The 57,671-nt window shown below is 56.7% G+C and carries 53 protein-coding genes, 1 tRNA gene and 1 pseudogene (1 of these 55 running past the window's edge); 24 read left to right on the top strand and 31 right to left on the bottom strand.

Annotated elements, in window-relative coordinates:
- Positions 1-746, top strand: the 3' portion of a protein-coding gene (pheS, locus tag RAL88_RS13980; protein WP_306264322.1) for a phenylalanine--tRNA ligase subunit alpha. The gene continues 340 nt to the left of window position 1, outside the view; the window shows 746 of its 1,086 coding nt (coding positions 341-1,086); the start codon falls outside the window, past its left edge; it ends in the stop codon at positions 744-746.
- Positions 747-758: 12 nt separating this feature from the next.
- A complete protein-coding gene (gene pheT, locus RAL88_RS13975) occupies positions 759-3,185 on the top strand; it encodes a phenylalanine--tRNA ligase subunit beta (protein ID WP_306264320.1) in 2,427 nt (808 codons plus the stop codon).
- Between the two features lie 135 nt (positions 3,186-3,320).
- Here the strand turns inward: pheT and RAL88_RS13970 are convergent, their stop codons facing one another.
- The 6 genes from RAL88_RS13970 to fabA all read right to left on the bottom strand — a co-directional run bounded on the left by RAL88_RS13970 (position 3,321) and on the right by fabA (position 9,955).
- The gene (locus tag RAL88_RS13970) at positions 3,321-4,460 is read right to left on the bottom strand and encodes an IS4 family transposase (RefSeq protein ID WP_306264318.1); all 1,140 of its coding nucleotides are present in this window, start codon (positions 4,458-4,460) and stop codon (positions 3,321-3,323) included.
- A 274-nt stretch (positions 4,461-4,734) separates the two neighbouring features.
- Complete coding sequence (locus tag RAL88_RS13965; protein ID WP_306264316.1) at positions 4,735-5,430, bottom strand: M48 family metallopeptidase; 696 nt, start codon at positions 5,428-5,430, stop codon at positions 4,735-4,737.
- Between the two features lie 50 nt (positions 5,431-5,480).
- Positions 5,481-7,187 (bottom strand): polyhydroxyalkanoate depolymerase, encoded by a 1,707-nt coding sequence (phaZ, locus tag RAL88_RS13960; protein WP_306264314.1) that lies wholly within the window; start codon positions 7,185-7,187, stop codon positions 5,481-5,483.
- Positions 7,188-7,325: 138 nt separating this feature from the next.
- Positions 7,326-8,117 carry an enoyl-ACP reductase FabI gene (gene fabI / locus RAL88_RS13955; RefSeq protein ID WP_306269698.1) on the bottom strand — a complete coding sequence of 264 codons (792 nt, stop codon included), beginning with the start codon at positions 8,115-8,117 and terminating at the stop codon, positions 7,326-7,328.
- Positions 8,118-8,173: 56 nt separating this feature from the next.
- Entirely contained in the window at positions 8,174-9,388 is a 1,215-nt protein-coding gene (gene fabB, locus RAL88_RS13950; RefSeq protein ID WP_306264312.1) for a beta-ketoacyl-ACP synthase I, read from the bottom strand.
- A 33-nt stretch (positions 9,389-9,421) separates the two neighbouring features.
- Complete coding sequence (gene fabA, locus RAL88_RS13945; RefSeq protein ID WP_306269696.1) at positions 9,422-9,955, bottom strand: 3-hydroxyacyl-[acyl-carrier-protein] dehydratase FabA; 534 nt, start codon at positions 9,953-9,955, stop codon at positions 9,422-9,424.
- A 268-nt stretch (positions 9,956-10,223) separates the two neighbouring features.
- On the opposite strand from fabA, the gene irrA reads away from it, so the two are divergent.
- The gene (gene irrA, locus RAL88_RS13940; protein WP_306269694.1) at positions 10,224-10,661 is read left to right on the top strand and encodes an iron response transcriptional regulator IrrA; all 438 of its coding nucleotides are present in this window, start codon (positions 10,224-10,226) and stop codon (positions 10,659-10,661) included.
- A gap of 53 nt (positions 10,662-10,714) precedes the next feature.
- Here the strand turns inward: irrA and RAL88_RS13935 are convergent, their stop codons facing one another.
- Genes RAL88_RS13935 through soxC form a run of 3 tightly spaced genes read right to left on the bottom strand, consistent with a single transcriptional unit; the run spans position 10,715 to position 13,754 of the window.
- Entirely contained in the window at positions 10,715-11,857 is a 1,143-nt protein-coding gene (locus tag RAL88_RS13935; RefSeq protein WP_306264310.1) for an amidohydrolase, read from the bottom strand.
- A gap of 36 nt (positions 11,858-11,893) precedes the next feature.
- The gene (locus tag RAL88_RS13930; protein WP_306264308.1) at positions 11,894-12,559 is read right to left on the bottom strand and encodes a c-type cytochrome; all 666 of its coding nucleotides are present in this window, start codon (positions 12,557-12,559) and stop codon (positions 11,894-11,896) included.
- A complete protein-coding gene (gene soxC / locus RAL88_RS13925; protein ID WP_371932183.1) occupies positions 12,543-13,754 on the bottom strand; it encodes a sulfite dehydrogenase in 1,212 nt (403 codons plus the stop codon). Before soxC ends, RAL88_RS13930 begins: the two co-directional genes overlap by 17 nt.
- A gap of 415 nt (positions 13,755-14,169) precedes the next feature.
- On the opposite strand from soxC, the gene RAL88_RS13920 reads away from it, so the two are divergent.
- The 4 genes from RAL88_RS13920 (at position 14,170) to RAL88_RS13905 (ending at position 17,056) form a co-directional block, all read left to right on the top strand.
- Positions 14,170-14,562, top strand: a complete 393-nt coding sequence (locus tag RAL88_RS13920; RefSeq protein WP_306264304.1) for a DUF805 domain-containing protein — start codon at positions 14,170-14,172, stop codon at positions 14,560-14,562.
- A 16-nt stretch (positions 14,563-14,578) separates the two neighbouring features.
- Positions 14,579-14,989, top strand: a complete 411-nt coding sequence (locus RAL88_RS13915; RefSeq protein ID WP_306264303.1) for a DUF805 domain-containing protein — start codon at positions 14,579-14,581, stop codon at positions 14,987-14,989.
- A gap of 120 nt (positions 14,990-15,109) precedes the next feature.
- Positions 15,110-16,294 (top strand): succinyl-diaminopimelate desuccinylase, encoded by a 1,185-nt coding sequence (gene dapE, locus RAL88_RS13910; protein ID WP_306264301.1) that lies wholly within the window; start codon positions 15,110-15,112, stop codon positions 16,292-16,294.
- 30 nt (positions 16,295-16,324) lie between these two features.
- The gene (locus RAL88_RS13905; protein WP_306264299.1) at positions 16,325-17,056 is read left to right on the top strand and encodes a spermidine synthase; all 732 of its coding nucleotides are present in this window, start codon (positions 16,325-16,327) and stop codon (positions 17,054-17,056) included.
- A gap of 11 nt (positions 17,057-17,067) precedes the next feature.
- Here the strand turns inward: RAL88_RS13905 and RAL88_RS13900 are convergent, their stop codons facing one another.
- Together RAL88_RS13900 and folE are read right to left on the bottom strand one after the other, a co-directional pair.
- Positions 17,068-17,574 (bottom strand): 6-carboxytetrahydropterin synthase, encoded by a 507-nt coding sequence (locus tag RAL88_RS13900; RefSeq protein WP_306264298.1) that lies wholly within the window; start codon positions 17,572-17,574, stop codon positions 17,068-17,070.
- A gap of 78 nt (positions 17,575-17,652) precedes the next feature.
- Positions 17,653-18,294: a GTP cyclohydrolase I gene (gene folE, locus RAL88_RS13895; protein WP_306264296.1), complete on the bottom strand. Its 642-nt coding sequence runs from the start codon at positions 18,292-18,294 to the stop codon at positions 17,653-17,655.
- Positions 18,295-18,582: 288 nt separating this feature from the next.
- Between folE and RAL88_RS13890 the strand changes: the two genes are divergently transcribed.
- Together RAL88_RS13890 and RAL88_RS13885 are read left to right on the top strand one after the other, a co-directional pair.
- Positions 18,583-19,035, top strand: coding sequence for a molybdopterin-dependent oxidoreductase (locus tag RAL88_RS13890; RefSeq protein WP_306264295.1), 453 nt, complete (start codon positions 18,583-18,585; stop codon positions 19,033-19,035).
- Positions 19,036-19,090: 55 nt separating this feature from the next.
- Positions 19,091-21,418, top strand: a complete 2,328-nt coding sequence (locus tag RAL88_RS13885; RefSeq protein ID WP_306264294.1) for a bifunctional diguanylate cyclase/phosphodiesterase — start codon at positions 19,091-19,093, stop codon at positions 21,416-21,418.
- A 168-nt stretch (positions 21,419-21,586) separates the two neighbouring features.
- On the opposite strand, the gene truA is transcribed toward RAL88_RS13885, so the two are convergent.
- The 3 genes from truA to def are packed head-to-tail and all read right to left on the bottom strand — an operon-like array spanning position 21,587 to position 23,824.
- The gene (truA, locus tag RAL88_RS13880; protein ID WP_306264292.1) at positions 21,587-22,345 is read right to left on the bottom strand and encodes a tRNA pseudouridine(38-40) synthase TruA; all 759 of its coding nucleotides are present in this window, start codon (positions 22,343-22,345) and stop codon (positions 21,587-21,589) included.
- A 3-nt stretch (positions 22,346-22,348) separates the two neighbouring features.
- Positions 22,349-23,281: a methionyl-tRNA formyltransferase gene (gene fmt / locus RAL88_RS13875; RefSeq protein WP_306264290.1), complete on the bottom strand. Its 933-nt coding sequence runs from the start codon at positions 23,279-23,281 to the stop codon at positions 22,349-22,351.
- A gap of 27 nt (positions 23,282-23,308) precedes the next feature.
- Entirely contained in the window at positions 23,309-23,824 is a 516-nt protein-coding gene (gene def / locus RAL88_RS13870; RefSeq protein WP_306264288.1) for a peptide deformylase, read from the bottom strand.
- A 97-nt stretch (positions 23,825-23,921) separates the two neighbouring features.
- Between def and RAL88_RS13865 the strand changes: the two genes are divergently transcribed.
- Entirely contained in the window at positions 23,922-25,148 is a 1,227-nt protein-coding gene (locus RAL88_RS13865) for a DNA recombination protein RmuC (protein ID WP_306264287.1), read from the top strand.
- On the opposite strand, the gene mutM is transcribed toward RAL88_RS13865, so the two are convergent.
- Positions 25,139-26,020 carry a bifunctional DNA-formamidopyrimidine glycosylase/DNA-(apurinic or apyrimidinic site) lyase gene (mutM, locus tag RAL88_RS13860; RefSeq protein ID WP_306264284.1) on the bottom strand — a complete coding sequence of 294 codons (882 nt, stop codon included), beginning with the start codon at positions 26,018-26,020 and terminating at the stop codon, positions 25,139-25,141. The two genes, RAL88_RS13865 and mutM, sit on opposite strands and share 10 nt — an antisense overlap.
- 257 nt (positions 26,021-26,277) lie before the next feature.
- Between mutM and ubiE the strand changes: the two genes are divergently transcribed.
- Genes ubiE through dut form a run of 4 tightly spaced genes read left to right on the top strand, consistent with a single transcriptional unit; the run spans position 26,278 to position 30,385 of the window.
- Positions 26,278-27,069 (top strand): bifunctional demethylmenaquinone methyltransferase/2-methoxy-6-polyprenyl-1,4-benzoquinol methylase UbiE, encoded by a 792-nt coding sequence (gene ubiE / locus RAL88_RS13855; protein WP_306264283.1) that lies wholly within the window; start codon positions 26,278-26,280, stop codon positions 27,067-27,069.
- Between the two features lie 12 nt (positions 27,070-27,081).
- The gene (gene ubiB / locus RAL88_RS13850; protein ID WP_306264281.1) at positions 27,082-28,665 is read left to right on the top strand and encodes a 2-polyprenylphenol 6-hydroxylase; all 1,584 of its coding nucleotides are present in this window, start codon (positions 27,082-27,084) and stop codon (positions 28,663-28,665) included.
- 33 nt (positions 28,666-28,698) lie between these two features.
- Positions 28,699-29,901, top strand: coding sequence for a bifunctional phosphopantothenoylcysteine decarboxylase/phosphopantothenate--cysteine ligase CoaBC (coaBC, locus tag RAL88_RS13845; protein ID WP_306264279.1), 1,203 nt, complete (start codon positions 28,699-28,701; stop codon positions 29,899-29,901).
- A gap of 28 nt (positions 29,902-29,929) precedes the next feature.
- Positions 29,930-30,385: a dUTP diphosphatase gene (gene dut / locus RAL88_RS13840; RefSeq protein WP_306264277.1), complete on the top strand. Its 456-nt coding sequence runs from the start codon at positions 29,930-29,932 to the stop codon at positions 30,383-30,385.
- Between the two features lie 29 nt (positions 30,386-30,414).
- On the opposite strand, the gene RAL88_RS13835 is transcribed toward dut, so the two are convergent.
- Positions 30,415-31,419, bottom strand: a complete 1,005-nt coding sequence (locus RAL88_RS13835; protein ID WP_306264275.1) for an adenosine kinase — start codon at positions 31,417-31,419, stop codon at positions 30,415-30,417.
- A 125-nt stretch (positions 31,420-31,544) separates the two neighbouring features.
- Here RAL88_RS13835 and RAL88_RS13830 point away from each other — a divergent pair, with 125 nt between their 5' ends.
- Complete coding sequence (locus tag RAL88_RS13830; protein WP_306264273.1) at positions 31,545-32,231, top strand: sulfate transporter family protein; 687 nt, start codon at positions 31,545-31,547, stop codon at positions 32,229-32,231.
- Here the strand turns inward: RAL88_RS13830 and nth are convergent.
- Positions 32,207-32,887 carry an endonuclease III gene (gene nth, locus RAL88_RS13825; protein ID WP_306264271.1) on the bottom strand — a complete coding sequence of 227 codons (681 nt, stop codon included), beginning with the start codon at positions 32,885-32,887 and terminating at the stop codon, positions 32,207-32,209. The genes RAL88_RS13830 and nth overlap by 25 nt on opposite strands.
- A gap of 184 nt (positions 32,888-33,071) precedes the next feature.
- Here nth and RAL88_RS13820 point away from each other — a divergent pair, with 184 nt between their 5' ends.
- From RAL88_RS13820 to RAL88_RS13795, 6 genes are all read left to right on the top strand, one after another.
- Positions 33,072-33,560, top strand: a complete 489-nt coding sequence (locus RAL88_RS13820) for a DUF2244 domain-containing protein (RefSeq protein ID WP_306264269.1) — start codon at positions 33,072-33,074, stop codon at positions 33,558-33,560.
- A 318-nt stretch (positions 33,561-33,878) separates the two neighbouring features.
- Complete coding sequence (locus RAL88_RS13815; protein WP_306264267.1) at positions 33,879-34,703, top strand: cytochrome c oxidase subunit II; 825 nt, start codon at positions 33,879-33,881, stop codon at positions 34,701-34,703.
- A gap of 62 nt (positions 34,704-34,765) precedes the next feature.
- Complete coding sequence (locus RAL88_RS13810; protein WP_306264265.1) at positions 34,766-36,532, top strand: cbb3-type cytochrome c oxidase subunit I; 1,767 nt, start codon at positions 34,766-34,768, stop codon at positions 36,530-36,532.
- A complete protein-coding gene (locus RAL88_RS13805) occupies positions 36,529-37,221 on the top strand; it encodes a cytochrome c oxidase subunit 3 (RefSeq protein ID WP_306264264.1) in 693 nt (230 codons plus the stop codon). The genes RAL88_RS13810 and RAL88_RS13805 overlap by 4 nt, the downstream gene beginning before the upstream one ends.
- 9 nt (positions 37,222-37,230) lie before the next feature.
- Positions 37,231-37,941, top strand: coding sequence for a heme-copper oxidase subunit III family protein (locus RAL88_RS13800; RefSeq protein WP_306264262.1), 711 nt, complete (start codon positions 37,231-37,233; stop codon positions 37,939-37,941).
- 14 nt (positions 37,942-37,955) lie between these two features.
- The gene (locus tag RAL88_RS13795; protein ID WP_306264261.1) at positions 37,956-38,306 is read left to right on the top strand and encodes a cytochrome C oxidase subunit IV family protein; all 351 of its coding nucleotides are present in this window, start codon (positions 37,956-37,958) and stop codon (positions 38,304-38,306) included.
- 6 nt (positions 38,307-38,312) lie between these two features.
- Here RAL88_RS13795 and RAL88_RS13790 read toward each other — a convergent pair whose 3' ends face one another.
- Complete coding sequence (locus tag RAL88_RS13790) at positions 38,313-39,128, bottom strand: DUF2189 domain-containing protein (protein ID WP_306264259.1); 816 nt, start codon at positions 39,126-39,128, stop codon at positions 38,313-38,315.
- A 516-nt stretch (positions 39,129-39,644) separates the two neighbouring features.
- On the opposite strand from RAL88_RS13790, the gene RAL88_RS13785 reads away from it, so the two are divergent.
- Complete coding sequence (locus RAL88_RS13785) at positions 39,645-40,505, top strand: bifunctional helix-turn-helix domain-containing protein/methylated-DNA--[protein]-cysteine S-methyltransferase (protein ID WP_306269692.1); 861 nt, start codon at positions 39,645-39,647, stop codon at positions 40,503-40,505.
- Between the two features lie 6 nt (positions 40,506-40,511).
- Here the strand turns inward: RAL88_RS13785 and RAL88_RS13780 are convergent, their stop codons facing one another.
- The 13 genes and pseudogenes from RAL88_RS13780 to aroA form a co-directional block, all read right to left on the bottom strand.
- A complete protein-coding gene (locus tag RAL88_RS13780; RefSeq protein ID WP_306264257.1) occupies positions 40,512-41,132 on the bottom strand; it encodes a 2,3-bisphosphoglycerate-dependent phosphoglycerate mutase in 621 nt (206 codons plus the stop codon).
- Between the two features lie 22 nt (positions 41,133-41,154).
- Positions 41,155-41,970: a 4-hydroxy-tetrahydrodipicolinate reductase gene (gene dapB / locus RAL88_RS13775; protein WP_306264255.1), complete on the bottom strand. Its 816-nt coding sequence runs from the start codon at positions 41,968-41,970 to the stop codon at positions 41,155-41,157.
- Positions 41,971-42,109: 139 nt separating this feature from the next.
- The gene (gene pnp / locus RAL88_RS13770) at positions 42,110-44,221 is read right to left on the bottom strand and encodes a polyribonucleotide nucleotidyltransferase (RefSeq protein ID WP_306264253.1); all 2,112 of its coding nucleotides are present in this window, start codon (positions 44,219-44,221) and stop codon (positions 42,110-42,112) included.
- Between the two features lie 225 nt (positions 44,222-44,446).
- Positions 44,447-44,731: pseudogene (gene rpsO / locus RAL88_RS13765) on the bottom strand (30S ribosomal protein S15); the annotation flags it as partial.
- Between the two features lie 17 nt (positions 44,732-44,748).
- Complete coding sequence (gene truB / locus RAL88_RS13760) at positions 44,749-45,675, bottom strand: tRNA pseudouridine(55) synthase TruB (protein WP_306264251.1); 927 nt, start codon at positions 45,673-45,675, stop codon at positions 44,749-44,751.
- Between the two features lie 5 nt (positions 45,676-45,680).
- Entirely contained in the window at positions 45,681-46,139 is a 459-nt protein-coding gene (rbfA, locus tag RAL88_RS13755) for a 30S ribosome-binding factor RbfA (protein WP_306264249.1), read from the bottom strand.
- Between the two features lie 60 nt (positions 46,140-46,199).
- Positions 46,200-48,833, bottom strand: a complete 2,634-nt coding sequence (gene infB / locus RAL88_RS13750) for a translation initiation factor IF-2 (protein ID WP_306264248.1) — start codon at positions 48,831-48,833, stop codon at positions 46,200-46,202.
- A gap of 136 nt (positions 48,834-48,969) precedes the next feature.
- Positions 48,970-49,749, bottom strand: coding sequence for an RNA-binding protein (locus RAL88_RS13745; protein WP_306264246.1), 780 nt, complete (start codon positions 49,747-49,749; stop codon positions 48,970-48,972).
- Positions 49,750-49,777: 28 nt separating this feature from the next.
- Positions 49,778-51,421, bottom strand: a complete 1,644-nt coding sequence (gene nusA, locus RAL88_RS13740) for a transcription termination factor NusA (protein WP_306264244.1) — start codon at positions 51,419-51,421, stop codon at positions 49,778-49,780.
- A gap of 52 nt (positions 51,422-51,473) precedes the next feature.
- Entirely contained in the window at positions 51,474-52,145 is a 672-nt protein-coding gene (rimP, locus tag RAL88_RS13735; protein WP_306264242.1) for a ribosome maturation factor RimP, read from the bottom strand.
- A gap of 412 nt (positions 52,146-52,557) precedes the next feature.
- Positions 52,558-54,258, bottom strand: coding sequence for a 30S ribosomal protein S1 (gene rpsA, locus RAL88_RS13730; protein ID WP_306264241.1), 1,701 nt, complete (start codon positions 54,256-54,258; stop codon positions 52,558-52,560).
- A 192-nt stretch (positions 54,259-54,450) separates the two neighbouring features.
- A complete protein-coding gene (gene cmk / locus RAL88_RS13725; RefSeq protein ID WP_306264239.1) occupies positions 54,451-55,071 on the bottom strand; it encodes a (d)CMP kinase in 621 nt (206 codons plus the stop codon).
- Between the two features lie 31 nt (positions 55,072-55,102).
- Positions 55,103-56,461 carry a 3-phosphoshikimate 1-carboxyvinyltransferase gene (aroA, locus tag RAL88_RS13720; RefSeq protein ID WP_306264237.1) on the bottom strand — a complete coding sequence of 453 codons (1,359 nt, stop codon included), beginning with the start codon at positions 56,459-56,461 and terminating at the stop codon, positions 55,103-55,105.
- 297 nt (positions 56,462-56,758) lie between these two features.
- On the opposite strand from aroA, the gene RAL88_RS13715 reads away from it, so the two are divergent.
- Both RAL88_RS13715 and RAL88_RS13710 read left to right on the top strand, forming a co-directional pair.
- A complete protein-coding gene (locus RAL88_RS13715) occupies positions 56,759-57,220 on the top strand; it encodes a TIGR02300 family protein (RefSeq protein WP_306264235.1) in 462 nt (153 codons plus the stop codon).
- A 180-nt stretch (positions 57,221-57,400) separates the two neighbouring features.
- Positions 57,401-57,476 (top strand) — tRNA-Ala (locus tag RAL88_RS13710).
- The last annotated feature ends 195 nt before the right edge of the window (positions 57,477-57,671 follow it).

The following is a 57,671-nucleotide window of genomic DNA, read 5'->3' as shown; positions in this document are numbered from 1 at the left end:
TGGTGGACGAAATCACCGCGATTTTTGCCGATATGGGATTTTCCATCGCTGAAGGCCCGGATATTGAAACCGACTATTACAATTTCACGGCGCTGAATTTCCCCGAAGGCCATCCGGCGCGGGAAATGCACGATACATTCTTCTTCAATCCGAAAGAGGATGGCGAGCGTCTGTTGCTGCGCACCCATACCTCGCCGGTGCAGATCCACACCATGAAGGCCGAGGAGCCGCCGATCCGGGTGGTCATACCGGGCCGCACCTATCGCTGTGACAGCGATCAGACCCACACACCGATGTTCCATCAGATCGAAGGTCTGGTGGTCGATAAAACCTCGACGGTGGGTACCATGAAATGGGTGCTGGCGGAGTTCTGCAAAGCCTTTTTCGAAGTTCCGGAAGTTGATATGCGCTTTCGCCCCAGCTTTTTCCCCTTCACCGAACCGTCGCTGGAAGTCGACATTCGCTGCGACCGCTCCGGCGACAATGTGAAAATCGGCCAGGGCGATGACTGGCTGGAAATTCTGGGCTGCGGCATGGTGCATCCCAATGTGCTGAAAGCCGGTGGTCTTGATCCCGATGAATATCAGGGCTTTGCCTGGGGCATGGGGATCGACCGGATTGCCATGCTGAAATACGGCATGCCGGATTTACGCGCCTTTTTCGACGCCGATGCCCGCTGGATCGAGCATTACGGTTTCCGCCCGCTCGATCTGCCGACATTGTTCGGCGGGTTGAGCCGCGTATAGGGAGACAGAGACATGAAATTCACCCTCTCCTGGTTGAAAGACCATCTCGACACCAGCGCATCGCTGGATGAAATCGTCGATGCGCTGACGATGATCGGACTGGAAGTGGAAGCGGTCGATGACCGCGCCCGGTTCAAGCCTTTCACCATTGCCAAAGTGCTGACTGCCGAACAGCATCCCGATGCCGATAAACTGCGCGTGCTGTCAGTGGATACCGGCTCCGGTACACCGGTTCAGGTTGTGTGCGGCGCGCCCAATGCCCGCGCCGGGCTGATCGGGGCCTTTGCCGGTCCCGGCACCTATGTGCCCGGAATTGACCTGACGCTTGGCACATCCAGCATTCGCGGCGTGGAAAGCTCCGGAATGATGTGCTCAGAACGCGAGCTGGAACTGTCGGACAATCATGAGGGCATCATTGATCTGCCCGAAGACAGTCTGACGGATGCGCCGGTCGGATCTTCCTTTGCCGCCTATGCCGGGCTGGATGATCCGGTGATTGAAATTGCCGTGACGCCAAACCGGCCGGATTGCCTGGGTGTTTACGGCATTGCCCGCGATCTGGCCGCTGCCGGTCTTGGCACACTCAAGGACGGCAGCATTGCCGCCGTTGAAGGCAAGGGCGCGTGCCCGGTGTCGGTTTCGCTGGAATTTAGCGACACCGAGCCCTTGTGCCCAGCCTTCGGCCTGCGCCTGATCAGCGGCATTCAGAACTGCACATCGCCGCAGTGGCTGCGACAGCGCCTCACAGCCATCGGTCTGCGGCCAATCAACGCGCTGGTGGACATAACCAACTTCATTACTTTTGATCGTGGCCGCCCGCTGCATGTTTTCGATGCGGATAAGGTAAATGGTGATCTGGTGGTCCGGCGCGGCAAAGACGGCGAGGAAATCGTCGCACTCGATGGCAAGAGCTACCAGGTCAATCCGGATATCTGCGTCATTGCCGATGACAAGGAGCTGGAGTCCATTGCCGGGGTGATGGGCGGCGAAGCCAGCGGCTGTTCGCAAGATACCACAAATGTGCTGATTGAATCGGCGCTTTGGGAACCCTTAAACATCGCCCGTACCGGACGGGATCTCGGCATCCATTCCGATGCCCGCTTCCGGTTCGAGCGCGGCGTTGACCCGGCGATGATGCTGCCCGGTCTTGAACTGGCAACCCGGATGGTGCTGGAATTCTGTGGCGGCGAGCCAAGCAATGTGTTGCTCGCCGGTGCGGTTCCGGCACCGGCCAAGACCGTGGATTTCCCCTATTCCGACATCCAGCGACTGACCGGCCTTGACGTGCCGCGCCAGCGCACCAACGCCATATTGGAAAGCCTCGGCTTCCCGGTGAGCGGCAGCGGCGATAGTGTCCAGGTGTCGGTGCCCAGTTGGCGGCCGGATGTCGATGGCAAGGCCGATATTGTCGAAGAGGTGATGCGCATTGTCGGGGTCAATGAGATTGCGCACCGCCCGATTGAGCGCGGCGACCATGTCCAGGGCCCGATCCTGACACTTCGCCAGACCCGGGAACGCAGGGCCCGGCGGGCATTGGCCTCCCGCGGCATGATGGAAGCTGTGACATGGTCGTTTCTGGCAAAAGATCAGGCTGAAGCCTTTGGCGGCGGTCAGCGGGAACTGGCACTGGCCAATCCGATTTCCAGCGATCTGTCGGATATGCGGCCCAGCCTGTTACCCAATCTTATCAGCGCGCTGCAGCGCAACGGTGATCGCGGCATCAACAATCTCGCGCTGTTTGAAGTTGGGCAGATTTTCACCGGTGACCAGCCGGACGCGCAGAAAACCGGTGCAACCGGGGTTCGACGCGGGGCCATGCAACTGACCCATGAAGGCCGTGACTGGCGCGGTGCGGCACGCAATGTCGATGCATTCGACGCCAAGGCGGATGCCTTTGGCGTGCTCGCCGAACTGGGCGCACCGGTGGCCAATCTGCAAGTGGTGGCAGAGGCTCCGGCCTGGTATCATCCCGGCCGTTCGGGGCGTATTCAACTGGGGCCAAAGCAGATTTTCGGAACCTTCGGAGAGCTGCACCCGGCCATCTTGAAACAATTCGATGTGGACGGGCCGGTGGTCGGGTTTGAGATCATTCTGGAGAATCTGCCGGCACCGCGGGCCAAGACTACGCGCACCAAAGCCGCGCTTGATCTGCCCGAACTGCTACCGGTTTCGCGCGATTTTGCCTTTGTCGTCAGCTCCGATGTGAGCGCCGACAAAGTCTTGAAAGCGGCAAGATCCGCCGACAAGAAGCTGATCCGGAATGTCGCGATCTTTGATGTTTATGAGGGCGGGCGCATGGAGCCGGGGCAGAAATCCCTGGCGATTGAGGTGACCTTGCAGCCGCGCGACAAAACCCTGACCGATGAGGATATTTCAGCGGTCAGCGCCGCCATTGTCGCCTCCGTTGAAAAGGCCACCGGCGGCAGGTTGCGCGGTTAGTCGCGAGCAATTCAACCAAGTTGCAATTCGATATCAGCCCGGGGAAGTGCTCATTTTCTCAGAATAGTTGAAAGCAATGTCATGAAACCTGGATCCCCGGAACAAGTCCACTACTGTCCGGTTTAACTTTCAGCATCATAACAGCACCATCTGGTGGCTGTTTTTTATGGGTATTGGATCAGGCATCAGCAGGCGATCAATTTGTTTTCGGTGCATGAGATTTGCTCGAATGATGCGGGCGAAAGCCAAGGGCGTTTTGATGGTCGTCTGGGTTTTCTGTGCAAACCGCAACAGCAGGAAGGCAATGAGGGCCACGGCGATTTGAATGCGCAGTGCGTTTTCACTGCGCCCCACACAATGGCGGATTTTCAGAGTTTGCTTGACCCATTTGAAGAACAGTTCAATGGCCCATCGCTGCTTGTAGAGATCGGCGATTTCCTGCGCCGAGGCATCAAGGTCGTTGCTTAAAATGCGGAGAACCTTGCCGGTTGGGGTTTTGAGTTGTACCTCGCGTACCGGGTCGGTGAACCGGGTCTTGCCGTTTTTGGTTCTTTGCGGCAGAAGGCCGATACGGTCCAACAGGATGTCGCCGCCTTCGGGCACATCCAGAACCACCGTTTCCTTCAGCGTTGTATTCTTCTTGAGCCGGGTGACAATCCGGCACCCTGCCTGATCCAGCGTGGCCCACCAGTTAAAGTCATAATATCCCAAGTCAAAAACATAAGTGGCACCCGGTTCAACAGGCATGGCTTTGGCGGGTGTAATGTCATTGACATTGGCAGCGCTCACCTGAGCATAGACGGGATACTCGGCATTGGCATCATAGATGATATGTGCTTTGGCACCGCAAGCCTTGTGGGAAAAGTGGGCCCATTGCGAGCCCATGCCGGACAAGCTTATACCGGTTGCATCAATCAGATAGGTGGCATCTGCGATCTTGCGCCGCATCCCGCGGCCTGCTCGTGCTGCAAGAGTGGCAAACAGGTCAGTAAAAACCTCGCTTGGCCGGGTGGCATTGGCATCAGCCAATGTGGAGCGCTGAACTGGACGGCTTCCCAGATGATAAAGACGGTTTTGGTGGCTGGCCAGCCCGCCAACAAGCTCGCGCAGACTGACAGCGCCTGAAAACTGCGCGTAGAGCATGGCAATAAACTGATCTTTCGTACTCAACCGGCGAATACGATGATCGGATTGGTGCTTGTCCACAAGCCGATTAAACACGCCCCAGGGAACATGCTTCAATATCTCGTGAAATACGCTATTCTCATGCCGCATGGTGTTGACCTCTACTTCGTGTCCATAACGTTCGCTAAACCGTTGGAAACAAGTAGAATCAATACCATGCAACATGTCCACCGATTTTAAACCGGACACCAGTGGAACAAGTCCGGGGATGACGGGATGGGGTAGTGCGGCGAATTGTTCAGGGACGGATTTGCCGGATGGCAGACTGTCCACCCCCATGAAAACCCTCCCTCCAGCGTCATCCCCGGACTTGTTCCGGGGATCCAGTCTTCATGGCATCTGCGTCCGAAAAACACTCTGTTTTTCACCCAGAACCATACCGCCAGAGCCGGGTGCCTTCGCTGCGCAACCAATGGCGATGTCGCTCATAATGCGGGCAGAGCGTTGCCACATGGTTCCAGAAATCCGGGCCGTGGTTCATTTCCTTCAGATGCGCTACTTCATGGGCGACCAGATAATCAAGCACGTCCGGCGGTGCCAGGATCAGCCGCCAGGAAAAGCTCAGCGTGCCTGCCGATGAGCATGATCCCCAGCGGCTTTTGCCGTCGCGCAGCCGGATTGCGCCGGGTTTCACGCCTAACGCCGCGCCGTGCACGGCCACAAGGCGGCGGTAATCTTTCAACGCTTCGGTCTTCAGGAAATCCTGCACACGGCGGGCGAAATGGTCCGGGGCGCCGGCGACATGAAGCTCGGCACCGGCTTCGCCCTCGACCGGTTTTACCAGCCCTCGCCTGGCCCCTGTTGCGACCAGCCGATGCTGCACGCCGCGCAGTGGAATCCATGCATCCGGCGCAAACGGGCAAGGCTCTTCCAGCCGCCCGAGCCGCTCGATGATCCAGTCGGCCTGATCGCGGGCAAACCGTTCCGCCTGCTTGCGGCTGCCGCCTTTGGGGATGGTAACGATGGCTTTTCGGTGTTTGGAATCGAGCTTTAAAATGTAGCGTCTGGCGCGTGAATTGGGACGCAGCTCAACCATGATGGCCTGGCCATCATGGTACATTGTCAGCTCAGTCCTGGCAGGTTTCTGCTGTCTTGAAGCAAACAGCATTGTCAGCCGAGGGAGGCGTCTTTCGCAGGCATATCCGTCAGTTTTTTTGCCTGCTCGACCCATTTGTCGCGGGCAATACGGCCCTTGAATGTCAGCTTTTCATCCAGTTCGGTAATTGCCTTGCGGCTCAAGCGGGCGATCTGGGCAAAGTGAAAAATACCGATCTGGTTAAGCGTGTTTTCCAGCTTCGGTCCGAGCCCCGAAATTTTCTTCAGATCATCCGCAGCACCCTGCGGTTTGGACAACAGCAAGCTGGCCAGATCATTTCTGGCTTTGGCCAGCGCCGGCTTTTTGCGTCTGCTCTTGCGGGTTTTGGCAGCAATGGTCTGTTCTGCGCCTGCAGATGGTTGTTTCTTGACCGGTGCGGTTGCAACCGCCTTCGCAGGCTGCTTTGCCACCGGCGCGGGCGCAGCATTCACTGCAGACAGCCGCTCACTGTGAGTCGCGGTAAAATCGCGGATGCGCGGAGCAATTTCCGAGCGGAACCGCGATCCGTTGAAAACGCCGTAATGGCCGACCTTGGGCTGCATGTAATGAGCGCGCATATCCTCCGGCAGATTGGTGCAGACCCGGTGGGCGGCTTGCGTCTGTCCAACGCCGGAGATATCATCATTCTCGCCTTCAACCGTCATCAGCGCAATGCGGTGAATGGCAGAGGGGTCGACCAGATGGCCGCGATAGGTAAATTCGCCCTTTGGCAGGGCGTGTCTGATGAATACTGCATCCACAGTCTGAAGGTAAAACTCGGCTGTCAAATCCATGACCGCCATATATTCATCATAGAAGTCAGTGTGCTTGTCGGCGGAATCACCGTCGCCTTCAACAAGATGGTTGAAAAACTCCTTATGGGCGTCCAGATGGCGGTCGAGATTCATCGACATGAAGCCGGTGAGTTGCAGAAAGCCGGGATAGACCGGGCGCATGAAACCGGGATGCGGGAACGGCACCTTCATCACGGCATTGGTCTCAAACCACTCCAGATCCTTTTCCTCGGCCATCTTGTTGACAGCAGTAGGATTGATTCTGGTGTCAATCGGGCCCCCCATCAGCACCATTGACGCGGGCAGCGCCGGATGATCCGCTTCATCCATCAGAGCTGCGGCGGCAAGCACGGGCACAGATGGCTGGCAGACCGCCATGACATGAGCGCCCTTGCCGAGATGGCCGAATATCTGGATCAGATAGTCGATATAATCATCCAGATCGAAACCGCCTTCGCTCATCGGAACCGCGCGGGCATCAATCCAGTCTGTGACATAGACATCGTAATAGGGCAGCATGGTTTCCACAGTGCCGCGCAGCAGGGTGGCATAGTGGCCGGACATTGGCGCAACGATGAGCAGTTTGGGCTCCGGCGCAGATGTCTTGCGCCGTGTCGGGTTGGGCCGCTGGAAGTGGACAAGATTGCAAAACGGCCGCGACCAGACGGTTTTCTCGCGCACCGGAACCTCGATGCCATCAATTTCGGTGGTCTCCAGACCGAATACCGGTTTGCCGTAGCGCCGCGTGGTGCGCTCGAACAATTCGCAAGCGGCAGAGACATTCTTGCCGAAGGCGCTGTGAGACAGCGGGTTGAGCGGGTTATCGTAATACAATTTGGTAGCATCTGCGACCGCGCGCAAAGGGGCGAACGCGGCATGACTCATTTCATACCAGTGATAAAAGGGCACTTGGGAAAACCTTGGGTTTCGGGCGAGATCAATCGTCATACTGCAGCGCAATATGGGCCTCATTCCATGATCCGGCAAGGCGTTTGCAGGGCAAACACGACTAAAGTCGCGAGAAAAGCGCTTTTTGGGCAATTATAAGCCGGCTTATCAGCGAATAATGACGAAGTCGGCTTTAAATCAGGTTCTGATAGCTTTCAATTGCTCCAGCCGGGGCATGGAAAGAATATTATATCCGCTGTCGGCGAAGTGGATTTCACCAGTCACGCCGCGTGACAGCTCAGACAGCAGATAAAGCGCACTGCCACCGACATCCTCAATGGTGACATTGCGCTGCAGCGGACAATTCTTTTCCTGAAAATCAAACATCAGACGGGCATCAGCCACACCCGCTCCGGCCAGAGTGCGCACCGGGCCTGCGGAAATGGCGTTGACGCGAATGCCCTGGGCGCCAAAATCACCTGCCAGATAGCGCACCGATGCTTCCAGCGCCGCTTTCGCAACGCCCATGACGTTGTAATTCGGCATAACACGCGAGGAACCGCCATATGTCAGCGTAAGCAGCGCACCGCCATCGGGCATGATCTCGGCAGCACGGGCGGCAATTTCGGTGAATGAGAAACAGGAAATCAGCATGGTGCGCGAGAAATTCGTGCGGCTGGTCGCGGCATATTTGCCTTTCAGTTCGTTCTTGTCGGAAAAGGCAATGGCATGCACCAGAAAATCAATGCTGCCCCAACGCTTCTTGAGGGCCTCAAACACGTTGTCAACGCTGGCCAGATCCTCCACATCGCAGGGAATCAGCAGGTCGGAACCGACACTTTCCACCAGCGGCTTGACGCGCCGCCCGAACGCTTCTCCCTGATAGGTGAAGGCAAGCTCCGCACCTTCCGCATGCAAGGCTTTTGCAATTCCCCAGGCGATCGAATGATCATTCGCAACACCCATGATAAGTCCACGCTTACCGCGCATCAATCCGGCTGCAGAACAGGGAATATCTTTTGTTGTCTCAGTCACTTCAGCGCCCCTTACACGTCGCGGCGGAAAACAAGAGTTGCGTTGGTGCCGCCAAAGCCAAATGAATTGGTCAGAGCTATTCTGACCTCTGTATCCTTGCGCTCACGCAGAATGGGTACACCTTCAAAATCCGGGTCGAGCTCTGTGATATGAGCGCTCTCCGCCATGAAGCTGTGCTCCATCATCATCAGGCAGTAAACCGATTCCTGAACGCCGGTAGCACCGAGTGAGTGGCCGGTAAGGGATTTGGTCGCCGAGATGAAGGGGATCTTCTCGCCAAAGACTTCCTTGATGGCGCCGATTTCCTTCTTGTCGCCGACCGGCGTCGAAGTGCCATGGGTGTTGATGTAGTCCACAGTACCCTCAACGGTCGAGAGTGCCTGCTGCATGCACCGCACCGCGCCCTCGCCCGATGGTGCCACCATGTCATGGCCGTCGGACGTTGCGCCGTAGCCGACAATTTCACCATAGATTTTTGCGCCACGCGCTTTGGCATGTTCCAGTTCTTCCAGAACCAGAACGCCGGCGCCCCCGGCGATAACAAACCCATCGCGGGTCGCGTCATAGGCCCGCGAGGCCGTCGCCGGCGTGTCATTGTGCTTGCTGGTCATGGCGCCCATAGCGTCGAACAGATTCGACATTGACCAGTCGAGATCCTCGCTGCCTCCGGCAAACACAATGTCCTGCTTGCCCATCTGAATCGTCTCATAGGCATTGCCGATGCAATGATTTGAGGTGGCACAGGCCGAGGAGATGGAATAGTTGACGCCGAGAATTTTATAGGGCGTCGCCAGTGTCGCAGACGCTGTGGAGGACATCGCCTTGGGAACGGCAAAGGGGCCGATGCGTTTGGGCGATTTGTTCTCGATGGTGGTCGCGGCGGCCTCAATGACTGTCTTGGTCGAGGGGCCGCCGGAGCCCATTATGATGCCGGTTCGCGGGTTGGAAATGTCACTCTCTTCCAGGCCGGAATCCTCTATGGCTTCCTGCATGGCAACCCAGTTCCAGGCTGATCCCATACCCATGAACCGGGCTGCACGCCGGTCAACCAGAGTGAATGGATCGAGTGTCGGCTTTCCGTAAACCTGGCAGCGAAAGCCAAGTTCGGCATATTCTTCCGAACGGGTGATGCCCGAGCGGGCGGTCTTGAGACTGTCCAGAACTTCGGCTTTGTTATTGCCAATTGAGGACACAATGCCCATGCCTGTAACGACAACGCGTTTCATGGTTCGGCTCCTTATATCGATCAAAAATGTTGCCTATGCTTCGGTTTGGGCTTCGGTTTGGGCTTCGGTCTGGAACAGACCGACTCGCAAATCCTTGGTCTGATAGATAGTTTCGCCATCGGCCTTTAGCCAGCCATCAGCGATACCCAATTTCAGACGTGAACGCATGACGCGTTTGATTTCGATGCCATATTCGATGCGTTTGATATCCGGCGTTACCATTCCGGAAAACTTGACTTCACCCACAGACAGGGCGCGGCCGCGGCCCGGTTCGCCAAGCCAGCCAAGATAAAAGCCGAGCAATTGCCACATCGCGTCAAGCCCGAGACAACCCGGCATGACCGGGTCCCCTTCAAAATGACAGGCAAAGAACCAGAGATCCGGATTAATGTCATATTCGGCCCGGATCAGGCCCTTATTATATTCGCCTCCCTCTTCGGAAATCGCGGTGATGCGATCGAACATCAGCATCGGCGGCAAAGGCAACTGGGCATTGCCCGGTCCGAAAAGCCGGCCATGACCGCATTCCAGCAGAGCTGCCTTGTCAAATGAAGATGGGCGCGTGATCTGGGGTTCGCCTGAAATCTGTTTATCGCTCACTTAAATTCTTTCTCCGAGATGAGGGCCGATGGCATGCTGACACCACCGAAACATTGCTGTCCGTAACACAAGCATGTTCCCACGAAAAGAGCAGTTCGGGTTCAAATACAGACGCGCGCAGCATTTCGCGGATGCAGCAAAACCTTGCGGTTTTAACGCGCACTGCCTATTGTTGAAAGAGGCAAACAGCAAGGATTGAGGCTCCATGGGCGGAACCCAAACACCGCATGCAACAATGAAGCACGAAGCGATGAACGAAACAGGCGTGGTGGATTTGCTGCGCGATCATCATTTGCGCCCGACTCGCCAGCGCGTCGCGCTTGCCGAGATGCTGTTTTCCAGGGGACACCGGCACATAAGTGCCGAGGCTCTGCACGAAGAGGCGGATGGCCTGAACATCAAGGTTTCGCTGGCGACGATCTATAATACGCTGCACCAATTCACCAATGCCGGGCTGCTGCGCGCTGTCCCTGTTGATGGCTCAAAAACCTATTTCGATACCAATGTCGCCAATCACCATCATTTCTTTGTCGAAGATGACCAGATGGTGATCGATATTCCGGCGCAGAGATTTTCCGTCGGCATGCTTCCAGAGCCACCAGAAGGCATGGAAATTACCCGGGTTGAAGTGGTTGTCCGGGTGCGCCGCAAATCCGGATTCAAAACACCCTGAGCGCAAGACATCCCTCAGCCCATCGGCGCGCTGGCGGATAGCGGTGGAACAGGCTACAGCACATTTTTGATGATGCGGATGAAAATCCGCGCAGCCGGCCCGATCAGAGCATCGGGAAAATCAAAATCCGGATTGTGCAATTGCGGCTGCTTCGTGCCCGACCCCAGGAAGAACATCGCAGCCTTGCAGTGGCGGCCGAACGCACCGAAATCCTCCGACCAGCGCATCGGCGCATCAAGCAAGTGACAGGGGATGTTTTCTGCCTGCGCGGCCCCAACCACCATTTGCGTGGCGTCCACATCATTGTGACAAGTCGGAAATATATCCTGATAGCGGATGAAATAACTCAAACCCGCATCTGCCGCAGTGGTGCGGGCCAATTGTTCCGACGCAACGACCAGTGCCCGCATCCGCTCTTCGGTCGCGGTGCGCAATGTGGTCCAGACTTCCGCCGCGCCGGGGGCAATGCCAAAGGCGGCCTCGCCAAGGAATGCGTGAACGATTGTGGTCAGAACAAACTCGTCATCAGCTTTACCGCCCCGGCTCATCGCGGTGATCCCGTTCATGAATACAGTCATGGCGGTCATCGGGGATACGCCGTCTTCGGGGTTGGAGGCGTGCGAGGTTCTGCCCTCAAATCTGACACGCATCCCGCGTGAAGCGCAATTGAGAGCGCCGCTTTTCAAATACACTTCACCCAGATTGAATCCGGGTACATTATGCATGGCAAACGCAAAATCGGGTTGAATGCGGGCAAAATCCGGGTCAGCGATGACGGCCTCAGCCCCAGCGCCAGTTTCCTCGGCGGGCTGAAACAACAACACTACCCGGCCGGTTTGCGGCCGGTTTCCATGCAGGATCATCGCAACCGCGCAGACAATCGCCATATGACCGTCATGACCGCATAAATGAGCGGTGCCGCTTTGCTGTGAGCGGTACGGCCTGTCAGAAATTTCCACGATGGGAAGCGCGTCCAGCTCGCAGCGAATCAGGATGGTCGGACCTGAGCGCCGGCTGTAATAAATCGCGGCTACGCCGTGTCCACCGAGGCCGGTGATGATCTCATCGGGAGAAAATTCCTCCAGCCAGGTGGCTATGAAACGCGCTGTTTTGACTTCTTCTCCGGACAATTCCGGAGCCTGATGCAACGTCTGACGCAACCGCGTCAACGCCGCCAGGTCAGCCGCCTGCAACATGTCTGTCCTGCCCCCAAGTCAAACCTGAGCTTTTAATCAGTCAATCGAGCCAGATGCGTTGTCATCGTCTTCGACGTCCGGCGTGACATCCAGTATCCGGGCACGGCCTGTGATTGTCACCTCGGATTTGCAATTCGTCATACAGGCTTCCGTGGTGTCGAAGACAGGGGTATCAGGCCTCGGGTCAAAAAAGAAATTGTCTTCATTGGGCAGGCGGATAGAGGTGAAGTTGGCTTTGGAAAGTTCAAAATCCTCCTGCGTCACCACATCGTTCATATACAGCAGATAGGCCGTAATGGCATAGATTTCATCCGCTGTCAGAGTCCCGGATTCACCAAATGGCATGGCGCGATTGATGTAATCATAAAGTGTCGACAGATAAGGCCAGTACGAGCCGATGGTCTTGATGGGACGGTCATCGGTCAAGGTGCCCTGGCCTCCCGCCAGCACCGGCCAGCGGCCAACACCCTCACCAAACTCACCGTGGCAGGCGGCACAGCGCTCGGAAAAAACAACTTCTCCCTCGGCCACTGTGCCGGAGCCTTCGGGAAGGCCTTGACCATCCGGGCGGACATCGATGTCCCAAGCCGCAATCTCGTCGGTTTCGGCGACACGGCCGAGGTCAAAACTGCCGGCCAGCACCGGCCCGGCCAGCACCATGACAAGGCCAATGGCGACAGGGACCTTAAGAGACTTCAACATTTTCCACCTCCCCCGGACCTTTGACATGCCAGGTCTGGATACCATTATTGTGATAGATCGAGTTCACACCGCGAACCGCCCGCAGATCCGACTTGGTGGGCTGCACATAGCCGGTGGAATCAATTGCCCGCGATTGCAGCAGCAACGGCCGGCCATCCCAGTCGAAATCGAAATAGAAACGGTGAACGGATTTGTCGAGGCTGGGGCCGTCAATCCGGGCAGTCTGCCAGTTGCGGCCTCCATCAAGGCTGATATCGACACGGGCAATTGTGCCGCGACCGGACCAGGCAAGCCCGGTCAGGACGGTTTGCCCCTTGTCATGCATCAGCGGCGCCTGTGGCGAGGGATTGGTAATCACAGATTTGGCGTCCATCGCAAAGGTAAAGCGGCGGGCCTGGCCGTCCTCCATCAGATCGGTGTATTTCGAGGTTTCTTCACGCAGTTGCCAGGGTGCATCGCCGATTTCAATGCGACGCAGCCATTTTATCCACATATTGCCTTCCCAGCCGGGCACCACCAGACGAATCGGATATCCCTGTTCGGGCCGCAGTGCCTCGCCATTCATGGCAAAGGCAACGAGGCAGTCATCCATGGCTTTGTCCAGCGGAACCGAACGCGCCATCAATGCGCTGTCAGCGCCTTCGGGCAATATCCATCTGGCTTTGGATTTGACACCGGCCGCGTTCAGCAGATGGCTCAACCGCACTCCGGTATACATCACATTGTGCACCATCCCGTGGGTGAACTGGCAGCCATTCAACTGGGCACCGCGCCATTCCATGCCCGAATTGGCGGCACATTCCAGAAAATAAATATGGTTTTCACGGGGGAACCGCTTCAGATCCTCCATAGTGAAGACCAGTGGTTTGTCGACCATGCCGTGGATCATCAGGCGGTGCTCGGACGGGTCGACTTCTGCAATGCCAGCATGATGGCGTTCAAAACACAGCCCGTTCGGAGTGATGATGCCATCCAGCTCGTGCAGCGGCGTGAAATTCACCGATGACACGGGATCGGCTGTCAGCCAGGCGACATTGCGGCGCACCACCTGCGATTCAAATGGAGAGGGCGTGCCGTAGGGACGAGCATCCACCCCTTCACCGAGATACTGGCTCCAGTCCCGGGGCTCCAATATGGCGGCTTCGCCGGCGGCAGCCGTTCTTGGACCAGATAAAAGCCCAGCCCCGATTGCCAGCGATGATGCAGCTCCCGCCCGCAGAAAGCTGCGGCGCGACGGTGTCGCATCGGTATTTGACTGTTGGTTGGTAACAGGATTGCTCGTCCGGTTTTTCAGCTCTGTCATACCAGGCCCTCCCCTGCCTTAGAAACATAATTTCGTGTGAATTTCCTCGAACACATCATTACATTCTTTTTTTTGAATGTAAACATTTCAAGGCGCCACTCCGGTGCGCTGAAACGTGCAGAAAGATATATCTTGCCACCAGGGTCGGAATTTTGAATCTCGGGCGATTTAAAATGGTTCACGGGTTGCTTCAGCAGACCGGCCTTGACTGAACTGATCGATTGGCTCGACATTCCAGTCTGTATCGAATGGCCCGACATGCATAAATTATCGTCCAGGGCCGGAACCCAATTGACAAAATCCCGGCATGAACACAAAACCACTCAAGCGCAATCTGTTCTGGATGTTTTTCAGCTTCTATGGCCGCATTTCCCGGCGCGAATACTGGTGGGCTCAACTCAGCCTTCTGGCGTTTTTCGTGGCAGCAGTGTTTATCATAGACCGCAGCGGTGGTCTGGATGAGCCGGAAGCCTCCACCGCTGCTGTGCTCGGCATTGCGGTCCTGCTGCAGATTATCTGGTTCTTCGGTATATGTGTTGCGGTCAAACGTGTGCACGATATCGGCTGGCCCGGTGGTCTTGCGGTGTTATTGTTTATTCCGCTGCTGGGCTTCTTATTCTGGCTCAAAATAGGGTTCAGTAAGGGACAGATGACAGAAAACAGATATGGCCTGCCTCTCAGCCAGGCAGGTCCTGAATAAGGGTGTGAGATCGCAAATGGCGGATTTACAGCAATCAGACAAGAACGCGGGAACAAACGGTGTGCTGTGGGCGCTGTTTCGGTTTTCCGGACGCATCAACCGCGAAGAATACTGGTGGGCCAATGCGGTTCTGCTGGGCATTTCGCTGGTGACGTTCAGAGTGGTATTCGGCGATTCGGTGGAGATGACTCAGGACGGACAGATGCATTTTCCTGAGACATTGATGCCATCTTTCATGCTGGTCCTGCTGGCGTCGCTCTATGTGACGTTTGCCATCTCGGTGAAGCGCCTGCACGATCTGGGCTGGCCTGGCATTGTGGCGGCGGTATTTCTGTTTCCTGCGATTGGCCTCTTCGCATTTGTCGTGCTGGGCCTGTTGAAAGGTCAAAACCAATCCAACAAATATGGCCCGGCACCACCACGATGAGGTTGCAGTTAATCTGCAACGGCGCTGCTGTCGGCGGCAAAAACACGCCCTTCGGACTTTCTTCACCCGGCACCTGATGCTAGAGCAGTTTGATCGCTTACCAGCAGGCCAGCAACCGCCATGTCAAACCAGACTGCCGTCAAGATACTGCAGGACCTGATCAAATGTCCGTCCATCACTCCGGATGAAGGCGGTGCCCTGTCGGTGCTTCAGGCGTTGCTGGAACCTGCCGGTTTTGACATCTCCCGCATGCGCTTTGACGATGCCAACAGTCCTGCGGTTGAAAACCTGTATGCAGGCTTCGGGTCCGGTGGTCCGCATTTTGTTTTTGCCGGTCACACGGATGTCGTGCCGCCCGGAAGCCTGGCGGACTGGTCCCATGAGCCCTTTGTGGGGGACATTGAAGACGGTGTTGTGTACGGGCGAGGTGCCGTTGACATGAAGGGCGGGATCGCCTGTTTTGCAGCGGCAGCGCTGGAATATCTTGCAGATCACCCGGACTTCAAAGGCAGAATTTCGTTTTTGATTACCGGCGATGAAGAGGGGCCGGCGGTCAATGGCACTGTCAAGCTGCTGCAATGGTGTGCCGACAATGGCGTGGTATTCGATCATTGCATCGTCGGCGAGCCAACCAATCCTTCAGTCTTGGGCGATACCATCAAAGTCGGCCGGCGGGGCTCGATTTCGGCGCGGCTGACGGTGAACGGCGTCCAGGGCCATGTTGCCTATCCGCATTTGTCAGATAATCCGGTGCGCAGCATCACCGGCCTGCTTTCCGCCCTGATGGAACCGGCACTGGATAGCGGCAATCAGCGCTTTCAGCCGACCAATCTGGAAATCACCAGTATCGATTCGGGAAACGAAACCTCGAATGTGACGCCAGCCAGTATTTCTGCGCTGTTCAATGTACGCTTCAATGATGAATGGACGCCTCAGACCATTGCGGCAGAACTGACCAGCAGACTGGATCAGGCGGTCCTCGACAATCGCTTCCGCGGTGCTGACAAGGCTCCGATCTCATACGATCTTGAATTTATCGGCAATCTGTCTGACAGCTTTCTGACCCGTTCCGACACGCTGATCAATGCGTTGAGCGATGCAGTGCACTTCGTTACCGGGCGCAAGCCGGAGCTGTCGACAGGGGGCGGCACTTCGGACGCACGATTCATCAAAGATTATTGCCCGGTTGTGGAATTCGGGCTTGTCGGCCAAACCATGCATCAAGTCGATGAGCGCGTAGCAATTGATGATCTGACGGCTCTGAGCCGGATTTATCGCAGATTTCTGGAGGTATATTTTGCCTGATCCCGCGTCCGACCGGAAAGGCTGCCTGTGATGAGTTCAGCATTTGAAGAACTTGCCTACAGGGCGACCCCGATCGGCGATCTCAGTCTGCGACGGCGCCGCGATCCGGCACTGAATGTCGATGTCCTGGAGATCAAACTGGGCGATGAATTCCTGATGTCGGACCTGTTTACCGTCTCGGAAATCGCGCTGGCTGATCTGGGTCTGGCGCAATTGAGCGGTGGCGATCTGGAGATTGTGGTCGGAGGTCTTGGCCTTGGTTACACTGCACAAGCTGTGCTGCGCCACGAAAAGGTCGGATGCCTCGTCGTGGTGGAGGCGCTGGATGCCATCATTGACTGGCACCGCTCCGGCCTGCTGCCTCTCGGGTCCGGGCTGACAGGCGACCCGCGCTGCCACTTTGAGCTTGGCGATTTCTTTGCAATGGCGGCTTCGGAAATCGGCTTCGATCCAACTGCGCCCGGCCGCAGATTTGATGGGGTTCTGGTTGATATCGACCATTCGCCGGACTTTCTGCTGGATCCGCAAAATGCCGGTTTCTATCAGCCTGAAGGCCTGCAAAAGCTGGCGCGGCACCTGAAGCCAGGCGGTGTTTTCGGCCTCTGGTCAAATGATCCGCCTGATGCGGAATTCACCGCCAGACTGGCTGAAATTTTTGACAGCGCTTCGGCCGAAAAGGTCAGCTTTCACAATCCGCTGCAGCACCGGGATTTTGTCCAGACTGTCTATCTGGCCCGCACGAAGGCCCGAACGAAGGCTTGAACGCCGCCGGTTCAGAGGATCGAATAGATTGCGGAGTTGCCGCCATGTTCGCGGACTTCGACGCTTTCCAGCCAGACCCGTTTCTGGGTCTGTTCTGTCAGGAACTGGCTAACGTAATCAAACACATATTGTGCAGTTGCCTCGCAACCTACTGCCGGCATTATCCGTAAATCGGCCAGGCCGGCGTTCGCGAGACCCTCAAAGACAGGTAGTTGAGGATCATCCTCCGCCAACAGCAAAGTGTGATCAAACATTTGCTTCAGCCACGCCTTGACCGGTTTCAATCCACCGAAATCGAAGCACCAATTGTGCTGGTCCAGTTCGTGAGTGGCAAATACAAATCTGAAGGCCAGAGCATAGCCATGAATTAACTGGCAATGTGAATGAGATGCGCGCCACTGCCGAAAACAACAGGAGAGCCCTTCCTGATGGTCATAGGTTTTCGTCGATCTGTAGATTCTGCGCGGCGCGGCACCGGTTGCAACGGCTGGACTCACGACTGGCGAATTGTGGTTCATAGAGATTATACCCTTGTCAACGAGACAGCACTTCTGCGCAGCCCTGGGCCCCGCTGCAGCCTGCATGCGGACCAAACGCTATCTGCTCAGTTGCTCCAGCGCCCGGCATTCGTCGAGAAATTCTTTCCGCAGAGTCAGGTCGCTTTGCATATCACCGTGATAAAATGCGTTCACCATCCGGCCGTCCTGCGAGGCGCGCACACCGCGATGGGTCCTGCACATATGCACGGCACTGACACGAACGGCCAGGCCTTTCGGATTGGTCTGGGCGACGAGGTAATCACCGATCTGCTGGACCAGTTCTTCCTGTATCTGCAGTCTTGAGCTGAAATATTCGACGATACGATCATATTTGGAAAGGCCGATAATCTCGCCATCAGAGCTTGGCACGACACCGATAAAGGCATGGCCATAAATTGGCATCATATGATGGGCGCATGTGGATCGCACTGTGATCGGCCCGGTAACTATCAGCTGTTCATATCGGTTGGCGTTATCGAAACATGTAATGGCGGGCGGTGCTGTATAGCGGCCATGCAGCAGGTCATCGACCAGCATCTTGGCCACTCTTTCCGGAGTGTCCCGGGTATTGTGATCGTTTTTGTGGTCGATATGAAGGATATCGAACAATTCCCGCATTTTTTCTGCAGCACGCAGCCGCATCTTCGTGCGCTCGGCTTCACCGATTTCACCGAGAGCTTCGTTGCAAAGGTGTGCCAAATTCAAATCTTTCGGTTGAACGTTCACAAGGCCATCCTCATAACTCCGTGCCTGAAACAGATATAAATACGCAGCGAACAACGTATCAACGAATTACAACAGAACTAGTTAACTTAAAATTAACCGACTACTTATCCTGCGTGCCATAATTTACGTGTTGTTATTTCCTGCATCTTACAAATTTCGATTAATATTGTTATTTACGGGAGTTGTAATATGTGGGGACAATTAATCTCGAGTTTAACTCGTGTCGCAGTTTTTGGCGTGGTTGCGGGTTGGGCCGCGCATATGGCAAACGCCGAATCGCTTCCGTCTCCACAGGGAAAAACTATCCTGACTATTTCCGGCAACATTCAGAATACAAACAGCCAGGACCGTGCCGAGTTTGACCGGGACATGCTTGAGGCGCTGAAACAAGTCGTCGTGGCAACCAAAACCCCGTGGGATGATGGCGTCGTCACCTTCGAAGGGGTGGCTATGGACGAGTTGATGCAACTTGTCGGGGCTGATGGAATGAACGTCCAGGCCATAGCGTTGAATGATTATACAACCCAAATTCCGATGTCGGACTTCTCCAAGCACAAGGTCATTCTGGCGATCAAGAAGAATGGCGAATACATGCCGGTTCGCGACAAGGGACCGTTGTTCATCATTTACCCCTATGACAGCAAAGCCGAGCTCCAGAGCCAGGTTTATTATGGCCGGTCGGCCTGGCAACTCTCGACCATCGTGGTCGAATAGAGGCTTTGGGTGCGGCAGTCACGAGGTTTAGGGTCAGATGATATCTTTGCGTAGTATGAAGTTTTGGCTGGTGGCGATCGTCAGTTGCTTCGTGCTGGCGACCACTTACATTTCCGTTTTGACATTTGAACGTCAGGCGGCACTGCAAGAGGTTTCTCGCTACAATACCGCCTGGTATGTCAGTCAGTCGGTGTCTGAATTTTTGCGACTTGAACAGCGTCTGGCCGCTCTGAACGTGGAAGGAAGCGGCGTCGATCTTGAGGAAGTACGGCTTCGGTTCGATATCCTGATCGGCCGTCTCAAGACATTGCAAAGCGGCGCAGCGGGAGATTTCCTGAAGCGAGATTCGGCACGGCTGGCGGTTATCAGAGATCTGACCGAAAGCATGAACGTCGTCGAAACCATGTTGAGCAATGCTCCGGCAAGCAAGACGGTCGTTGATGCGCTTGAATTGCTTTCTTCCTTCGAAAGACCCCTGTTATCATTAGCGTCTGCGGCAAATCATTTTGGCGCAAAAATGGTGGCAGAAGACCAGCGCGAGTTGATTCAACTTCAAATCCTGTTTTCTTCGCTTGCGGGCGGTCTGATCCTTTGCGGAATTGTCCTCATCGTCCTGCTGTTGAGGCATAACACGATGCTTGGCAACGCGCAGGGCAACTTGAGACGACTGGCCGAAGACCTGCACGGAACCTCGGCCGAACTTCAACTCAGCAACAGTCATTTTGATGCAGCTTTGAACAATATGTCTCAAGGTCTTTGCATGATCGACTCAAACGGCCGTCTTATTGTCTGCAATGACCGTTTCCTGGAGTTGTTTGGCATCCCGAGAGAGTATTTTTCACCCGGGGAAGTGATTCACGATATCGAAACCAGTACAGGCAAGCGGGGAAATTTCCAGGCGTTTCTGCATATCTATGATCACCAGCGCCAGATTGCCCAACAGCGGCGCAGCATGACATTTGTGCTGGATCATGACGAAGGAAGAGCATTTCTGATCTCGCACCAACCGCTCGACTCCGGTGGATGGGTCGCGACCTATGAAGATATCACCGAGCGCCGACAGACGGAACGCAAGCTGGCCTATATGGCACATTTCGATACGTTGACGGGACTGGTTAACCGCAACCTGCTGCAGGAAAAACTGGCCGATCTGCTGAGCCACAATGCGACGCCTGCCATTCCAGTCGCATTCTTTTCGCTGGATCTGGATCTGTTCAAGGAAGTCAACGACACGCTGGGGCACGACATCGGAGATAAGTTACTGGGTCGCGTGGCCGACCGACTGATCGACTGCGCTGAAAACAGCGATATCGTTGCCCGTATGGGCGGCGACGAATTTGCCATATTGCGCGACATTTCATCCGGTATAGACGACCATGAATTATTTGCAGCTGCGATTCTGGAGGCGATCAGCCAGCCCTATATTATTGAAGGCCAGGATATCGTGATTGGCGGCAGTATCGGGATCGCCTTATCGGATGGATCTGCAGATCCCGACCAATTGCTCAAACATGCTGATCTGGCGTTGTATCGGTCCAAGGCAAATGGCAGGGGTTCATACTGCCTGTTCCAGACCGAAATGGACCTTGAACTTCAGGCACGCAAGACCATGGAAAAGGATTTGCGGCGGGCGCTCGCGGACGGCGAGTTTGAAGTTTTCTTTCAACCCATCGTCAATGTCCATGACGAGGAAATCTGCGGTTTTGAGGCATTGGTGAGATGGAACCATCCCCATCGCGGATATGTTCCTCCAATCGATTTTATTCCGGTGGCTGAAGATATTGGTCTCATCACCCCGATTTCAGAGCTTGTCCTTGCGCGCTCCTGCGCGCTGGCAGCGAAATGGCCGAACAGCCTCAGTCTGGCAGTCAATCTGTCGGCGATCCAGTTCCGGTCCAGCACATTGGTGGATACCATTTCCGAGGCTCTTGCGACCTCCGGCCTCGCCGCATCCCGGCTGGAGCTGGAAATAACCGAATCGATCCTGCTGATCGAAAGCGAACAGACACTGGCGATTTTGCATCAGCTGCGGGATCTTGGAGTGCGCATAGCCATGGATGATTTCGGAACAGGCTATTCGTCACTCAGCTATCTCGCCCGTTTCCCGTTCGACAAGATCAAGATAGACAAGAGTTTCGTTCGCGATTTGAACACGCGGGCAGACAGCCGGTCGATCATCAAGCTGATTGCCGGGCTAGGCCGCAGTCTTGATATATGCACTACGGCTGAAGGCGTTGAAACGGAAGAGCAATTCATGGAATTACGGGCGGCCGGCTGTACGGAAGTGCAAGGCTACTATTTCGCAGTGCCGAAGCCATCTTCGGAACTGGAATTTACGCTGTCGGAAAGCCGCAATGATATTCTGTGTCATCGCGTCGCATAAGAATTTGCCCTCCCTTGGGTCAGCAGAGAAAAGACCAGGCCGTTCAGTTGTTCATCTCACGTCTGCAGGTCAGGAATTACCGGCCTGGTATAGTCTGGTAACGCCACTTTATCGCAGCGGATATCCTCTGTCAGCCAAGCCCGAAATCGGAGCCGCCGGACAGAACTATCAGGTCTTTTCGTCCGACTGTTTGTAGTCAACCCGTTGCAGATACAGGCCCCAGGGCGGAGCGACAGGACCACAGGCGCGCCGGTTTCTGGCTTCCAGCGCGGCCTGCAGGTCATCGGCCGTCCAGCGCCCTTCACCCACCAGTTTCAAAGATCCGGCAAAGGACCGTATCTGGTTGTGCAGAAACGACAGAGCCGAAACGCGGATATGGACTTCACCACCGACTGTTTCGACCTTGATCAGATCGAGCGTCTTGACCGGGCTCTTTGCCTGGCAGTCAGTGGCGCGAAAGGTTGTGAAGTCGTGATGGCCGGTCAGTCTTTGCGCCGCGTCATGCATGGCCCCGGCATCAAGCGACCTTGGCGCCCACCAGACACGGCCCTGGCTCAAAATGCTGCGCGCCCTGCGGCTTTGAATGCGATACAGATAATGACGCCGCACCGCGGAAAACCGTGCGTCAAAATCATCATCCACCCGGGCTGCTGCGAGAATGGCGATCTGTTCGCGTTTCAGATGAAAGTTCAGAGCATCTCGGACCTTGTCAGGCGGGTGCGACACCGACAGATCAAGATGTGCAACCTGGCCCAGAGCATGAACCCCGGCATCGGTGCGCCCGGCACCGCGAATGACGGGTTCTTCACCGCAGAATTTTTTAACTGCCGCTTCCAGACTGGCCTGAATTGAAGACCTGCCAGGCTGGCGCTGCCAGCCCGAATAGGACGCACCATCATATTCGATTGTAAGCTTGTAGCGGGGCATATTCTATAAAAGAACCGCGCCTTTGCCGATCGGCGCGCCATTGAGAAATTCTTCTGCACTCATGGGTTTCTTGCCGGCCCGCTGGACCTGTTCCAGACGGACGGCGCCGCTGCCGCAGGCAATGGTCAGCTGATTGTCAAGAATTTCGCCCGGCTCGCCCTCGCCTTCCATCTTTCTGCTGCGCAGAATTTTCAACCGTTCCTTTACACTACCGGCTTCAAATTCACACCAGGCACCGGGGTAAGGAGAAATGCCGCGAATATGGTTGTGGACGTCTTTGGCGTTACGGCTCCATTTGATGCGGGTTTCATATTTTGAAATCTTGTTGGCATAGGTGACGCCGGTTTTCTTCTGTTCGGTCAACGTCAGAGCCTTCGTTTCCAATTGTTCCAGAGCTTCCAGAATCAGGTCGCTGCCCAAGATAGACAATTGATCATGCAAATCCCCGGCTGTGGTGTTCAGATCAATTGGCACGATTTCCTCCATGGCGATCGGCCCGGTGTCGAGCCCCTCATCCATTTTCATGACAGCAACAGCGGTTTCAGTGTCACCCGTCATCAATGCCCGCTGAATCGGAGCAGCCCCCCGCCAGCGTGGCAGTTTGGAGGCGTGCAGATTGAGACAGCCATGTTTGGGTGCCAGCAGAATATGCTTTGGCAGCAACTGGCCATAGGCCACGACAACGGCCACATCGGCCTTGTGGCCCTTGAAAATCGACTGAGCAATGCTGTCCTTCAGGGTTGTAGGTGTCTGCACCGGTATCTGGAACGACTCGGCCATCTTGTGCACCGGTGATTTCCGCGATTCCATGCCGCGATCCGCCTTGCGCGGTGGCTGGCTGTAACAGGCCACGACCTGATGACCCGCTCCCACGATCTGCATGAGAGTAGCAACCGCAAAGTCCGGCGTGCCCATAAAAACAACGCGCAATGGCATTTTTGAAAATCCCTGGTTTCCAGCCGGTCAGGCGGATTTCTGTTTCAGCGCCTTGGTAAATTTCTTCACCACCCGATCACGCTTCAATTTGGAGATATAATCGATAAACAACACACCGTTGAGATGGTCAACTTCGTGCTGCACACAGGTGGCGAGTAATCCGTCCGTCTCCAGCTCCTGGCGCTGACCGGTGCGGTCGTAAAATTGGACCCGGCAGGCGCTGGGCCGCGTCACTTCCTCAAAATATTCCGGAATCGACAGGCAGCCTTCCTCGTAGACCGATGACTCCCGTGAGGTCCAGACGATCTGCGGGTTGATCAGGAAAATCGGGTTTTTCGGCTCTTCATCGCGCGAGCAGTCAATCGTGACGACGCGTTTCGGCACGCCGATCTGGATCGCAGCGAGGCCGATGCCGGGAGCCTCATACATGGTCTCCAGCATATTTTCCACCAGGGTCTGCAGGTCATCACCGAAATCATCAACCGGCTCAGAGATACTGCGCAGCTGATCATCCGGCAAGATGACCAGATTCTGAACTGCCATAGTCTTGTCCTTTTACTCTCGCAGACGAGATAAGGAATTGCGGCAGTCGGGTCAATGCAGTTTGCCCCAAGGCGCTGCGAATCAGATATGAAAAGTCATGCTTGATCCTGTTTTTCAATTTGGCGACATCATTTTTCTCGGCCGCGATCTGCTGATTGCCGGGCTTGCGGCCCTGCTGCTGTTCGGTTGGCTGCTGCTGCGCGCCATGCGCACATCCAGAATGCAGCAGATGAAAGTGCTCGAAGAAGCCCAGCGCCGCGCTCAGGAGCTGGAATCGCGTCTGCAGGATATGTCGCGCACCCAAAGTGAAATTACCGGTCAGGTCCGCACCATGTCGGATGTGCTGTCAAACCGGCAGAGCGAATTGATGCGCGCGGTCAATGAACGGCTCGACGGTATGGGCCAGCGTCTCAACAGCTCGGTCAGTGAAAGCAGCAAGGGCACGCAGGAGAGCCTGTCGAAACTGCAGGAACGGCTGGCGGTGATTGACCGGGCGCAGACCAACATCACCGAATTGTCCGGCCAGGTGGTGCAGTTGCAGCAGATTCTGGCCAACAAGCAGACGCGCGGCGCCTTCGGCCAGATGCGGATGGAAACAATCATCGCCGACGGGCTTCCGACCGGGGCCTATTCGTTTCAGTCGTCGCTGTCCAACAACACCAAGCCCGACTGCCTCGTTTTCATGCCGAATGATGCACCCAGCCTGGTGATCGATGCCAAATTTCCGCTGGAAGCCTATAATATGCTGCAGGAGACGGCGGATCTGCCGGCGCAGAAAGAAGCCACAGCGCGCTTCAAGCGCGATGTGGATGTGCATATCCGGGCGATTGCCGACAAATATTTCATCAAAGGCGAAACCCAGGACACGGCCTTCATGTTCGTGCCGTCAGAATCGGTGTTCGCCGCTATCCATGAACAATTTGAAGACCTTGTGAAACGTGCGCACCGCTCCCGGATCGTGATCGTCTCGCCATCGCTGCTGATGCTGTCTATTCAGGTCGTGCAGGCGATCCTGAAAGACGCGCGGATGCGTGAACTGGCCCATGTCATTCAGGCCGAAGTGGCGGCTTTGCGGGATGATACTCTGCGGCTGGACGACCGCGTCAACAAGTTGCAGACCCATTTCCGTCAGGCCAACAAGGATATTGACGACATTCTGATTTCCACCAGCAAGGTGGTGCGCAGAGGCCAGAGGATCGAGGACCTGGAAATGGGCGAGATAACAGTGCAGCCCGCGACGCCAGCGCCGACATCAGCGCCGGCATCAGCGCCGGTCATTCCGCTGACGAAAGCCGTCACGGGCGGTGAGTCGGGTCAGCGCTGACAGGCCGGGCACCAGTAAGTCGAGCGCCCGTTCTGGGTGAATTTTTCAATCGTGCCGGCGCAACCGGGCCGCGAACAGGCAACATGCTCGCGGTCATAAACGGAAAAGCGGTGCTGAAAATAGCCCAGACTGCCATCGGTCCGGGCGTGGTCGCGCAGGGACGAGCCACCTGCTTCGATGGCTTCGTGAAGCACTGCGCGAATGGTCCCAATCAGCGGTTCAAGATGCTTCCTTGGCCGCCCAGTCCGGGTGACCAGGCTGCCGGCGCTGCGTTTGGGCGACAACCCGGCGCGCCACAGCGCCTCGGCGACATAGATATTGCCAAGTCCGACAACATTGCGCTGATCCAGCAACGCCGCCTTCAGGCTGGTGGTTTTGCCGCTGAATTTTCCGGCAAGATATTGAGGTGTCAGAGCGTTGCCGAGCGGCTCAATTCCCATTTTTGCGAACAAGGCGTGGTCGGCGAGTTCTGCACGCTCAATCAGCAGCATGAAGCCGAAACGGCGCGGATCATTATAGGTGATGGTTGAGCCATCCTCGACGTGAAACACGACATGATCATGGCGGCTCAGCTTCGCGCGCTGATGATGAAAGCTGCCAGGACTCTCCGTGCCTTGCGGGGCGTCAATGCGGAACGAGCCAGACATGCCCAGATGCATCACCAGAACTTCATCGCCGGTCAGATCAGCCAGCAGATACTTTGCCCGCCGGGCCAGCGAGGTTACGGTACGGCCTTCGACCCGTTCGGCAAAATTCGGTGAAAACGGAAAGCGAAGATTGGCGCGGCGCTGCTCCAGTCGGACAATGCGCCGGCCTTCCAGAATCGGCTGCAATCCGCGCCGTACGGTTTCGACTTCTGGCAATTCCGGCAATTCGGCCTCTCAATATTGTTGTCAGTTTTGCATGGTGGCGCGCGGTTTTTGCTATATATGAGCTAAAGGTCCGGACTTAAACGGGATATTTTAGAGAAAGCCTGCCTGCCGTTTCGCACATCCTGCACAGGCATCCGGCCTTCCCTGTCTTATGTTCTCAGGATTTGGGTTTTCTATACAGCATGAATACGCTATCCCGATTGGACCCGGACCCCTAAGATAAATTTCCACCCTTGCACGGATGTGACAATATCATCATGCCGACAAACGCAAATGCACCTGAACCGACCATCGATCCAGCAGGAATGGAGACATCATTCGGCTACAAGTCCGTGGCACGCGGGCATAAGCAGGCGCGCGTTGATGACGTGTTTCACAAGGTCGCCAGACGCTATGATCTGATGAATGATGTGATGTCCGCAGGCCTGCACAGGCTTTGGAAGGATGCGATGATCTCCATGCTGGCACCGCCCAGGAGCCGGCCCTACCGGGTTCTGGATGCAGCCGGCGGCACGGGCGATATCGCTTTCCGGATCGCCAACCGCGCCGGCAGTTCCGCGCACATCACCGTGTGTGATATCAACAGCTCGATGCTGGCCGTCGGCGCCGACCGGGCGGCAAAGCAGCAGCTTGCAGATCAGGTTGAGTTTGTCGAAGGCAATGCAGAGCAATTGCCGTTTGCCGACAATTGCTTCGATGCTTACACAATCGCCTTCGGCATTCGCAATGTGCCCCGGCTGGCGCAGGCTGTTCAGGAAGCTCACCGGGTTTTGAAACGCGGCGGGCGCTTCCTCTGTCTGGAATTCTCGAAAGTCGACATTCCGGTGATGGACAGGATTTATGAAGCCTATTCCTTCAACGCCATCCCGCTGATGGGCGAGTTGGTGACCAATGACCGGGACAGTTACCAGTATCTGGTGGAATCGATCCGCAAATTCCCGAATCAGGCCCGCTTTGAGCAGATCATTGCCGATCAGGGTTTTTCCCGCGTCACCCATCGCAACCTCACCGGCGGAGTTGCCGCCATCCATTCCGGTTGGAAATTGTAGGATCTGAGTTTCGTGTCAGCACCGCTTGCCTATCTGCGCCTTGTCAAAGCCGGTTTCGTGCTGGCGCGGGAAGGCGTCTTCAGCCTGTTGCCGCGCGAGGACGCGCCGCTTGGGGCTCGGATCGTGCTGTGGTGTGCCGATCTGATCGCACCGCGGGACGTCGACCATAAAAGCAAGGGCGACCGGCTTAACGCAGCTCTCAACCGGCTTGGCCCGTCCTATATCAAACTTGGCCAGTTTCTGGCTACGCGGCCCGATATCGTCGGGCCCGACATTGCCGATGGCCTGGGGAAATTGCGCGATGAGGTGCCGCCTTTTGCAGACGCGACGGCCCGGCAGATCATTGAGAGCAATCTCAACAGAACGGTGGACCAGCTTTATCGCAGCTTCAGCGCGCCGGTGGCGGCAGCCTCGATTGCCCAGGTCCACAAGGCCGCGACCAGAGACGGGGATACTGAAAGCGACAAACAGGTTGCCGTAAAGGTGCTGCGCCCCGATGTGCGGCAGCGATTCCACAAGGATCTTGAAAGTTTCTATGCGGCAGCGCGGCTGCTGCAGCGCCTCGACCCGTCAAGCCGGCGGCTGCGGCCGGTCGCGGTGGTCGATACGCTGGCACGCAGCGTGACCATGGAAATGGATCTGCGCATCGAAGCCGCCGCCCTGTCGGAAATGGCCGACATTGCCGTCGATGATCCGCATTTCGCGGTTCCGGCAGTTGACTGGGACCGGACCGGACGGGATGTGCTGACGATCGACTGGATCGACGGGCTGAAACTGACCGAACTGGATGCCCTCAAAGCTGCCGGGCACAACACGTCGGCTCTGGCGACCAATCTGATCCAGATCTTTCTGCGTCATGCTCTCAATCACGGATTTTTCCACGCGGATATGCATCAGGGCAACCTGTTCGTCGATGCGCAGAGCCGTATCGTGGCGATAGATTTCGGCATCATGGGGCGGATCGGCCCGAAGGAGCGCAAATTCCTTGCTGAAATTCTCTACGGGTTCATCAAACGCGATTATCTGCGCGTTGCAGAAGTGCATTTTGAAGCGGGCTACGTGCCTGCGACCCAGTCGGTCGCTGACTTTGCCCAAGCGTTGCGGGCCGTGGGCGAGCCGATTCACGGCCAGTCCGCCCAGGATATTTCCATGGCCAAGCTGCTCGGCCTGCTGTTTGAAATCACCGAATTGTTTGACATGCAGACCCGCACGGAATTGCTGATGCTGCAAAAGACGATGGTCGTTGTGGAAGGCGTGTCACGCTCGCTCGACAGCAGCTTCGATATGTGGACGGCTTCCGAACCGGTGTTGCGCGACTGGCTGACGCGAAATCTAGGGCCGGGTGCAAAAATCGATCAGGCGGCCAGTGGGCTGTCATCGCTTGGCCGCCTTATCAACGAATTGCCGGCCCTCGCCGACCGCGCCGCCCATGCCTCACAGGCGCTGGATGAGATGGCGGCAAACGGGCTGAGACTGGATGACAGAAGCCTGCAGCTTCTGGCAAAATATCAGGCCCGTGAAACCCGCGCCAGCCGTGTTGCCCTTGCGGTGGTGGCCCTCTCAGTGGCCGCAGTTGCGCTGGCTTATGTGTTCTGATTGACTGGATTTGAGCGGAAGGCCTGCAAACCCATGAACCCCAAGAAAATCCTGCTTATCATTGGTGGCGGAATTGCTGCCTACAAAACCCTGGAGCTGATTCGCCGGGCGCAGGATCGCGGTTTTGAAATCAGCGTTGTCATGACCGGGGCAGCCCAGCATTTCGTTACCCCGCTCAGTGTCTCCACCCTGGCGAAAGGCCGGCTTTACAGCGACCTGTTCGACCGCCAGGAAGACATGGATGTGGGTCATATCCGGCTTTCACGACAGGCCGATATTGTGGTCGTGGCACCGGCGACGGCGGATCTGATGGCCAAGATGAGCCATGGTCTGGCAGATGATCTGGCAAGCGCCACGCTGCTGGCAAATGACAAGCCGGTGCTGCTGGCACCCGGCATGAATCCAAATATGTGGGAGCATCCGGCGACGCGGCGCAACCGGGCGCAGCTGGCGGAAGATGGCGTGCAATTTGTCGGACCTATGGCTGGCGAAATGGCGGAAGCAAATGAGGCCGGCACAGGCCGGATGGCGGAGCCGGACGAAATTCTTGAGGCTGTGCAGGCAATTCTCGGCGTGCCGAAAGCCGGGCCTCTATCCGGCAAACATGTGCTGATTACCGCAGGACCAACCCATGAACCGATAGACCCGGTGCGCTACATTGCCAACCGCTCGTCGGGAAAGCAGGGCTATGCGATTGCCCGCGCGGCGCAGGCCGCCGGGGCCAAAGTCACCCTGGTTTCCGGACCGGTTGATATTGCCGCCCCTGACGGTGTTAAACTGGTCAGCGTTCAGACCGCGCGGCAGATGAAGCAGGCCGTCATCGAGGCTCTGCCGGCTGATATTGCGATCATGTGCGCCGCCGTGGCCGACTGGCGTGCAACCCATGAAGCGGACCGCAAGCAGAAAAAGGACGGCAGCGGCAAACCGGCCGCGCTGGAGCTGACCGAAAACCCGGATATTCTGGCCTATGTCGCGCAACAGTCTGATCCGCGTCCGGCGCTGGTGATCGGCTTTGCCGCTGAAACCGACAATCTGATCGACAATGCGACATCAAAGCGGCTGCGCAAGGGCTGTGACTGGCTGGTGGCCAATGACGTCTCGCAGGAGGGCGTGATGGGCGGCGATCACAACGCAGTGCATCTGATCAGGGATAGCGGCATAGAGGCCTGGCCGCAGGCCGGCAAGCAGGCCGTGGCCGAGCGTTTGATGTCAGAGATTATCCAGCATTTTCAATGAAGCCATTTGCATCGGGGCGTTTTCAAATATGAGTATCAACATCGACATCATGCGTCTGCCACATGGGGCGGATCTGCCGCTGCCGGCCTATCAGAGCGCCTATGCGGCAGGCTTCGATCTGGTGTCCGCCAGCCCGGCTGATGCGCTGGTGGTGCTGGAACCGGGAGCGGCCGCAAGCATTCCCACCGGTATTGCGATGGCGCTGCCAGCGGGATTTGAAGCGCAGGTGCGGCCCCGCTCCGGCCTTGCGGCCAAACATCTGGTCACGGTGCTGAATGCGCCCGGCACGATTGATGCGGACTATCGCGGCGAGATAAAGGTGCTGCTGATCAACCACGGCAAGATGGCGTTTGAGATCAGCCGCGGTATGCGCATTGCGCAAATGGTGATTGCCCCGGTGATGCAGGCCGGACTGGTGGAGGTGGCGCGCCTGGATGAAACCGAGCGCGGCAGCGGCGGTTTCGGCAGTACCGGGCTCAGCTGACATCTGTCAGCCTCTACAAAGCGCCATCTTTATAAAAGCCCGGCCTGCTGCGCCAGTTGATGGAGATTGCGTTGCGGCCGCGGCCCGATATGGCCGAGCACTTCGCCCGCAGCAAGATTGCCGATGGCAGCAGCGGCTTCATTGGGCAGACCAAGGGCGTGGCCATAAAGAAACCCGGCGGCGAACATATCGCCGGCACCTGTGGTATCGATGAGGCGCTCGACCGGTGTTGTCGGCACCGGGACAATTCCGTCGGAACTGATGACATGACAGCCCTTTTCGCTGTGGGTCACCGCTGTCAGCGGACAATCCACCTGAATGGCCCTCAGCGCCGTATCCAGATCCGCTGTCTGGTACAGCGCTTTGATCTCGGCATCATTGGCGAGCAGAATATCAACTGATCCATCCTTGATGAGGCTGAGAAATTCATCGCGCCAGCGGTCTACGCAAAACGAGTCCGACAGGGTGATGGATACCTTGCGCCCATGGGCGTGAGAAATATCGGCCGCCTTGCGGAACGCATCCTTCGCCATGGGCGGGTCCCACAGATAGCCCTCAAAATAGGCAATTGCGCTGCCAGCAACAATTTTCTCGTCGATATCATCCGGTCCCAATTCGACACAGGCGCCCAGATAGGTGTTCATGGTGCGCTCGCCATCGGGCGTTATCAGGATCATCGAACGGGCTGTCGGCGTAGCGTCCGGCGGCAGCGGCGCGGTATCGAAGGTCATGCCCATTGCGCGCATGTCATGGCGGTAGAACCGGCCCAGCGTATCGTCACACACCTTGCCGAAAAACGCGCCCTGGCCGCCCAGACTGCCAATTGCCGCGACCGTATTACCAGCCGAGCCGCCAGAGGCTTCGGTGGCCGCGCCCATGGCAGCGTAAAGCGCTTCGGCGCGTTCAGTATCAATCAGGTTCATGCTGCCTTTGGCGAGCCCCTCGCTGACCAGAAAGGCGTCATCAGTCAGGCTCAGTACATCGACAATGGCATTGCCAATGCCGAGCACATGGTGGTCAAAACGGTCGGTCATAAGAGAGTCCGGTATTATTTGGCAATTATGAATTGTGAACGGGGCAGGATGTGCCTATGTCCCGTTCTTAGTAACAGGAAATCCTCCAAAAACCAGCCATTGCCAACCTCTGGAACCGTAAACCAATGCTTTTTTCCGCCGCCGGCCGTGCCTTTTCGCAAATCCTGTCGCCCCGCTTTCGCAATGTGTTCTGGAAATCCCTGGGGCTGACAGTGCTGATGCTGATCGCATTTGTGGTTCTGTTGCAGAATCTGGCCGACAGTTTCATCGCCGTCAGTTCACCCTGGGTGGATACGGCTATTGCCTTTCTGACCGGATTTGGCCTGTTGCTTGGCGCCGGTTTTTTGATTGCACCGGTGATGAGCGTATTTGCCGGCCTGTTTCTGGATGATATTTCTGAGGCCGTCGAAGCGCGCGATTATCCACAGGATACGCCGGGTGCTGCAATGCCGGTCGGCCGGTCAATCATTCTCTCGGCTCGGTTTTTGCTGCTGGTGGTGGCGGTCAATGTGGTGGCGCTGTTTCTGCTGCTGGTTCCGGGCATCAATCTGATCATCTTTTTTGTTGCCAATGGCTACCTGCTTGGCCGCGAGTATTTTCAGTTTGTCGCGATGCGATTCTATTCTGAAAGCGAAGCCAATGCCCTGCGCAGCCGCCATGCCACCACGGTGATGCTGTCCGGGCTGATCATCGCCCTGCTTCTGGCGGTGCCGCTGCTGAACCTTCTGACGCCGCTGTTTGCCACCGCTTTCATGGTGCATGTCTTCAAACGGCTGGACGGCAAACATCAGTCCAGGGTCTTGGCCGGATAGCGGCACAGATCGCGGATCAGGCATTTGCCGCAATCCGGGCGGCGCGCCTTGCAGACATAGCGGCCATGCAGAATGAGCCAGTGATGGGCATGCAGCAGATGTTCGCGCGGGATGGATTTTTCCAGAAGCAGTTCAACATCAAGCGGTGTCTTGCCGGGGGCCAGCCCGGTGCGGTTTGAAACGCGGAACAAGTGGGTATCAACCGCAATGGTCGGCTCGCCAAATGCAATGTTCATCACCACATTTGCCGTCTTGCGCCCGACGCCGGGCAACGTTTCCAGCAGATCCCGGTCAGCGGGAACTTCGCCACCAAAATCGGCAATCAGCTTTTTGCAAAGTGCAATGACGTTTTTGGCCTTGTTGCGGTAAAGCCCGATGGTTCTGATCGCTTCGCGCACTCTGTCCTCACCCAGCACCAGCATCTTTTGCGGCGTATCGGCAATGATAAACAGGTCCTTCGTCGCCCGGTTGACACCAACATCAGTGGCCTGCGCTGACAGCACAACCGCCACCAGCAACGTAAACACATTGACATAGTCCAGCTCGCCTTTCGGCTCCGGGTCAGCGCGGCAGAAACGGTCAAACATCTCCTGCCGTTCGGCAGGTTTCAACCGCGAACGTTTTTGCGGCTTTTTTCTGGCCGTTACTTTCACCATATTCCGATCACTCCGGTTGCGGCAGCACCATGACGCCGGATCTGACAAATCTCAAGGCGGATAAGGCAAGATTGCGCAACACAGCGTGATTCAACATCTGCGGCATCAGGTCTCTTTGTTGGTGTGCCGGTTTCGCGCTATTCTTGTAACAATCCCAGCGATCCTGCCGGATGACGGAATTGCCATGAGATACACTGAAAGCAGCATTCTTTTTGCCGCACGGCTGACGCCCTATCGCTCGCTTGGCCGAACAGGGTTCATTGTGCTGATGGCCTTTGTCTCAATCATCTGTTTTGTCGCCGGACTGTTGTTTGTGTGGATTGGAGCATGGCCGGTTTTCTGCTTTTTCAGTCTCAACGTGCTGACAATCTACCTCGCCTTCAAACTGAATTACCGGTCGGCAAGGGCGTATGAAGATGTGGAACTGTCACAAGAGCAGTTGCAGGTGACAAAGGTCAGTGCCAAAGGGGTTGCCGAGGAACATTGTTTCAACCCGTTCTGGGTGCGTCTGACCATTGAGCGGGAGGAGGATGAAGGGGTCACAGCTCTGACACTCACCAGCCATGGCCGCTCGCTCAGAATCGGCAGCTTTCTCAATCCAGGCGACCGGGAAACACTTGGCACGGCACTGCGCGAGGCCCTGCGAAAAGCACGGGGTCCGGTTTTTTCCTAGAGTTCATTTCCGATTGTTTTCTGCCACACGGAAAACGAGGCCGGGCAGGTAGAGCCCGGCAACACCGTCCTGTCTGATCGGCGCTTTCGGCGGCATTGGTTTGAAGGCCTGTCATCGCTCCGGACCGGCTGGATTGCGATCAGAGCTGGCATTGGAGTTGAGGATATCGCCGATCGGAGGCGCGCTCCAACGCAGCGGGTAAGCGGCGACCATCTGGATTTTTCAAAAAAAATCTGTCATAGAGGAAAGACGGCAGTTGTGTCCGTTGCGCGCAAAACGCTTGTTGAGCGCAGTGGCAACATCCGGGGGGGTGCCAAAATGGCCATAGTCATAGTCTTGGTTCTGGTTGTTGTCGGATCGGTCCTGTTTCATGTGTTCAGTCCATGGTGGTGGACGCCGATCGCTTCTAACTGGGGTTATATAGATACGACGCTTGTCATCACGTTCTGGATCACCGGAGCAGTGTTCAGCGCGGTCATTCTGTTCATGGCCTACTGCGTCTGGCGCTACCGCGCCAAACCGGGCAGAACAGCGGAATTCAACCCTGAAAACAAACGGCTTGAAGTAGGGCTGACAATCATCACCGGGCTGGGTGTCGTGGCAATGCTGGCCCCGGGACTGTTTGTTTGGAATCAGTTTGTCACTGTTCCCGATGATGCGACCGAGGTTGAGGTCTTTGCACAGCAATGGTCCTGGAGTTACAGGCTGCCGGGCGAGGATGGCCGTCTGGGCCGTTCCAGTGCGCGGCTGATTGATGGCGACAATCCTCTGGGCATAGATCCGCAAGACCCATCCGGCCTGGACGACGTCATCATCGATACTGACACGCTTCACCTGCCTGTCGACAAACCAGTCAAAATGCTGTTGCGATCGGTTGATGTGCTGCACGATTTCTACGTCCCTGAGTTCCGCGCCAAAATGGACATGGTCCCGGGGATGATCACCTATTTCTGGTTTACGCCGATCCGCACGGGCGAGTTCGAAGTTCTCTGTGCCGAGCTGTGCGGCGTGGGCCACGGCTATATGCGTGGCGCCGTCCAGATAGATGAGGAAGCTGACTACCAGTCCTGGCTGGCGGAAATGCCAACCTTTGCAGAAGCATCCACAAATCCGAAAGTAAAGACCGCAACCGCAGATCCCTAGGCTCTTGATGGGATAGCCAATTGTTCCGTATCGCCATGCGCTCCGGGACCCAAGGAGGAGACATGGTTGATATCACGCATCAAACCGACCCGGACGTGCCTGCGGCCGAAGTGCCGGACGTGCACCCGCCCCACGCGCATAGCTGGGTGTCAAAATGGGTGTTTTCGCAGGATGCCAAATATATCGCCATTCAGTATTCCGGCACCGCCGTCGCCATTGGAATGGTCGCTCTGGTGCTGTCGTGGATGATCCGTCTGCAACTCGGTTTTCCCGAGGTTTTTTCTTTCTCTGCCGAAGCCTATTACCAGTTCATTACAATGCACGGCATGATCATGGTGGTCTATCTGCTGACCGCGATTTTCCTGGGCGGATTCGGCAATTACCTGATTCCACTGATGGTCGGCGCGCGGGACATGGTTTTTCCGTTCGTCAACATGCTGAGCTACTGGGTCTATCTGGCGGCGGTACTGGTTCTGGCGGCCAGTTTTTTTACTCCGGGCGGTCCCACAGGTGCGGGCTGGACGCTTTATCCGCCGCAGGCGATCCTGGCGGGCACACCTGGCGGGCGTGACGCCGGCATCATCCTGATGCTGGTGTCGCTGATCCTGTTCATCATCGGCTTTACCATGGGTGGTCTGAACTATGTGGTGACGGTGTTGCAGGCGCGCACGCGCGGCATGACATTGATGCGGATGCCGCTGACGGTGTGGGGCATCTTTACCGCAACAGTGATGGCGCTGCTGGCATTTCCGGCGCTGTTTGTCGCCTGCGTAATGATGCTGTTCGACCGGCTTCTGGGCACAAGTTTTTTCATGCCTGCGCTCGTCGAGATGGGCCAACAGATGAGCTATGGCGGCGGCAGCCCGATCGTGTTTCAGCACCTGTTCTGGTTCTTTGGTCATCCGGAGGTCTATATCGTCGCGCTGCCCGCCTTCGGCATCGTGTCGGACCTGATCGCCGTGCACGCGCGCAAGAACATCTTCGGGTATCGCATGATGGTCTGGGCTATCGTCGGAATCGGCGCGCTCAGCTTTATTGTGTGGGCGCATCATATGTATGTTTCCGGCATGCATCCCTATTTCGGCTTCTTCTTTGCGACGACCACGCTGATCATCGCGATACCGACGGCCATCAAGGTTTATAACTGGGTCCTGACGCTGTGGCGCGGCAACATTCACCTGACGCTGCCGATGCTGTTTGCGCTGGGATTCATTGTCAGTTTCGTCAATGGCGGTCTGACAGGCTTGTTTTTGGGCAATGTGGTGGTGGATGTGCCGCTGTCCGACACGATGTTCGTGGTGGCGCATTTTCATATGGTTATGGGTGTGGCCCCGCTGATGGTGATCTTCGGCGCAATTTATCATTGGTATCCCAAGATGACCGGTCGGATGCTGAACGAAACGATGGGACAGATCCATTTCTGGGTGACCTTTATCGGGACCTATCTAATCTTCTTTCCGATGCACTATGTCGGCCTCGTCGGTGTTCCCCGCCGCTACCCCGAGATCGGCGATACGGCCTTCGTGCCCGACAGTGTGGCAACGCTGAACGCCTTTATCACCGTGGCCGCGCTGGTGGTTGGTGCCGCACAGATCATGTTCTTGTACAACATCATCTGGAGCACCCGGGCAGGCAAACCCTCCGGGGGCAATCCGTGGCGTGCAACCTCACTTGAGTGGCAGACGCCTGAAACGCCGCCGCGGCATGGCAACTGGGGTGATGATCTGCCACTGGTCTATCGATGGGCGTATGATTACAGCGTCCCCGGCGCTCCTGAAGATTTCATTGCACAGGACGATCCCTGGTCAAGCCAGACAGCACCGCCATGAGTATCACGCTGATCTTCATCGCAGCCGTCGTTGTTATCTCGGGCATCTGGCTGGTGCGCCAGGGAGTGATGACCAAACCCTGGTTGGAGACAGGTACCGCCCCGGCGATGACGGCTTTGCAAATCGCCTCTGGCGGGCGCATCTGGCTGGGTGTCGTACTGGCCATCATCGGCAGCCTCTTCGCGCTGTTCGGCAGCGCTTTCGTGATGCGGATGGAAGTGGCCAGCCTGCAAGGATTCGACCTGCCGCCACTGATCTGGGGCAATACAGCTGTGTTGCTTCTTGCCAGTGTGCTGCTGCATCTCAGCGTTGCCGCGACCCGTCGCAACGATCCGCGCAACGCTCATTTGATGTTGAGATTTGCCCTGCTCGCGACCATCGGCTTTCTGGTCGGCCAGTTGCTGGTATGGCAGGCATTGGCAGACGCCGGACACAATTTGACGACAGGTCCGGCGGCCAGCTTTTTCTATCTGCTGAGTGGTCTGCACGGCTTGCATATTGTTGCCGGGGTTGGCGTGCTGGCGCTGGTCGCAACTCAAACCCACACCGACCCACAGCGATTTGCTCGCCGCACCCGGCAGTGCGCCATATATTGGGATTTTCTGGCTTTCGTCTGGTTGGGGCTGCTTGCGCTGTTTATGGGCCTGGCGAACCATATGTTCGATGACCACAGCACTTTGCTGTCATGAGGTACAATAATGGCTGATACCGTTTTGCACAAAACCGACCGTCCAGAAGGGCTGGATGGCATCATTGCCGATTGGGGCTCCGACCAGCGCGCCTTCAAAAAGGTGTCCTGGGGCAAGGCAATGATGTGGATACTTCTGGTCAGCGACACCTTTATCTTCGGTATTTTCCTGCTGTCCTACATGTCGGCACGCATGTCGACACAACGCGAGTGGCCCAACGCAAGCGAGGTATTCTCGCTCAATATCGGGGGCACTAATTTTCCGCTTCTGCTGATTGCGATCATGACTTTCGTTCTGATCTCAAGCAGCGGAACGATGGCGATGGCGGTGAAATGCGGCTATGCCCGCGCCCGGCGCATGACCGCCGCGCTAATGGTGCTGACGGCTTTGCTGGGTGCCACCTTCGTCGGCATGCAGGCTTTCGAATGGTCCAAGCTCATCCATGAAGGTGTGCGCCCCTGGGGCAACCCGTTCGGAGCCGAGCAATTTGGCGCGAGCTTTTTCATGATCACCGGCTTTCACGGAACCCATGTTGCGATCGGTGTGATTTTTCTGCTGATTGTCGCGTGGAAGGTCTGGCGGGGCGAGTTTGATAGCGACCGCAGATCGTGGTTGTCATCGGGCAAAGGCGACTATGAAGCCGTCGAGATCATGGGACTTTACTGGCACTTCGTCGATCTGGTCTGGGTCTTCATCTTTGCATTCTTTTATCTGTGGTAGCGAAAGGAACAGTCATGGCCGACACGACGCAGCAAACCGACGCCAGCGCACATGATGTGGGACAACAGCATCCGCTCAAGCTCTATTTCGTTGTCTGGGGACTGCTTTTCGTCCTCAGCGCGTTGTCCTATTCGGTGGATTATGCCGGCCTGCAGGGCATGCTGAGGTGGTCTTTGATCCTGGTGTTCATGATCCTCAAGGCAGGCCTGATCGTCGCGGTCTTCATGCATATGGCATGGGAGCGGCTGGCACTGAGTTATGCCATCCTGTTGCCACCCCTGTTCATCTTGATGTTCGTGTCGATCATGGCAATTGAGTCCGACTACACAGCCTTTACCCGGGAAATTGCCTTCACCGCCCCGTGATCCGGATCAGCCGGCTGCAACGGGATCACTGGCAGGTACAAGCTTGCGGTAGATGTGCCATGTGGCATGGCCCAGAACCGGCAGGACCACGATCAGACCGACCAGTCCCGGCAACGCACCCAACACCAGCAGAGCGGCAACAATCAATCCCCAACCGAACAATGGCACCGGATTGGTCTGCACGGCACGCAGCGATGTTTTCATGGCAGCAATGGTGCCGACATCCCTGTCCAGCAGAAGCGGAAAGGTTACCACTGTTGTGCACAGTGTAATTACCGCAAATATGAAGCCGGTCGCATTGCCAACGGTAATCAGTGCCCAACCGCGCCCGGTTGTCAGAACGTCATTGACAAATGCGCCGATACTGGAATACGCGGCGGCCCCAAAGGTTGCGGTATAGATAAATTCCGCCGTATAAATCCAGACCACAAAGAGTACCAGCAATCCCAGTCCCGCCGCTATTATCGAAGGTATGGCGGGTGATTTGATAACCGCAAAAGCATCTTTCCATGATGCCTCCTGGTTGCGTTCCAGGCGACGGCTGATTTCGTACAGGCCCAGAGCCGCAATCGGGCCGATCAGGGCAAACCCGCTGATCAGCGGATAGATCAACTGCAACGCATCGCCGCGTGATGCCCAGAAAAACAGCCCGAAGCCGATGACAGGATAAACCAGGACAATAAAAGCATAGTGCGATGGCTTCTGAAGGAAATCGTTCCAGCCCGACTTCAAGGCGTCAAACACATCTGAAAGTTTGATGACGCGCACTTCAATCGCTTGCGATTGTGCAGTGCCGGATGTCAGCACGTGAAAGTTGGACATGGCAGTTTTCCCCCGTCTCAGGTCAATTCCGCGCCGTGCCGGAAACGAATAATCCATAAGCACTGCGGAGTTAAACAGTGATCCTCTGATGCCACTCTAGCAAGAAACAGTACGATTGTCGTGTTGAATACTTCGGTGCCGTCAGATGGCCGCAATCGGGAGCATGTGGCGGACGGGTTTGACGGATCTGCGCATCGGGACATGTCGGAATCCTTGCGGGCCAGACACGTGACAGGTCGACCCTGAGTCTTGTGGCAATGCAATGATTTATGGACAAGTTGTTGAAAGCTCGCATATAGGCCGGCCAGAGCTTGCCCCGGTCAACGGACCGCTCCGACAGCTTCGCTGGACCCTTGCGCACGAAGTGGTCAGTTCAAACCGCGCGCACGGATTTTGCGACCGGCTCAAGAATCGGGTGGCGCGGATGCACGCCGTGTGGTCCTTTGATGCTGTGTTTGATGTGAAAGACCCGAAGCCATGACACTTTCATTGAATTCTGCTGATTTGGAGCATGCCATGCCGGTTCCTGCCGCGGACCTGTCGGCAGCACGGGACTATGATATTGTGCGCCGGGTGATCGAGCATATTTCACAGAATTACCGCGATCAGCCAAGCCTCGATGCGCTGGCTGATCTGGTCGGTCTGTCGCCGTTTCATCTGCAGAAACTCTTCACCCGCTGGGCCGGATTGTCGCCAAAAGGGTTTTTGCAATGTGTCACACTGGATCATGCCCGCCGGCTGCTGCAGGGCCAGGACAGCATTCTCGACATCTCCTACGATCTCGGCCTGTCAGGACCGGGGCGGCTGCATGATCTGATGGTCAATGCGGAAGCCATGTCGCCCGGCACCTACAAATCCCGAGGTCAGGGTCTGACCATCTATTACGGCTTTCACGACAGCCCGTTCGGCATTGCCCTGGCAATGGCAACTGAGCGCGGACTGTCTGGTCTTGCCTTTGCCGATGCAGACGGGGAAGCGGAGGCGTTTGCCGATATGGCGCGGCGCTGGCCGAAGGCCGATTATGTGGCCGCACCGGACAAAACCGCGCCGCTTGTGGCGCAGGCCTTTGCCAAGGCCGCGCCGGACCAGCCGCTGCGCGTGGTTTTGATCGGAACCGATTTTGAAGTGCGGGTCTGGGAAGCGTTGCTGAAAATTCCAATGGGTACGGCGACGAGCTATTCATCGATTGCCGACAGCATTGGCAGGCCAACTGCGGCACGGGCTGTGGGTGCGGCTGTCGGCCGCAACCCGATTTCATTTGTGGTGCCGTGCCACCGTGTGGTCGGCAAAAGCGGTGGCCTCACCGGTTATCATTGGGGCCTGACGCGCAAACGCGCCATTCTGGGCTGGGAAGCCGGGCATACAGCTCACAAATGATGGCTGTTATCCCTTCAGCATCTCGCTGCTTTTTACGGTTGTATCGGCGTTGAGACGGAAGATCATCGGCTGGCCCGTGGCGATTTCGCGTTTCAGAATCTGTTCCGTATCAAGCTTTTCCAGAATCATCACCAGCGAGCGCAGCGAATTGCCGTGCGCGGCCACCAGGACTTTTTCGCCGGACATGACGCGCGGCAGAATATCGGTGAGATAATAGGGCAGGACGCGCGCGCCGGTGTCCTTCAGACTTTCCCCGCCGGGCGGCGGTACATCAAACGAGCGGCGCCAGATGTGAACCTGCTCCTCGCCCCATTTCTTGCGGGCATCATCCTTGTTCAAGCCGGCCAGATCGCCGTAATCGCGCTCGTTCAGCGCCTGATCGCGAATCGTGGTGAGCTCCGGCTGGCCCAGCTCTTCGAGCAGCAATGTGCAGGTGTGCTGGGCGCGGATCAGAGCCGAGGTATAGGCGACATCGAAGGAAATTCCCTTGGCCTTCAGCGCCCGACCGCCGGCCCTGGCTTCGTCGATGCCTTTTTCGGTCAGATCCGGATCCTTCCAGCCGGTGAACAGGTTTTTCAGGTTCCATTCGCTTTGGCCATGACGGACCAGAACCAGTAAACGTTCCATAGTTTCTCCCCGGGACATGCCCTTATTGATGTGACAGGCCCAACACGTCCTGCATATTGTAAAGATCCGGCTTCTGCGGAAACGCCCAAAGCGCGGCCTTGACCGCTCCTTGAGCAAAAATACTTCTGTCTTCGGCAATATGGGAGAGTTCCACCCGTTCGCCATCGCCGGCGAAAATAACGCTGTGGCTGCCGACCACCGAACCGCCACGCAAGGTGGCAAAACCAATGCTGCCGGGCTCGCGCGCGCCAGTCACCCCATCGCGAACCCGCACCGAGTGATCGGCCAGATCAACGGCCCGCCCTTTGGCCGCCGCGTTGCCCAGCAAAAGCGCGGTTCCCGAAGGAGCATCGACCTTGTTGCGGTGATGCATTTCCAGCACTTCGATGTCCCATTCAAGGCCGAGCGCACGGGCACCCTGCTCGACCAGAACCGACAGAAGATTGACGCCAAGGCTCATATTGCCGGATTTGACAATGCGGGCATGACGGGAGGCGGCAAAGACCTTTTCATCATCTTCCGCCGACATGCCGGTGGTGCCAATGACATGGACAATGCGCGCCTGCGCGGCGTATTCGAGAAAGCTCAGCGTGGCCTCGGGCGTTGTGAAATCCAGAACCGCATCGGCGGCGGCAAAGGCGACCAGCGCATCATCCGTGACCGGCACCTTCAAAGGCTCAAGGCCGGCCAGCATACCGGCATCCTGGCCAAGAAACCCGCTATCGGCACGCTCGATCGCTGCAACCAGACGTGCGCCGGGAATATCATGAATGGCACGTATCAGTGCCCGTCCCATGCGTCCGCCTGCGCCAACCACGACAATTCTCAATTCAGCCATAATGGTCCCCGGTCACATGGTTCAGTATTCTTAAAATCTGCTCTAGCACAGGGAATTGCGGTGGCCAACCAAAGGGGCACCAGAAACAAAAAGGCCGGACGTTTCCACCCGGCCTTTTTCAATCTTGTTAGCGGAACACCTAGTCCTGCTCGATATCCTTGCCGGTTTCCTGATCGACGACTTTCATCGACAGGCGAACCTTGCCGCGATCATCAAAACCCATCAGCTTGACCCAGACCTTGTCGCCTTCCTTGACCACATCCGTGGTTTTGGCAACACGCTCACTGGCCAGCTGGGAAATATGGACAAGACCGTCCTTGGCACCGAAGAAATTGACGAAAGCGCCAAAATCAACTGCTTTCACAACTGTACCCTGATAGATATGGCCGACTTCAGGATCATCTGTGATCGAGCGGATCCAGGCAATCGCGGCTTCAATGGATTTGCCGTCAGACGAGGCAATCTTGATGGTGCCATCGTCTTCGATATTGACCTTGGCACCGGTTTTTTCGACGATTTCGCGGATGACCTTGCCGCCGGTACCGATGACTTCGCGGATTTTATCAACCGGGATTTTGAGCTGCTCGATACGCGGCGCAAATTCGCCAAGTTCCGGACGGGACTCCGTCAGCGCCTTGGCCATTTCAGCCAGAATATGCTCACGGCCGTCCTTGGCCTGTGCCAGGGCGATCTTCATGATCTCTTCGGTAATGCCGTCAATCTTGATATCCATCTGCAGGGCGGTGACGCCCTCTTGCGAACCGGCTACCTTGAAGTCCATATCGCCGAGATGATCTTCATCGCCGAGAATATCGGACAGAACAGCGAAATCATCGCCTTCCTTGATCAGGCCCATGGCGATACCAGCGACCGGACGGCGCAGCGGAACGCCCGCATCCATCAGAGCCAGCGACGTGCCGCAAACAGTTGCCATTGAAGACGAGCCGTTGGATTCGGTGATTTCCGACACAACGCGCAAAGTGTAGGGGAATTCATGATGCGGCGGACGCACCGGATTCACAGCCCGCCAGGCCAGCTTGCCATGGCCGATTTCGCGGCGGCCCGGTGTTCCCATGCGGCCTGCTTCACCGACCGAATAGGGCGGGAAGTTGTAATGCAGCATGAACTGTTCCTTGTAGGTGCCGGTCAGGGCATCAATGAACTGCTCATCATCAGAAGTGCCCAGAGTGGCAACTACCAGCGCCTGGGTTTCGCCGCGTGTGAACAGCGAGGAGCCATGGGCCCGTGGCAATGTTCCAACTTCGGCAACAATCTGACGCACGGTCTTGGTGTCGCGGCCATCAATTCGGCTGCCATCCTTGAGGATGCGGCCACGGACAATGTCGCTTTCCAGTTTTTTGATCTGGTCACCAAGGATGTTCTTGTCATCCGGGCTGGCACCATCTTCCAGAAGCGCTTCCATGACTTTGGCCTTGGCAACGGAAATCGCGTCGCGTCGCGGCTCTTTTTCCTGGATGTCATAGGCGGCATTGAGATCGGCCTCGACCAGATCCCTGACTTTCGCATACAGCCCGGAATGATCGGCAGCAACATGATTGCGTGGTGCCTTGGCGGCTTTTTCGGCAAGTTGAATAATTGCCTCAATGACAGGCTGTAATTCGCGGTGACCGAACATGACGGCCCCGAGCATAATTTCCTCGGACAGTTCCTGGGCTTCCGATTCAACCATCAGAACCGCTTCACTGGTTCCCGCTACGATCAGATCCAGCTTGCTGTCTTCCATGGTATCGAGCGGCGGGTTGAGAACATATTCGCCGTCAATATAGCCAACCCGCGCACCGCCGATCGGGCCCATGAAAGGCACGCCGGAAATGGTCAGCGCCGCAGATGCGCCGACGAGGGCAACGATGTCAGGATCATTTTCCAGATCATGCGACAGCACTGTCAGCACAATCTGGGTTTCATTCTTGTAGCCATCCGCGAACAGCGGACGGATGGGACGGTCAATCAGCCGTGAAGTCAGTGTTTCTTTTTCGCTTGGACGGCCTTCACGCTTGAAGAAGCCACCTGGAATCTTGCCGGCGGCAAAGGTTTTTTCCTGGTAGTTCACGGTCAGCGGAAAGAAATCCTGGCCCGGTTTTGCGGTACGGGCGGAGACGGCGGTGGCGAGAAGTGTGGTCTCGCCATAGGTGATCAGAACTGCGCCATCGGCCTGACGGGCAACACGGCCCGTTTCCATGATCAGGGGGCGTCCGCCCCATTCAATTTCTACACGTTGTGTATCAAACATTTTTTGCTTCTTACCTTATTGTCAATGGACAGGATGAAAACGGCCTTCCGCCTTCATCGGTCGTAGCGGCGCGACCATCGCGCCGTCTTTTTGAGCCATCGCAAGACAATGAGATGCTCTGAAATCAAAGAGCATCCGATAATCCTGCCATGGCTCGGTTTGGTCTTACGGGTTACAATATACAAGAGAAAGGGCGCCGCAGCGCGACGCCCGTTTCGTGTCCGATCAGCGGCGCAGACCAAGCCGCTTGATGATGTCTGTATAACGGCTCTCGTCGCTGGTTTTCAGATAGTCCAGCTGACGGCGGCGCTGCGAGACCATTTTCAGAAGACCGCGACGGGAATGATTGTCCTTGCCATGGGCTCTGAAATGCTCGGTCAGATTATTGATGCGCTCGCTGAGAATGGCGACCTGCACTTCGGGAGAGCCGGTGTCATTTTCCAGGCGGGCATATTCTTTGATGAGTTCCTGCTTGCGTTCTGCAGTAATCGACATCGGGTATCCTTTCTTCGTAACGCTTGCCGGTGCTAACCGGCATTTTTAAACACGCGCTTTGGAATGAACTGACCCTGGGCCACCGAGCCGATGGCCACCAAAGTGTTTCTGGTGGTGACATAGGCTTCGGCAAGGGCAATGGGGGCATCCCGTCCGCGCAACAAAATGGCCTGACCGTTAAACAGCCGGGCCGCTTCCGCCTCCGTGACGGCCAACGCCGGGATGTCGTCCAGCGCGGTCTCAACAGGATGCAGAACTGAAGCCATATCCGCTTCAGCGGGGTCTCTATGGCGCATTTCCTGCAAAACTTCCAGCGAAATCATCTGAGATTGCTGAAATGGCCCGACCTGAGTGCGCCGCAGCGCACTGACATGGCCTTCAGTTCCCAGGGCACGGGCCATATCGCGCGCCAGAGCCCGGATATAAGTACCTTTTCCGCACCGGGTTTCAAACGTCGCATGATCAGCGTCGGGGCAGCCGGTCAGCGACAACTCATCAACCTCGATATCGCGTGGCGCAAGCTTTACAGGTTTCCCGGCCCTGGCCAGATCATAGGCGCGCTCACCGTCTATTTTCAAAGCACTGAAGGCGGGCGGCAATTGCGAAATCACACCGGTGAAGCGCGGCAGAATTGCATTGATCGCGGCTGCATCGGGCCGCAGATCCGAAGTGGCGACAATATCGCCTTCACAATCATCGGTGCTGGTGGCCTCTCCCCATCGCACAGTGAAAGCATAGGTTTTGCGGCCATCCTGGACGAAAGGAACCGTTCGGGTGGCATGACCAAGTGCAATCGGCAGCATGCCGGAGGCCAGCGGATCCAGGGTTCCGGCATGGCCGGCCTTCCTGGCGTCAAACAGCCAGCGGACTTTTGACACGGCCTGGGTGGAGCCAAGCCCGACCGGCTTGTCCAGCAACACCCAACCGTGGATGTCCTGCCCCTTTTTACGGCGCGCCACAGTATTCAGCTTTCAGCTTGATCGTCATCTGCCACAGGATCATCATCCCCCAAGGCATCGTCAGGGGCTGCCAGATCAGCCAGAACTTTCGGCTGGCGCAGCAAATTTTCTATCCGGCTGGCTTCGTCATAGCGATTGTCGGCAAAGAATTTGATATCCGGCATATATTTCAGCGTCATATCCCTGGCCACGCGGCGGCGGATAAATTTACTGTGCTCGTTGAGCAATCTCGCCAGTTCCTCGCCGTCACCACCTCCCAGCGGCGCGACATAGACACTTGCCAGTTTCAGATCGGTTGACATGCGGGCTTCCGGCACCGTGATCATGATACGTTCCAGATCCGGATCGCGGACCTCACCACGGCGCAGGCACTCATCCACTGCGCGGCGGATGACTTCGCCAACCCGCAACATGCGCTGTGTCGGTTCTTTGCTGATACTCTTATGCCCGGAACGGCCCATCATCTTGTCCAGATAAAGACGCCATGCCCGATCGTGTCAGGCATGGCGCGGATTACACATCACTCAGAGGCTGCGGATAATCGATTCGACCCGGTAGCACTCAATGACATCGCCTTTGCGCATGTCCTGATAATTTTCAAATGCCATGCCGCATTCCTGGCCCGCATTGACTTCCTTCACTTCATCCTTGAAGCGTTTCAGTGTGGACAATTTGCCTTCATGAATCACCACATCATCGCGGATCAGGCGCACATGCTGGCCACGCTCCACCTTGCCTTCGGTGACGAGACAGCCGGCAACCTTGCCTATCTTGGATACGTTGAACGTATCCAGAATTTCAGCATTGCCCAGCATATGCTCGCGCAGTTCCGGCGACAGCATCCCGGACATCGCCGCTTTCACATCATCGATCAGATCATAGATGACATTGTAATAGCGGATCTCGATGCCGTTTGCTTCCGCCGCTTCCCGTGCCTGTTTGTTGGCACGCACATTGAAGCCGACCACAGGGGCATTGGAAGCCGCCGCCAGCGTGATGTCGGTTTCCGTGATGCCACCGGCACCGGAATGAATGACGCGGGTTGCAACCTCGTCGGTGTTGAGTTTATCCAGCGCGCCGACAATGGCCTCCAGCGAGCCCTGTACATCAGCCTTGATGAGCAAGGGCGTTTCCTGGGCATTGTCGGTCTGAAGCTGGTTCATCATGGCTTCCAGAGAGCCGCGTGCGCCGCGCGCCATGACGGCTTCCTGCTTCACGCGCTGACGGTATTCCGTGATTTCACGCGCCTGGCCTTCATTTTCGACCACTGCAAACTGGTCACCGGCTTCCGGTGTGCCTTGCAGGCCAAGCACTTCGACCGGCATCGAGGGCGGTGCCGACTTGACCTGCTCGCCACGATCATTGATCAGCGCCCGGACCTTGCCCCATTCCGAGCCAAGCACGAGAATGTCGCCGACTTTCAGGGTTCCGTTCTGAACCAGAACTGTAGCGACAGGACCGCGGCCCTTGTCCAGCTGAGCTTCGACAACAGTACCGCGGGCACTGCGTTCCGGATTGGCTTTCAACTCCAGCAATTCCGACTGCAGCAGGATGGCTTCCAGAACCTTGTCCAGATTGGTGCCTTTCAGGGCGGAGACTTCCACATCAAGAATATCGCCTCCCATGCCTTCCACCTGAACTTCATATTGCAGAAGTTCGGTGCGCACGCGGTCTGGATCGGCACCCTCCTTGTCGATCTTGTTGATCGCAATAATCATCGGCGCATTGGCAGCTTTGGCATGGGCAATCGCCTCAGCGGTCTGCGGCATCACGCCATCGTCGGCGGCCACAACCAGAATGACGATATCGGTTGATTTGGCACCACGGGCGCGCATGGCCGTAAAGGCGGCATGGCCCGGCGTATCAATGAACGTTATTTTTTGTCCGGCCTGCTCGACCTGATAGGCACCAATATGCTGGGTGATGCCACCGGCTTCGCCCGATACGATATTGGTTTTGCGGAATGCGTCCAGCAATGAGGTCTTGCCGTGGTCGACGTGACCCATAATGGTGACGACCGGCGGGCGCGAAACACCTGTTCCGTCATCTTCTGTAACAGTGATCTCGTCGAACAGGCCGCCTTCGACATCGGATTCCGAAACACGGCGGACCCTGTGGCCCATTTCCTCGGTGATCAGCTCAGCGGTATCCGCATCGATCACATCATTGATCTTCAGCATCTGGCCCTGCAGCATCAACAGCTTGATGACGTCGACAGCGCGCTCGGCCATGCGGTTGGCGAGTTCCTGAATGGTAATGGTTTCGGGAATAACCACTTCACGGGAAATCTTCTCGCGCGGCGACATTTGCGCGGCACGCTGTTTTTCACGTTCGCGGCGGCGCCGGATCGATGCCAGTGACCGGGCACGGTCTCCGCCATTGTCTTCCAGCGCATTGGACAGTGTCAGTTTACCCTTGCGGCGATCATCGCTCTTGCGGGCGGATTTGGCATCATCCTGCTCCTGCTCGCGGCCCGGGCGTTTGACGGCACGCAGAATCTTGGTGTTCTTTGAATCAGCTTCACGGGTCTTGCCGGGGCGGGCGGTTTCACCGGCTTCTTCGGCGGCGGCCAGATTAACGGCTTCCTCGCGAATGCGGGCACGCTCTGCCTCTTCATCTGCGACGCGCGTAGCTTCGGCTTTGGCTTCAGCTTCGGCCTTGGCTTCCCGGCGGGCCCGATCAGCTTCTTCGCGCTGGCTGCGCTCCTGCTCTTCTTCCTGACGGCGGACGCGGTCTTCCTCTTCGCGTGCCTGGGCTCCGGCAAGGGCCGTTGCGCGGGCATCGCGCTCACCGCTGGTGAGGGTCCGCAGAACGGTCCTGTTACCGCGCGGAGCCGGGCTGGAACGCGGTGCGGATGACGGGCGTGACGCCCGGCTGGCGGGTCCGGTCACAGGGGCTGCGGGCGCAGGGCTCTTGGCCGCCGGAGCGGCGGCGGGAGAGCGCGGCGCTTCGGCCGGCGTGCGTGCCGCATCAGCAGCCGGCGCGGCAGGTGTGCTGCCCGGCATATTGATCTTGCGTTTGCGCTTTTCTACCACCACAGCCTTTGACCGGCCGTGTGAGAAGCTCTGGCGTACAGTGCCCTGCTGCTCTACTCCGCGTTTCAGCGAAAGAGTCGGACGTGCGCTCTGCTTGTCGTCTGTGTTATCCGTATCGCTCATTCTTATCCTGGTCCTGCTGCCGCGTTTAAACTGCTGCGCGGCGCGTCTGTCAAATCATCTTAGCAACAAACAGCACTTTGCGTGCCGAATTGATGCCTGTTTACAGCGCACTTTCTGTGTGCGCCGCTTTATTTCTTCAGTCAGTCTGTGTGTCTGCCCGCTCTGGGTCTTCCTGATCTGTGTTTGCCCGCGCTCCGGCGTATCGCTGAAGCCGCCCGGCAGCATTTAAAAATCCGCCATCGCCCTGGTCCGATTTCTTTTCCGACCTTGTCAGCGCGGCATGTATTACATTTGTACGGCCAAATGCCAAATCCAATTCTGCGGTATCGAAGCTGCGGAACAGCGGTAGAGCATATGAAACGCCCCAGCGCCGTTTTACAGCCTGTATCAACTTGCGCAGACTGTCTTGCGCGCCATCCCTTGCGCAAATCAGCGCTACCAGCTTGTCTCCACCGACCGCTGCTTCCACCTTGGCAAATCCGGTGACGATCCGGCCTGATTTTTGGGCCAGGGCCAGTGCGCCAAGCGCACGGTCAGCCAACAGTTTTTCAACCCGGTCTGCCAGTCCCGGCTCGACAGTGATGCTGCGGCCTGCCTTTTTTTCAAGCAAGCGGCCAAACAGCTTTCTCTGCTCCGCCAGTGTGACACTCGCACGATCCGCCGTTATCCATACGCCACGTCCCGGCAATACCGCCTTCAGATCCGGAACCATACGACCGTCCGGATCGGCGACAAAGCGAATCAGCGCCGATTTCGGCAACACCGTGCGGGTGAGCGCACATTGCCGGCTCGGCTCGCGGCGGGCGCGCGGGCTGCCATCATCGGCCTCGACGCATTCCGCCTTTGTCGTTTCTTTCAGGCCTTGAAACATTGGGCCCTGAAGCTTCAACTCCTCATCCTTTGGCGAGTTTGACACAGCTGCAATCCTGCCCCGACCGGTCGCTCTACTGAGACGCCTCTTGCGCCTCTTGTGCCACTGGCTCCGCTGCTTCTGCGGCTTCTTCTGCATCCGGATCGGCTTCGTCAGCTGGCGCGATGTCCTCCTGGGTGATGAGACCGGACTGCAGACGTGCCGCCATGATCATGGCTTCAGCTTCCGCGCGTGACATTTCCGAAGGTGCAAAAATCCCCTCGAAGCGCTGGGTTTCCCCATCCTTGCGCTCGGTCCAGCCGATCAGATCATCCGCGGCACAATAGCCCAGATCCTCAACAGATTTTACGTCGTTCTTGCCGAACGCAACCATCATGCCAGTGGTCACACCAGGGACGTCCCGCAGTTCATCGGCAACACCGAGTTTGATGCGTTCCGCATCCTGCTCGGTTTCCAGCTTTTCGAGATATTCGCGGGCACGGGTCTGAATTTCCGTCGCCGTATCGTCGTCGAACCCTTCAATGAAAGCGATTTCGTCAAGTTCCACATAAGCCACTTCCTCCACAGAGGTAAAGCCTTCGGTGGACAGCAACTGGCCAACCATTTCATCGACATCAAGTGCCGTGGTGAACAGCTCGGTGCGTTCGGCGAATTCTTTCTGGCGGCGTTGGGATTCTTCTTCCTCGGTGAGAATATCGATATCCCAGCCTGTCAGCTGTGACGCGAGACGGACATTCTGGCCGCGACGGCCAATGGCCAGGGACAATTGCTCATCCGGCACCACCACTTCGATTTTGGATTGATCTTCATCCAGCACGACCTTGGACACTTCGGCAGGCTGCAAGGCGTTGACGATGAATGTCGCGGCATCCGCAGACCAGGGGATGATATCGATCTTTTCACCCTGCAATTCGCCAACCACAGCCTGAACGCGGCTGCCGCGCATACCAACACAGGCACCAACTGGATCAATCGAACTGTCGTTGGAAATCACGGCAATCTTGGCACGCGAGCCAGGATCACGCGCGACCGAGCGCAACTCGATGATGCCATCATAGATTTCCGGCACTTCCATTTCAAACAGTTTGGCCATGAAAGCGGGATGGCTGCGGGACAGGAAAATCTGCGGTCCGCGCTGCTCGCGGCGCACATCATGAATGTAGGCCCGCACGCGGTCGCCATAGCGGAAGGTTTCGCGCGGGATCAGCTCATCGCGGCGGATGATCGCTTCGCCACGGCCCAGATCGACAATCACATTGCCATATTCAACGCGCTTCACAGTTCCGTTGACCACGGTTCCGATGCGGTCCTGATATTCTTCAAACTGGCGGTCGCGTTCGGCTTCACGGACTTTCTGGACAATGACTTGCTTGGCAGATTGGGCCGCGATGCGGCCGAAATCCATTGGCGGCAATGGTTCGGAAATCGCATCGCCGATCTTTGCTTCCGGATTGCGAGCCTTGGCGTCAACCAGAGAGATTTCCGACATCGAGTTGTCGACTTCTTCAACCACATGCAGCAGCCGATGCAGACGAATTTCGCCGGTCTTGTCGTTGATATCGGCACGCACATCGGTTTCCGATCCGTAACGCGCCTTGGCTGCCTTCTGGATGGCATCTTCCATCGCCGCAATCACAATGGTGCGGTCGATCACCTTTTCGCGGGCAACAGCCTCGGCAATCTGCAACAACTCAAGTCGGTTGGCACTTACAGCCATGTCATTATCTCCCTAAACGGAACCGCGCGGATCATCCCGGCGGGCCTGTTGGTCAGTCTTGGTCGGTTTCAATTTCGCTCTCCGCGTCGATTTCAGGCAAGGTGCCATCGTCAACAGCGGAATCAAAATCAGGGTGTTCCGCCTTCAGCATAGTGCGGGCGGCGTCTATCAGTTCATCGGTCATGATCAGGTTTGCATCGGCGACATCCGCCAGTGGCAACCAGATATCGGCTCCGGTTTCCACAAGCGATTTTTCAGTGGATTTGGCGTTGGTCTTTCTGCCGCGTTTTTCCATGGGTCGCAGACCGAATTCGGTGCCGCTATCAGCGTCACGCAGACCAAGCAACTGGCCGCGAAACCGGCGTTGTCCATTGATCGTCACCGCCATTTCCACCTTTGCCAGATGGCCCGCCCAGAGTTCAAAATCCGACCGGCGCACCAGCGGCCGGTCGACCCCGGCGGTGGAGACTTCCAGATGATAGGCTCCGGAAATCGGATCATGCACATCGAGTTCCGGCGACAGCGCCTTGGAAATTGCTTCACAATCGGCAATCGTCATCAGTCCGGAAGGGCGCTCGGCCATGATCTGCACGGTCAAACCATTCTGTCCGGAAACACGCGCACGCACCAGCCGATAGCCAAGGTCCTGAATCACAGGCTCGGCAATGGACGCTATGCGGGCGTCAAGTCCGGTTTCCGTTACAATGCGCGGATCATCCGCCATGGTTGTGCAAGTCCTTGCGCGCCAGATCTTCCAGATCGGCCAGATCATACAGACGGGCTGGGCCTGGCCGAAGCCGGATGGCATTTGGCAACAAAAAAGAGCGGGTCCGGCGGGGCCCACTCTCAAACGTGTGTTTAAGATTTGAGATGTATATAAATCGGCGCTGAAGCTTTTGCAAGCGATAGATCGCTGGTCGGTTAAATTGAAGCACAGCACCAAAACCATCCGACCGGATTTGACAGTGGCCGCAGCTTTCAATGACTCAGCAAAAACCGGGACTCAGCAAAAACCGGCACGCGGACTCAACAAAAACCGGCAAGCGGACTCAACAAAAAACCGGCACAGGAGACCCGCGCCGGCTTTAAAGCTTGTGTCAATCTGCGGTCAGACCACAGACCGGCTGCATCAGGGCTTATTCGTCGTCCTGATTTTTCAGAGCCGCACCCAGAATATCGCCAAGCGATGCGCCGGAAGCTGTCGAGCCGTATTGGGCCACAGCTTCTTTTTCTTCGAAAATTTCCAGTGCCTTGATCGACAGAGAGACCTTGCGGGCCTTCTTGTCAAAATTGGTGACACGGGCGTCGAACTTTTCGCCGACGGCGAACCGGTCGGGACGTTGCTCAGAGCGTTCGCGTGACAGATCGGAGCGACGGATGAAGGCTGACAGATCCGTATCTGCAAGCTTCACTTCCAGTCCGTTTTCCTGAACTTCGGTCACTTCGCAGGTGACAACCGCATTCTTGCGCAATTCACCGGAGGCCGCAGCATCGGCAAACGGATCGCCATCAAGCTGTTTGATACCGAGCGAAATGCGTTCTTTATCAGTGTCCACATCCAGCACGATGGCCTTGACCACATCGCCTTTCTTGAACTCTTCGATCATCTCTTCACCGGACCGTTTCCAGTCCAGATCGGACAGGTGAACCATGCCGTCAACATCGCCATCAAGGCCAACGAACAAGCCGAATTCGGTTTTGTTCTTGACTTCGCCTTCAACGATTGTGCCAACAGGGAACTTGTCAGCAAATGAAGTCCAGGGATTGTCCATGGCCTGCTTCAGGCCAAGCGAGATGCGGCGTTTGGCCGGATCAACTTCCAGAACAAGCACTTCCACTTCCTGTGAAGTGGAAACGATTTTACCGGGATGGATGTTTTTCTTGGTCCATGACATTTCAGACACGTGGATCAGGCCTTCAATACCCGGCTCCAGCTCAACAAACGCGCCGTAGTCGGTGATATTGGTGACCCGGCCGGTGAATTTGGCCTGAAGCGGATATTTGGCATCGATGCCTTCCCACGGATCGCTTTCCAGCTGTTTCATACCCAGCGAGATACGCTGTGTCTCGTGGTTCACGCGGATGATCTGAACATTGACGGTCTGGCCGATTGTCAGAACTTCACTTGGATGATTGATACGGCGCCATGCCATGTCTGTGACATGAAGCAGGCCATCAATGCCGCCAAGGTCGACGAAGGCGCCATAATCGGTGATGTTCTTGACAACACCTTCCATGACCTGACCTTCCTGCAGATTCTGGACGATCTCGGAGCGCTGTTCGGCACGGGTTTCTTCCAGGATGGCGCGGCGTGAGACAACAATATTGCCACGGCGCTTGTCCATTTTCAGAATCTGGAATGGCTGTGGATTGTTCATCAGCGGCCCTACGTCGCGAACCGGACGGATGTCGACCTGGCTGCGCGGAAGAAAGGCAACTGCACCTTCAAGATCGACCGTAAAGCCACCCTTGACGGAATTGAAAATCTGACCGGAAACCTTCTCGCCTTTTTCAAAGGAAACTTCGAGGCGCACCCAGCTTTCCTCACGACGTGCTTTTTCGCGGGACAGAACTGCCTCACCGAGCGCGTTTTCGATGCGCTCCAGATAGACTTCAACTTCATCGCCGAGTGACAGGCCGCCGGTTTTATCCTGATGGCCGAACTCCCGGACGGGGACGCGGCCTTCAACTTTCAGGCCCACATCAATCACGGCCAGGTCTTTTTCAAAGGCGATCACGGTGCCTTTGATGACACTGCCTTCCTGCTGGGATTCAGAGCCAAATGTTTCGTCAAGAAGCGCAGCGAAATCTTCGCGGCTTGGTGTTTCGATATTCATGAATTCTCCTAGAAAGCGATGGACGGGTCTCTGCGGACCTTCCGCCAATCGCAACGCGCCGGGTTGGTGTTGATAAAAGCCGGTTCCGGGCCTGTTGGCGCTTTGAGGCGGTCCAACAAAACTTGGCGCATAGTCCGAATACGGCGTCTGAAATATCGCTTTTTCCCGCCAAATGACGAAAAAAAGTCGGTTTTATGGCCCGATTGCCTGCAAAACCAGGGTTTTCGCTGCCTGAAACGCGGTTTCTATATCCATTTTGGTGGTATCAATCAAGTGCGCATCTGCTGCTTTCTCCAGCGGCGAGATCGTGCGCGAACTGTCGCGCTCGTCACGCTGGCGGATGTCGCGCAGAATTTCCGCATATGAGGACAGGTTGCCTTTCGATCGAACTTCCTCGAAACGCCTTTGCGCCCGCGCCTGCGCACTGGCCGTGACAAACAGCTTTACCGGCGCATCCGGGCACACCACGGTACCGATATCCCGTCCGTCCATGACCGCCCCGTTGCTGGCGAATTTGCGCTGCAGCGCAACCAGTTCGGCACGCAGGCCCGGCATCACCGCAACCCGTGAGGCAGCCGCCCCGGTTTGGTGATCAGATAGAATTTCGCGGTCGAGCGCGGCAAGATTCAGCTTCCGCGCCGCGCTGATGGCAGCTGCCTCATTGGTCAAAGCCACATTGTCGGCCTGCATCTGCGCCGCCACTGCCCGGTAGGTCAGCCCGGTATCGAGATAGGGCAAATCAAACTCTGCGGCCAGCCTGCGGGCCAGCGTCCCCTTGCCCGAGGCTGCGGGCCCGTCAATTGCGATGATCATGGGCTGCTCCCGCTCAGGCATGGCAATCCGCTCAGGCGACCCTGGCATCAGCATCAAACGGTGTGATATCCGCGCCAAGCTCTGCCATGAATGTCTGGAAAGTCGGAAAGCTTGTGGCAATGTGGCCGGCATCGTCAACCGCAACGCCCTGTTTCGAGCCAAGCCCCATCACCAGAAAAGCCATGGCGATGCGATGGTCAAGATGGGTCGGGACAATTCCGCCGCCGGTCACAGCGCCACCGGTTCCGGTCACTGTCAGCGTTTCCTTACCTTCAACGCAAGCAACGCCATTGACCTTCAGGCCAAATGCCGTGGCCGCCAGCCGGTCGCATTCCTTGACCCGCAATTCAGCGAGGCCTTCCATATGGGTCTCGCCGGAGGCAAAGGCAGCAGCGACCGCGAGCACCGGATATTCATCAATCATCGAGGCGGCGCGCCCGGCCGGAACGACAACACCTTTCAGGACACTGGCCCGCACCTGCAGATCGGCAATGGCCTCGCCACCGGATTGCCGTTCATTGTGAATGACAATATCAGCGCCCATTTCAAGCAGAGTGGTGATGAGCCCGGTGCGGCTGACATTCATCAGCACGCCTTCAATAGTGATATCAGAGCCAGGCACAATCAGGGCTGCGACCATCGGAAATCCAGCGGAGCTGGGATCACCGGGCACCAATAATGATTGCGGTTTGAACTCGGGCTGGCCTTGCAGAACTATGGTGCGTGTTCCATCGGCTGCCGTATCGACGGTCAGATCAGCGCCGAAACCGGCCAGCATCTTTTCGGTGTGATCGCGCGTGAACACGCGTTCAACAACGGTCGTTTCGCCCGGCGCATTGAGGCCGGCCAGCAGAACTGCGGATTTCACCTGCGCCGATGGCATTGGAACCTCATAACGCATCGGTGCGGGCCGGGTGGGGCCGCGAACCGCGAGCGGCAGCCGGTCATTGACGCTTTCCAGCACTTCCAGTCCCATCAGCCGCAAGGGATCAAGCACCCGCCCCATGGGCCGCGAACGCAACGAGGCATCTCCGGTAAAGCGGGTGACAAAATCGCCATGCGCCGCCAGACCCAGCGCCAGCCTGACACCTGTTCCCGCATTGCCGTAGTCAATCTCGTCCTGCGGCTCCAGAAAGCCGCCAATTCCAACACCATGAATATGCCAGATGCCGTGAGCATCCGTGTCGATGGTTGCGCCAAATGCGCGCATCGCATCGGCGGTTGCGAGGACGTCCTGGGATTCCAGAAGCCCTTCAACGCGGCTTTCCCCAATGGTCATGGCGGAGAACATCAAGGAGCGGTGGGAAATGGATTTGTCTCCCGGCACGCGCAGCGTACCCGCCAGATCACGCGCGGGATGCGCCATCAGGCCCGCTTTTTGTGCTGTCATATCCAACTTTCCTCCTGAAACACCGGGACCAGAACTTGCTGCGCAGCCGTTAGCATGTTGCGATGCCGGTTTGAAGGGCCAAACCATGCGGTCGTTTGGTTTCTTCTGCAATCCAGTGATGTTTTGCTTTGACAGTCCGGGTCCGGCTCGCTATCTGCAGATCGAATTTCAGGCGTTCCCGGAGCGAGCGATACCAAACAGACAGGGCCCGGATGGACAGTATTCATGCTGATCCGGCCCGGATCGATCGACCGCAGGCGGTGCGCGTCGTGCGACAGAACAGACAAAGGCGAGACTATGGCAAAACAAGAACTTGGAACCAAGCGGACCTGCGGCAATTGCGGTTCCCGGTTTTACGATCTGAATCGTGACCCGATTATCTGCCCCAAATGTGAAACAGTCTTTGTGCTGGCACCGGTTGCCAGAGCGAAGCCTGAAAAGGCTGCGCCGGTCAAGGCAAAGCCCAAAGCGAAAGTAGAAGAAGAAGACGACGAGTCGGAAAGTGCAGAACTGGTGCCGCTGGAAGATGCCGATGATGAAGGCGGTTCCACCGGTGCAGTGAAAGTTGCCAGCCTCGACGATGATGACGACGACGATGATGACGATAGCGACGATGATGAAGAAAACGTCGATATCGATCTGGACATCGACGTCGACGATGATGATTCAGAAGATGATGACACTTTCCTGGAAGATGACGACGATGATGATGATGCCATCATCGTCGTTCCTTCGAGCGGAAAGAACGACGACAATTAAGACGGCAGCTGTAAGACGGCTGCAGGCCTGCCGGATGATATGGTCCGGCGGCCCGCTGCGTAAAGTCGGGCAGAAAGGGTCTTTTGATCCGGTTTAAGCGAAATTACCGCTTGATCTTTTGCCAATGCCTTCCTAAAACCGCGCGGCAATTTGGCGGTTATTGACGACACAAATTGCAATGGGGCCATAGCTCAGTTGGTAGAGCGCTTGCATGGCATGCAAGAGGTCGCCGGTTCGACTCCGGCTGGCTCCACCATTATTCTATTACTTATCTCTCAGGTCGGCCATCTCAGACGCCGAAATTGCCTCAAAGCCCTTGAAAGATAACATTATTTTCAGCTCCCTACATACCAAATTCCTGCCATCTCAGAAACGGGGTTAAAACCCGTTTCAGAGATCAATCATTCAAACGCATTTATCCGGTAGCGTGGGGATGATGTGGGAGACCCGC

Origin of the sequence: Pararhizobium sp. IMCC3301, assembly GCF_030758315.1 — a bacterium.
Lineage (GTDB): Bacteria > Pseudomonadota > Alphaproteobacteria > Rhizobiales.
Note: the sequence above shows the minus strand (reverse complement) of the source record. Positions and strands in the feature narration are given on the sequence as shown.

Excerpts from the sequence above, each read along its gene's own strand:
- RAL88_RS13900 (WP_306264298.1), bottom strand. The coding sequence starts at position 17,574 with ATGAACCACAATTCGCCAGTCGTGAGTCCAGCCGTTGCAACCGGTGCC.
- RAL88_RS13830 (WP_306264273.1), top strand. The coding sequence starts at position 31,545 with ATGCTTTTTTCCGCCGCCGGCCGTGCCTTTTCGCAAATCCTGTCGCCC.
- RAL88_RS13865 (WP_306264287.1), top strand. The coding sequence starts at position 23,922 with ATGCTTGATCCTGTTTTTCAATTTGGCGACATCATTTTTCTCGGCCGC.
- fabB (WP_306264312.1), bottom strand. The coding sequence starts at position 9,388 with ATGAAACGCGTTGTCGTTACAGGCATGGGCATTGTGTCCTCAATTGGC.
- dut (WP_306264277.1), top strand. The coding sequence starts at position 29,930 with ATGAGTATCAACATCGACATCATGCGTCTGCCACATGGGGCGGATCTG.
- RAL88_RS13795 (WP_306264261.1), top strand. The coding sequence starts at position 37,956 with ATGGCCGACACGACGCAGCAAACCGACGCCAGCGCACATGATGTGGGA.
- RAL88_RS13930 (WP_306264308.1), bottom strand. The coding sequence starts at position 12,559 with ATGTTGAAGTCTCTTAAGGTCCCTGTCGCCATTGGCCTTGTCATGGTG.
- RAL88_RS13965 (WP_306264316.1), bottom strand. The coding sequence starts at position 5,430 with ATGTACCATGATGGCCAGGCCATCATGGTTGAGCTGCGTCCCAATTCA.
- rpsA (WP_306264241.1), bottom strand. The coding sequence starts at position 54,258 with ATGAATATCGAAACACCAAGCCGCGAAGATTTCGCTGCGCTTCTTGAC.
- RAL88_RS13885 (WP_306264294.1), top strand. The coding sequence starts at position 19,091 with ATGAAGTTTTGGCTGGTGGCGATCGTCAGTTGCTTCGTGCTGGCGACC.
- RAL88_RS13905 (WP_306264299.1), top strand. The coding sequence starts at position 16,325 with ATGAGTTCAGCATTTGAAGAACTTGCCTACAGGGCGACCCCGATCGGC.
- rbfA (WP_306264249.1), bottom strand. The coding sequence starts at position 46,139 with ATGATGGGCCGTTCCGGGCATAAGAGTATCAGCAAAGAACCGACACAG.
- fmt (WP_306264290.1), bottom strand. The coding sequence starts at position 23,281 with ATGCCATTGCGCGTTGTTTTTATGGGCACGCCGGACTTTGCGGTTGCT.
- RAL88_RS13890 (WP_306264295.1), top strand. The coding sequence starts at position 18,583 with ATGGCAAACGCCGAATCGCTTCCGTCTCCACAGGGAAAAACTATCCTG.
- fabI (WP_306269698.1), bottom strand. The coding sequence starts at position 8,117 with ATGCGCGGTAAGCGTGGACTTATCATGGGTGTTGCGAATGATCATTCG.
- RAL88_RS13800 (WP_306264262.1), top strand. The coding sequence starts at position 37,231 with ATGGCTGATACCGTTTTGCACAAAACCGACCGTCCAGAAGGGCTGGAT.
- truA (WP_306264292.1), bottom strand. The coding sequence starts at position 22,345 with ATGCCCCGCTACAAGCTTACAATCGAATATGATGGTGCGTCCTATTCG.
- RAL88_RS13915 (WP_306264303.1), top strand. The coding sequence starts at position 14,579 with ATGGCGGATTTACAGCAATCAGACAAGAACGCGGGAACAAACGGTGTG.
- RAL88_RS13790 (WP_306264259.1), bottom strand. The coding sequence starts at position 39,128 with ATGTCCAACTTTCACGTGCTGACATCCGGCACTGCACAATCGCAAGCG.
- infB (WP_306264248.1), bottom strand. The coding sequence starts at position 48,833 with ATGAGCGATACGGATAACACAGACGACAAGCAGAGCGCACGTCCGACT.
- dapB (WP_306264255.1), bottom strand. The coding sequence starts at position 41,970 with ATGGCTGAATTGAGAATTGTCGTGGTTGGCGCAGGCGGACGCATGGGA.
- ubiE (WP_306264283.1), top strand. The coding sequence starts at position 26,278 with ATGCCGACAAACGCAAATGCACCTGAACCGACCATCGATCCAGCAGGA.
- aroA (WP_306264237.1), bottom strand. The coding sequence starts at position 56,461 with ATGACAGCACAAAAAGCGGGCCTGATGGCGCATCCCGCGCGTGATCTG.
- phaZ (WP_306264314.1), bottom strand. The coding sequence starts at position 7,187 with ATGACGATTGATCTCGCCCGAAACCCAAGGTTTTCCCAAGTGCCCTTT.
- RAL88_RS13810 (WP_306264265.1), top strand. The coding sequence starts at position 34,766 with ATGGTTGATATCACGCATCAAACCGACCCGGACGTGCCTGCGGCCGAA.
- def (WP_306264288.1), bottom strand. The coding sequence starts at position 23,824 with ATGGCAGTTCAGAATCTGGTCATCTTGCCGGATGATCAGCTGCGCAGT.
- RAL88_RS13715 (WP_306264235.1), top strand. The coding sequence starts at position 56,759 with ATGGCAAAACAAGAACTTGGAACCAAGCGGACCTGCGGCAATTGCGGT.
- cmk (WP_306264239.1), bottom strand. The coding sequence starts at position 55,071 with ATGATCATCGCAATTGACGGGCCCGCAGCCTCGGGCAAGGGGACGCTG.
- RAL88_RS13780 (WP_306264257.1), bottom strand. The coding sequence starts at position 41,132 with ATGGAACGTTTACTGGTTCTGGTCCGTCATGGCCAAAGCGAATGGAAC.
- RAL88_RS13835 (WP_306264275.1), bottom strand. The coding sequence starts at position 31,419 with ATGACCGACCGTTTTGACCACCATGTGCTCGGCATTGGCAATGCCATT.
- nusA (WP_306264244.1), bottom strand. The coding sequence starts at position 51,421 with ATGGCTGTAAGTGCCAACCGACTTGAGTTGTTGCAGATTGCCGAGGCT.
- RAL88_RS13820 (WP_306264269.1), top strand. The coding sequence starts at position 33,072 with ATGAGATACACTGAAAGCAGCATTCTTTTTGCCGCACGGCTGACGCCC.
- coaBC (WP_306264279.1), top strand. The coding sequence starts at position 28,699 with ATGAACCCCAAGAAAATCCTGCTTATCATTGGTGGCGGAATTGCTGCC.
- RAL88_RS13785 (WP_306269692.1), top strand. The coding sequence starts at position 39,645 with ATGCCGGTTCCTGCCGCGGACCTGTCGGCAGCACGGGACTATGATATT.
- RAL88_RS13805 (WP_306264264.1), top strand. The coding sequence starts at position 36,529 with ATGAGTATCACGCTGATCTTCATCGCAGCCGTCGTTGTTATCTCGGGC.
- RAL88_RS13815 (WP_306264267.1), top strand. The coding sequence starts at position 33,879 with ATGGCCATAGTCATAGTCTTGGTTCTGGTTGTTGTCGGATCGGTCCTG.
- pnp (WP_306264253.1), bottom strand. The coding sequence starts at position 44,221 with ATGTTTGATACACAACGTGTAGAAATTGAATGGGGCGGACGCCCCCTG.
- irrA (WP_306269694.1), top strand. The coding sequence starts at position 10,224 with ATGAAGCACGAAGCGATGAACGAAACAGGCGTGGTGGATTTGCTGCGC.
- RAL88_RS13935 (WP_306264310.1), bottom strand. The coding sequence starts at position 11,857 with ATGTTGCAGGCGGCTGACCTGGCGGCGTTGACGCGGTTGCGTCAGACG.
- pheT (WP_306264320.1), top strand. The coding sequence starts at position 759 with ATGAAATTCACCCTCTCCTGGTTGAAAGACCATCTCGACACCAGCGCA.
- nth (WP_306264271.1), bottom strand. The coding sequence starts at position 32,887 with ATGGTGAAAGTAACGGCCAGAAAAAAGCCGCAAAAACGTTCGCGGTTG.
- RAL88_RS13970 (WP_306264318.1), bottom strand. The coding sequence starts at position 4,460 with ATGCGGCATGAGAATAGCGTATTTCACGAGATATTGAAGCATGTTCCC.
- dapE (WP_306264301.1), top strand. The coding sequence starts at position 15,110 with ATGTCAAACCAGACTGCCGTCAAGATACTGCAGGACCTGATCAAATGT.
- RAL88_RS13920 (WP_306264304.1), top strand. The coding sequence starts at position 14,170 with ATGAACACAAAACCACTCAAGCGCAATCTGTTCTGGATGTTTTTCAGC.
- rimP (WP_306264242.1), bottom strand. The coding sequence starts at position 52,145 with ATGGCGGATGATCCGCGCATTGTAACGGAAACCGGACTTGACGCCCGC.